Source organism: Chryseobacterium nakagawai (genome assembly GCF_900637665.1).
Taxonomy (GTDB): Bacteria; Bacteroidota; Bacteroidia; order Flavobacteriales; family Weeksellaceae; genus Chryseobacterium; species Chryseobacterium nakagawai.
In genome coordinates this window covers 4,152,101-4,209,569 of the sequence record NZ_LR134386.1, presented here as the reverse complement: position 1 = coordinate 4,209,569, position 57,469 = coordinate 4,152,101, and the positions used below count along the sequence as shown (strand labels likewise).

The following is a 57,469-nucleotide window of genomic DNA, read 5'->3' as shown; positions in this document are numbered from 1 at the left end:
AATGACAAGCTGGCTTTCCCAGCAGTTTGGGCGTAGAAATTACTTTGCGGCATCCATCATTATATTTACCATATTTTCATTTTTATGTGGAAATGCGACCAATATCTGGGAGCTCGTGTTCTTCAGATTGATGCAGGGTATCGGTGGGGGAGCCTTATTGGTAACTTCACAGACGATCATTACGGAATCTTATCCGATTGAAAAAAGAAGTATGGCTCAGGCTATTTATGGTCTGGGAGTAATCATTGGTCCTACATTAGGTCCGCCTCTTGGAGGATATATAGTTGATAACTTCAGCTGGCCCTATATTTTCTATATTAATATTCCGATTGGAATTGCAGCAACCTTGATGACGCTGCAGTTTGTAAGAAGTCCGAAATATGCAGAAAAACGTAAAGTCTCGGATGTTGACTGGATTGGAATTGGATTGCTGGCAGTAACTGTGGGTTCATTACAGTTCATTCTGGAAAGAGGACATGAAGAAGACTGGTTTGCAAGTGGAATGATTGTAGCATTTACAGTAGCTGCAGTTTTAGGATTTATATTATTCCTCTGGAGGGAGCTTACCTTTAAATATCCGATTGTGGAGCTTAGAGTACTTAAAAATAGTAATCTAAGAATTGGAACTATGATGTCGTTTGTGCTAGGATTTGGATTGTATGGTTCTACTTTCATTGTACCTCTGTATACGCAGAGTATTTTAGGGTGGACGGCACTTCAGTCAGGAGCTCTGATGATTCCTGCTGCATTGACAACGGCTTTTATGATGCCTATCATTGGTAGATTATTGGCAAAAGGAGCAAAACAGCAGATTCTGGTTTCTTTAGGATTATTCATCTTCTTTGTCTATAGTTTCTGGGGCTATAAAATTTTGACTCCGGATACCAGTAAAGATGCTTTCTTCTGGATGCTAATTGTGAGAGGGGCAGGTCTTGGATTATTATTTATTCCAATTACATCTTTATCCTTAAGTACATTGAAAGGGCAGGAGATTGGTCAGGGAGCAGCCTTTACAGGGATGATGAGACAACTGGGAGGATCCTTTGGGATTGCAGCCATTACTACTTTCATTGCCAATGCAGGTCAGAAGTACAGGAATAATTTAATTTCCCATTTGGATGAAAATAGTTTTGAAGTTCAGCAAAGACTGGCAGCATTAAAGGCTAGTTTTGTAGCAAAAGGAATGACTCCTGATGCTGCAATGAATGCCGCTTATAAAATGCTTGACTTATCTGTCACCAAACAGGCAACAGTATTGTCTTACATGGATGTATTCCTTTACCTTGGGATAATATTTTTAATATGTATTCCGTTTATCTTACTCGTAAAAGAAAGAAAGAGCAAAGAAAAAATAGATTTGAGTGAAGCCATGCACTAAATTTTAATTAAAACCTTCGGATGTTCCGGAGGTTTTTTTGTATAAGAGAAGATTAAAATTTACAATCTCAATAATTGATTTCTTTCTATTTTCGGCTTTTGTTGTCGCTCAATTTATAAAAGTGTTCATTTATTTTGTTAAAAATAATATCACTTATTGGAGAGTTTATTTGTTTTTTTTAACTTTACCCTACCAAATGAAAAAATATGAATAGATTCCCTCATCCTTATAAAACCTTTTCAAAAGGCCCAGATTGGAGCATTGTATTACATTCTTATCTGTAATCCAATACTTAATATTATTGTTTTTCATTACTTTCATGCATTTGTTGATGCTTAAGTAAAGATTGATATTCCTAATTTCTGAAATTGAATAAAGAAATAGAGGAACAGAGATTTTATTCATATATCATATGCTATGATTTAAAAGCATTTGTATTTGCTAATAACCCCACTTGATAAAACTTAACTATGAATCCTACACAGCTACCGGAAGCTTTTATAGCATTATCAGATTTCAGGAAACATGATGCTTATTTACCGGATATGGATCAGGACCAGATCATTTCAGACTTTTTTCCCGGAACGTTTACAGAACTTACCCAGCGTCTCTCAGATATTACAGGAGCATTTTATGGTGGATTGCTGAAACAGGCAGCGAAGCTTTATGGAGCGGAGACCATTAATGAGCTTTCTACAGCTTTTATGTACGATCTAGGATCTAAAATGACCTTGAAAAATCTGGAAACCAAACCTGATCTGCAGCCAGGAATTCCGGCAGTAGCCAAAATAGTAATAGGAGCAATTTTTACATCCAGTCCCGAATATAATTTTGATTTCAAAGAATTAAATGACCACAGAGTTGAACTTCTGATTAAAGGAGTAGACCGTTACCACAAAATCACACAAAGTCTCCAGATCGCAGGACTGCTGAAGTGGCCGGTTATAGAACCTTTTATACAAGGAGTATGCGATACCATGGGACTGGATGTTTTATTTGAAATAAAAGTGTTGAAGCTTAATCCCGACAGTTTATGTATATATGAGGTAATTGTGGAGAAGAGATAACTTTTGATAAATAAAAGATATTTTCTTTAAACACTATTGTCTATATATCTTATCCATTCGGATATCAACATTAATAAGAGCGGGCTTTAGCCCGCTCTTATTATAAAGTTCTAATTCATTTGGCTTAGTCAAAACCTAAGCATTTTTGAATGTATTCATTCAGCTATATTTCATAGAATTTTCAATAGGAAGAATATTATATTTATTACTATATTCTATGTGCTTAAGTGGTGAAAATTAAGCCAAAGAAGGCATATAGAAAAACAATAAAACACTCCATTTAATGTACATTTTCTATCCATTCAATCCCACTAATATCAATCAGTTTCAAGGTATGAATATCATCTTTGTGAAGAATATCATTAATTCCGATATTGACATCCGCCTTAGCACCTAATGGAATAACAAGACTGTATTTTCCAGGTTTTACTTTGGCTACATAATGATTTTTGATATTGTTTTTAGAGAATTTTGAAAGCTCTTTATGATCGATTTCCTTTAAAATCTTTCCGTTTTTATCCAGAATATGAATCCCTATAAGAAAAGAACCATATACATCGGCCCCTTCAGTCCTGTAAACCTCGAATGTTAAATCTGAATTATTATAGGAGATATTGGAGATTTCAAGCTTGGGTTTTACCGACTTATTATGCAAAGTTCCCCAAACACCACCATGAAAATATTGGTTGGTATAAAGCGTGAGTCCAAAAATCAATAGAGAGCCCGTCAGTACAAAAACTTTGGGTTGAGCTATAGGGAGAATTCCTGAACCTAACCATTGGAACCATTTGGATTGAGTAAAGGTTTTGTTTTTCTTTATAAAATAATCATCAAGAGAATAGGCACCGCTTCCTGTCAGAAACAGAACAAAACCTCCTGCAACTCCTAAGACTCCAATCTGCCATTCATCCACACAAGTAGTGCCCAGCCATCCCGAACCCAATAGAATTCCCAGAGCAAGGCTGAATATTCCTATACTCATTAATCGGGTAAAAAGGCCTAGAATGATAAATAACCCTACGATGGCTTCAATAATAGTAAAAGTCATCATAGATCTTTGTAAGGCATCCGGATGGGTAACCAGATACTCTATAATGGGTTTAATTCCTAAAGCATTCGGTAAAAAATGATTGAATTTTTCCCCTATATATCCCTTTTCATCAGGAATAAGCTTGTTTTCGAGGATAAGTCTGCGCCAGAAGGCTGAAAAATAAGTCCATCCGATGACCATTCGGAGAGATAAAGTGTATAATCCGGCCAGGTCATAAGACTGGCTGTTAGTAGTATGTTTCATTAAAATTGATATTGTATTGTAAAAAACTGGTTTTCAGGCTTAAATAAATTTTTAAGCCAGATTCAATTTCAGTCTTTTAAATAAAATATACTTCGGTGGGCTGTTTCCTGTAGTATGCCCAGAATATTCATTAAAAAAGTTATAATCTTCCTCAGTAATTTTGATGTTGGCATTAAAATCCAAAGAAGATTCTTTGTATTTGAGTTTTGCTTCAGCTTTTGAAATGGAAATCTTTGAGGAAGTAGTAGAAGTATCACAGTGTAAAGAGAGCCCGGATGTTATCTTTACTTTGTTTAAACCGCTGATGTATTGAATATCAAAAATATCAAGAACATTTCTTTTGACAGAACATGGTGATAATGAAAATACCAGAATAAGCATCATAATGATGGCCTTATAAGTCTTCATATGGATTCTGATGTCTGACATTCCTACAAAACTACACTTTATTTTAATTTTAGCTCTATAAATTTTAAAAATTCATCCTGTTGATCTACAAATAAATAGTGTGAACAGTTATCGATAAGCTTAAAATTCTTCTTTCCAACAATATTTTTAAGGTTGTTCAGCTGTTTCTCAGAAAATATTCCATCATTTTTCCCATAGACTGCAAAAAGAGGAATGTTTTTTCTTGTGATCTCTTTTAAAATTGCTGTATTATCCAGGTTATTTAATGGTTCATTCTGATAGAATTTAATGGGCGAATTGTGATTTCTGATATTATTTTTATAGAATTCACCAGCTTCATATTCCTTTCTCAGATTTTTACTTTCCGGAGTAGGGTTGGGCATATTGAAGAAATCAAGTTTACTGGCAATTTCATAACATCTTTTTCTGTAAGCAGCGGAGCTTTTGTCCAGGTTTTCTATTTCAGAGATTTCCTGCAACTGAGCAGAATCATTTTTAAAGCGTTCTTTGGCCTGTTTTAAAATATGATCGTAGGTTTTCTGTTGGGTGAATAGTGCTCCTGCGAGGGTTAATGTTCTTACTTTTTCAGGAAACTGATTGGTGAATAGTGTACCAATGATTCCTCCAAAGCTGTGGGCAAGAATATGTGCTTTTTTGATATGATAAGTTTGGTAAAGCTGATTCAGATCTTCAAAACTTTCTTTGAAGGTCATGGTTGCACTTTCATCTTTAGAACGCCCTTCACCACGTCTGTCATAAACAATAACATAAAATCCTTTATCAGCCAGTTTCTGAGCTGTAGTTCCTTCAAATAAAGTAGCATTACCACTAGGACCGCCGTGAATGAAAATAACAGCAGGATTCCGCGCACTTCCATAAGCTTTTGAATAGATAGTCTGAGCATTTGTGGAAATTAAGAATAAGCAAAAAAGAAGTGAAAATAATAATTTCATGGCTGATACTTTGAGATTACGAATCTAGCTAATATTTTTGAGGTGTAGAGTGGAAAGTTATTGATTGAGGTAGTTTTTTAGGTTTGTTGTAAAACGACTCCTTCAAAAATTTTCTGAATTTTCGCCAGCCCTGTTCTTTTGGAATCAAGGAACTTCTATTTTCCAGACTCAATTCATTTCCACAAAAAAATCTTCTCTACTGACTAACAGTTGTCACAATCCTGTCTTATCTTTATCCCGTTAACTAAAACATATACTTCATGAGTTATTGCTTAGCCATAGAGGGAATGCAGCCTGAGAGCAGAAAAGAACTGCATAAAAACTACCACGACAACTATTATGGATTTCCCATTCATGATGATAATGAATTGTTTGGACGATTGATTTTGGAGATCAATCAGGCAGGCTTAAGTTGGGAAACAGTTTTAAAGAAAGAAGACAGTTTCAGAAAGGCATATGATAATTTCGACATCCAGAAAATAGCGGCCTATACAGAAGAAGACCGTGAAAGGCTTTTGAATGATAGTGGGATTATCAGAAATAAGCTGAAGGTAAATGCAGCCATTGAAAATGCAAAGACTATTATAGAATTGCAAAAAGGTTTTGGTTCCTTTGAAAAATGGATAGAGCATCATCACCCTAAAACATTGCCGGAATGGATGAAACTTTTCAAGAAAACCTTCAAATTTACAGGCGGAGAAATTGTAAATGAATTTCTGATGAGCACCGGATATCTGAAAGGAGCCCATCATGAAACCTGTCCGATTCATTCGAAAGTTTTAAGTCAAAATCCCTTATGGAAAAGGGAAAATAATATTTAAGGATAAAAAATGGAGCATTGAATTTCAATGCTCTGTTTTTATAAGTGAGTGTGTAACGATTTTTCAGATGATACATTATTTTCCACCATTGGCTTTCAGATCAACCTTGCAGTTATTATCCAGTTGAGGAATGGTACCTGTAGTAAGAAAGCCTAGAATATCTGTAGTTTCAGAAGCATAATACATCAGACAATTTTGATTATTGCAGTGATTGCCATTCGATGAGTCTTTATGATTGACTTGCATGGGGGTGCCTAAATCTACTAATCCCAGTAAATGGCCAATCTCATGTTCAAGTACTGTAGCTTCCAGTTTCGTTCTGCTTGTCTGGCCGGCTCCTCCGGAGTTATCATGAATTGTTTTTCCAAATAGCGCAACAGATGTATTACGATAAGCAATGCCCAATGTGTTCGCATTACCTGTATATTGTCCGTTGGTATATAGAATATTTACAGCCATGGTAGATCCACCGGTAAATACAGTACGATTGCTGTTTTCTATCTTTCTGATATCATCAGCCGATAAACTAGAAGATGGGGTTCCGGGAATTTCACGCAGAGAAATAGTAATTCCATTGTCTTTACGAAGATAAGAAGACAGAAAACTCTTTAGATGTTCTACAGCTTGTGAATCCGGTGGATATCCGGGCATGTACTGAATTTCTATTGATAATGAATTGTATTTGTTATTACTTAACAGATCATTGGCGGAAGCTCCCACAGAGCGGGTGTGGTTATAATCTGATGTACCATTATTGAATTCATTGTTATCTCTATTACAAGAGACTACAAAAGCAAAAGCTAAGAAAAGTGAAATAATTTTTCTGATCATCATATTGTGCATAATAAAGTACAATAATACTGAAAATAAAATTTATATTCTTTTTTGGTGGGAAATCTCCAATTATGGTTGAATCTTATGCGTGTTTTGATGAAATGATGTTTTAATTATTAACGTTTTTATAATCTTCTTCAATCAGGTGTTTATGCTCTATTCCCCATTTCTCAAACTCAAGAATAATAGTTTTCAGCTTATAACCAATTTCCGTCAATTCATATTCAACCCGTGGCGGAACTTCAGCATATACGGTTCTTGTGATGATCTTATCTTCCTCTAATCTGCGAAGCTGAAGGGTAAGCATACGTTCTGTAATATTCTGTAGACGTTTCTTCAATTCTCCAAATCTCATTTTACCATTGACGAGATAGCAGCAAATGGCGAGGGCCCACTGTCCACCAATGATATTGGAAGCATACACTTCAGGACATTCATCTGAGAGGGCCTTTTTATTAGCAAAATTGGTTGAGGTTTCTTTTATTTTAGTCATTACTTACATTTTTTATAGTACCCTACAATAGGTTGCTAATGTACGAAATGTAAGTAATGTGTTGTAATTTTACAATAGAAATTTAAACATAATGAAGACTTTAGTAATCGTTACTCATCCTGAAATTGAAAAATCTGTCATCAATAAAAGATGGATTGAAGAATTAAAAAAATATCCTGAAAAATATACCGTTCATCAATTATATGAAGCTTATCCTGATGGGAAAATTAATGTAGCCAAAGAACAGAAGCTTATGGAATCCCATGATACGATTGTGTTTCAGTTTCCTTTTTATTGGTTTAGCAGCCCACCACTTTTAAAACAATGGTTAGATGAAGTTGTTTTGTACGGTTGGGCTTACGGAAGTAACAGTGGCTACAAGTTAGCAGGAAAGAAGATGTCATTGGCCGTTACTGCTGGGATTGATGAAGAAGGCTATAGTATAACCGGAGAGTACAAATATACTATGAAGGAACTGTTTCGTCCTTATGAACTGACTTTTGATTATGTTAAAGGACAATATGAAGAACCTTTTGTTTATTATGGCATAGAGCGCGACTCTTCGGATGAATGGATTGAGAGAAGCGTGCCTATGTATCTTAATTTTTTGGATAATTTATAAAAACATAATGGGAATCTATTTGGCGCTTTTCTTTAAATAGATTCCTATTCCTAATACAGTTAAAAATACTCCTATAATTAAAAAGGGAAGCCATAGCACAAAAGAGATCTCACTGAGTTTGATTATAAATACCGGATAGCTTCCTCTTGCAGTAAACATTCCTACAAATAGTAAAAACATGACAATGGAAAGGAAAATCATTGAAAGTCCTATCAGGAAAATGTATTTATTAAACCTGTTCATATTTAACTATTTAAAACCCTGTTAATCCTTTTCTCAGCCTCTTCTTTCGTAATTCCATTATAAAAATCCTGTACAAAAGGATGTTCATAGCTTTGATGTGGGAAAACAAACGGACGTCCGATGGTATTATCCACTACGACTGTTGTAGGAATACTTTCAGAAAAATCATAGTCGGGGAGATAAGTATTAAGCCATCCGAAATATTCAGCTTTGAATTCTTTATGATCATAATTTTCAACATATTCAGTATAGCTTTTCTCACTTAATGAAACCCATACTCCATAATCAAGATCCCTGCAGTCATCGGTAACTTCCTGTATCAAAACAGCCCGAATGAATCTATTGGTCTCTTCAGGACTCTCAACAAGACAAAGGTCTGGAGTGAGCGTTGCATTTTTCAATTCTTCGTCAGAAAGATAAGAATAAAAGTCAGGAGCATTATAAGCCAGTGCTGGCCAGTCTTCTTTTTCTTCGCCACAGCATTCACAGATGTATTTCATAATGAGTTTGATTTTCAGCTAAAGTACTTAAAAATCCTTATCCCACCGTTGGCGTATCCTCTTCCTTCAGTATTTTTTTCTCCTTCATTGAAAGCATCATGCGTTCGTATTTGTATTTCTCCCAATCAAAATGATTCAGAAAGTCGAGAGCTGCCTGAAAGCCTCTGTTGAAAAGATCTTCTTTCTCTTCCTTTTTCATAAAGAAATTGAGCCAGCTGCTGGTTCCGCAATTGACAGTCTGTATGCTGTAAAGCTTGTAGAAACTATGTTTAGTAAGAAAGGTTTTATCATTAAAGCCCTTTAAAGTATTGATGATATTCCCTGCGTAGCTGAAAGGAGTGTTCATAATTTCCTCACTGGTTTTCCCTTTTTCAGACAGAAGATCAGAATCACTTGTTAGTTGTACCCCGAAAAGAGGCATCCTTGGATAAAAGACTTCATCTGCATGAAACAAATCAATAGGGAAATTCGAAATACTGCCACCATCAATGAAAACACCAACTGGATTAATATCTTCTTTTTTGGTATTCATCCAGAATCTCCAGGCATATTTTACAGAACTGTCATCTTTATTGATTCTCTTCTGAAAAGGTTCAAAGAAAAAAGGGACAGACATTGACGCTCTCACAAACTCAGCCGGACTGATGTGCTTTAACTCCTCCTCAGACCAGTATAAATTGGCCATGGTGGGCAATTCTACCTTTATTTTGGCATTGATGTCTGTGGTAATCACAACATATTCTGACCGGAGAAGGTAAAAAGGATTGTTTTTGTAGTAATCATTATTAACCGTACTGTCATAGAAAATTTTATATCTGGTTTGATCGATATGTTCCAGATTTTTAGCCTTGATTTTTTCAATACTGGCTAAAGTGATATTGTAATATTCCTGCCCATTCCCATAGCGGTAGTTAAGGTTGAGATCATGCTCTTTTTGTATAAATTTCTCATTGAGATCGGCTACCGTTTTAATTCCAAAATTGTCCAGAGCTGTTTTCATGGTATTCAAAAAAATATTTCCAGGATTAAGGCCGCTATTTTCCTTTCTGAAATTGTTGTATAATTTTTTGATACATAGAAAAAGAATAAGAGCCGGAATCAAAGGAATTAAAAACATCAGTTTGGCGCTCAGGATACTTCCCGGAGATACTGCAAAAGGGATGCTGACAAGAATAATGAATAAAATAGCCGCAATAATAGCATTGATTTTAAAGAAATTTTTATTGTTTAGCATTGCATGGAGAGTCGTTTTAACATACGTTTTCCCATCCATAAAATCAGCAAAATTCCAATTGAAAAGAATATTTTTGATAAGTTCACTTTTAGGCTCTTCTTTCGTTTTGCAGGCTGCAATAAGCATCGTATTGATCGCCCCGGCACTGGTTCCTGCGACTTTCAGAAAACGGATTCCGAAGATCTCCAATCCATACAGGTAACCTACCAGGGCACTTCCCCAGACACCGCCACCTTCCTGTACAAATTCTATATACTGATTACCTTCCGCATCTAAAAGATCAGAAAATTCCTTGACAGCAATATTTCCATACAAAGAAGTTAGCTTATCTTTGGATGCCTGTGAAAGAGAATCATCTTGCAGAATTTTATTAAGATCTTCATTTTTCATGGTCTCTGGTTTTCTGGTCGCAATATTTTGTTGAGGTCATAGCGAACCGTAGATGAAACAGTCTCTAAATTACTGTTTATTTACAAACCATAAGACTGTTTTATGTATATAATAGATTTATTGCAAGAACAAAAATCCGATATTCCACCAAATAAGAACCTCACGGTTCAAGTTGATTTCCATAATCATCCACGTAATCTGCAAGAAACATAGATACACCGTTAGCATTACCACTGTCTACGTCTCACATAGATAAACGTACTGATGACAACCAATGCCATGCCTCCCAAGGTAAAATAATACCCATATTTATGGTGAAGCTCAGGCATATTATCAAAATTCATCCCATACACTCCGGCAATAAAGGTGATAGGTAAGAAATATACCGAATAAATAGCCAAAACCTTCATCACCTGGTTGGCTTTCTGGTCCGAAAGGGCCAAAAACATCGAAATAAGGTTGGTAATCTGGATGTTCAGATGATCAAAATCGGCAACGACATCCTTATGTTTATCCTTTAAATCCACAATTTCAGAATCCTGAAGATTCAATAATTTAAACTTGTCGATGGCATCTGTAGAAATCACTAAAACCCGCGAATTGAGCCCGGATTTTCTTTTCAGTTTGTACAGTCTTCGGATCTGGCTGGTATGGTTGGTATTTTTAAGGAAAATTTCATTCTCAATATTATCCATTGTTTCCAGTAAGCTTATGGATTCATCATCGAAGCTTTTCATAATTAATATAGCGATCATTAAAGCTACTTTCTGCGGGCTTACTTCCTCTTGTGTAAGTGTTAGCTTTTTTTTCGTTTCAGAAATACTTCTGGTTTTCATTCTGTGGATAGTGATAATGGTTTTATCCAGAATAAAAATTGCGATTTTTGTACTGATATCGCTAATGGTGTTCAGGTTTTTTCTTTCTAGTTCTGTACTTTCTCGGAGGAGAAAAAACTTTACATTTCCATCTTCTTCATATTTGGGAAGGTGATTAGGGTCTATAGTATCTTCAAGGAGAAGATTGTTGATTTCGTATCGTTCATGAAGGAATTTCAGGTCTTCCGCAGTAGGAGCCTCTACATCTACCCATTCGCAGTGGGTGCTTCTGTATATTGTATCAATTGGCATAAAGTAAAAATACTAATATTTTGAAATACTATGTTTTAAATAAGTTTATCTTTGCCAAAATTATAAAACTATATGATTAAAAGTACAATAAAAGGTGTGGGATTTTATGTTCCAGATAACGTTGTTACAAATGATGATCTAGCCAAATTAATGACTACCAATGATGAATGGATTACGGAGAGAACAGGCATCAAGGAACGAAGACACAGAAAAAACAGAAATGATTCTCAGGAAACCGCTGCTTATCTGGGCTTCAAAGCATCAGAAAAAGCCATTGAAAAAGCAGGTTTAACAGCTAAAGATATTGACTATATTGTTTTTGCAACCCTTTCACCGGATTATTATTTTCCAGGATGTGGAGTTTTACTTCAGGATATGCTGGGATGTGATACCATCGGAGCATTAGATGTAAGAAACCAGTGCTCAGGGTTTGTATATTCTATGAGCGTTGCCAATGCTTTTATTAAGTCAGGTACCTATAAAAATATTCTTGTTGTAGGGGCAGAAGTTCATTCCTTCGGATTAGATTTTTCTGATGAAGGAAGAGGCGTTTCTGTTATTTTTGGAGACGGGGCAGGAGCTGTTGTGCTTTCGGCAACTGAAGATGAAAATGCAGGAGATATTTTAGCGGTAAATATGCATTCTGAAGGTAAATATGCAGATGAATTATGTACGCAGTTTCCAGGTTCTAAGTTCGGATGGAGTGACAGGATGAGAAAAGAACCGGAAAATGTAACAGATAAGGAAGTATATCCTATCATGAATGGAAACTTTGTCTTCAAACATGCGGTAACAAGATTCCCAGAAACCATGATGGAGGCTTTGAACAAAGCGGGAAAAACAATTGAAGATCTTGATATGTTTATTCCTCACCAGGCTAATCTTAGAATTGCTCAGTTTGTTCAGCAAAAGTTTGGATTACCCGATGATAAAGTATTCAACAACATTCAGAAATACGGAAATACAACTGCGGCTTCTATTCCAATCGCATTGAGTGAAGCCATTGAACAGGGAAAAATCAAAAGAGGAGATTTGGTACTTCTTTCAGCTTTCGGTAGCGGGTTTACCTGGGGAAGTGTTCTTTTTGAATATTAGTCAAATGAAAGGCTGTAACAAATCGAAAATTTGTTGGAATTAAAGCCTATAGAAAATAAAAACCGCAGAATATTCTGCGGTTTTTTATGTTTTTGCCTGTAAATTAAAGGCTTTTCAATAATTTCTCAGTATCAGAAGAATCCTGTCCTTCACTTTTTGCTAATTCAATGGATTTTTCAGCCCACATCTTTGCATTTTTTTTATCACCAATCTTATTATAAAGATTAGCCAATGTGTCTGTGTTGGCATAACTCTGTCCTTTTTTTATAGATTCCTGGCCCCATGCAATAGCTTTTTCCAAAGATGTTTTATTACTTACATTTTCAAAGAAATTCCAGGCTGCAGAATTTAATTCTGTACCGTTTGCTTTAGAATAATCCTGATATACCTCTAAAGTCAACTTCTCAAAAAGGGCAATATCTTTGTTTTTTAAAGCTCTGCTGGCTTTTAGTTTTTTTAATAACTTCTCTGCATTTTCTTTGCTTACGAATTTCTGAACTTCTGTGATAAAGTATTGGTCATCCCAAGTTTTAGTATCAGGATTATAAGCCTTTTTAGTGATGGTACTCATTTGAAAGTTTTGGTTAAATCTTTCATACCTGTCATCAGGGAAAAGTTTCACCATTTCTTCTTTTTTATCCTGAAAAATTTTGTATAAAGGGCTTTCCGTTGTTTGTATTCCCGAAATAAGTAGCTGGGCATCTTCTTCATCCATTATAGGTTTCACCTGAAAATAACGGTTCAATACCTTTTCAGCAAACTCTCCGTCATTATAAACGGTAAGCTCTGCAAGGTTTTTTAAAAATCCTGGCTCTTTTTCTCCTTTTTCAAATTGTTGTTTTAAAGCAGTAAGTCTTTTATTGGGGTCACCAGCATCCATAGCAAATTGGATGAAGTCTTTTTCTTCTACATATCCTAATGTTCTGTGTACAGCTTCACCATTTCCGTCAATAAATAAATAGGTTGGGAATGCCTTTACGTTGTATTTCTTTGCCAGTTCTATTCCTTCCCCTTTTTCCATATCAATTTTAGCATTGATAAAATGAGAATTGTAATAATCCCCCACATTTTTCAAAGGGAAAATGTTTTTTACCATCAGTTTACATGGCCCGCACCATGATGCGTAAGCATCTACAAAGATTAATTTGTTTTCTTTTTTAGCTTTGGCTAGGATAGAGGTAAAGTTGCTATCTTCAAATTTGATTCCTTGTGCCCATGCAAATGCAGCTATAAATAGAGTAGAAAGTATTGCTATTTTTTTCATAAAAAACGTTTTGTTTCCTGCAAATGTAATAAATATGATGACATTTAAGTTAGTCACATTGAAAATAATTATTGAAGAACTTTATTTTTAATACAGATATAGGCTTATATGAAAGATAAACATATATTGTTTCGTGCTTATTATTAAAATTAATGTAAATGGTTTTTTTAGTTAAACAATTAAATTTCAGCAGAATGTTTTAATAAAGAGTAAAATATTACTAATTTTGTAAAAAACAAAAAGACACCCGTGAGAAAATGATGAATTATTATAAGAATAATAATTTGTTTTTTTATGTCTAATAATCTATTGAAACTTTTGTTCTTGCTGTTTACAGCAATCTCTATATCTGCCCAGAAAAAAAACGACTTCGATCAGGTGTGCGAAAGGACTTCCTCTATCACAGCCTATAAAGATCTACCCAAGGCAATCAAAACGGCTGATTCCCTTTATTTGGTGGCTCATCACCCGTTAGAAAAAGTAAAAAGTCTCATGCTGTCTTCAGATCTTTACCACCATGGGGGAGATATTAAAAAAGCAATATGTTATAGTGAAAATGCCCATTCTTTAATTGAGCAGACTAACGATACAGAATGGATGGCCCGGGTATGCAGATTACTAGCGAGACAATATAGACAGGTAGGGTTATACGAAAGATCTAAAAAATATATTATTAAAGGACTTGGGGCATCCAGGCAAATTTCAGGTTTTCAAAATAGTAACGAAGCCGAGGGACTGTTGAACCAGGAGATGGCCTTCTATGAAATGGAAGCGGGTAACTATGCAAATGCAATACAATACATCGAATTTTCTCTGAAAAACTTTGAAAAAATAAACAGCCAAAATGAAGACAGAACTCAGGCTGCTTCTTATCAACTGTTGGGAGATGTTTACTTTAGGCTTAATGATTATGCTGTTTCCGAAGGTTATTATAGGAAAGCTGAAGACTTACTTAAAGCAGGAAGCTGCACCCTGGGACTGGTTTATAACGGATTGGGAGGAATTCGGATAAAACAAAAGAACTGGAAAGATGCAGAATTATATCTGAAAAAGGCCGAGAAAATTGCTGATACGTCCCGAAGTCTAAAGCTTAAAAAAGTTGTTTATTCCAATATCAATGATTATTATGAAGGAATAGGAGATAATTTTAAAGCCTCTCTATATGCGGTTAAGTATGTGAGAGCCTATGACAGTATTGCAGCCCGTACTCAAGGGGTTACTGCAAAAACTAAAGATGTAATACCCAAAATTAATAAAGGAAACGGACAGATGAATGTCGCTAAAAATGTCGCCATTATTATATTATTTGTTTCTTTGGTAGGTTTAATTATCTTTTTTAGAACAAGACAGAAAAGACAGTTTACAAAGTTGAGAAATATTATAAGGACTCAAATGAATGTAGGCAACAGTTACAAGGGACCTTTATTAAGACAACCTTTAAATTCTGAATTTTCAAATATATCTGTAGAAGAAATAGAAGAGAAGGACTCTGAAGCAGCTCGAAAGAGAAATGATTCTTTAATGACTTCCGAAACTGAAACGAAACTGCTTGAGCTTCTTGATGAATTTGAGAAAGGTGACCTTTATAACAATAAAGGAATGTCACTTTCATTTTTAGCAGGAGAATTGAATACGAATACCAAATATCTATCTTATGTAATTAATCAGCACAAGACTGCAGACTTTAAAACCTATATCAACAGGCTAAGAATCAATTACATTGTAGATAAACTTATCAATGATGAAAAGTACAGGCAATATAAAATAAGCATTCTTGCAGATGAGTGTGGCTTTTCTTCACACAGTAAATTTGCTGCTGTATTCAAAGCTGTTACAGATTTCTCACCTTCAGCTTATATTAAACATCTTGATATTGAAAACCAGTTAGATAAAGATGTCCATTTTCGCGAAAACGATTAAAAATAAATAGCTTTCAATATTCTGTCTTGCCATTTTCATGAAAATGGATAACCTATTGTTTTTTGTAAGAGTGCTGCAATCCTATCTTTGCAACAGTGTTAAGGGAATGACCACAATCATATTATATCTTATCTATTTTATTTTCGAAGGAAATGTTTTTTCTTGAAATAAAATAATACTCTTCCACAAAAAACAAACCATGAAACTTTAGATATGGAACGCGTATATATTTCGTTTTTCATGAAATAACTACGGTTCCTCTTTTCATTTGCAAAAAATATTCTGATTAGAATATGATTATACAGGATAATCGGGGTTGATTGCCCGGTTTTTTTTCAGTCAAGTTTTTTTAAGTGCAAGTCCACAGATATTCTGTGGATTTGCGATTTTATTTCACTTTTGAAGTGTCGGTTTTGATTTTTGAAGTATCTGGAGCAGCCGGTGCCGGTTCAGAATTAGCTACTGCAGAATCGCCCATTCTGTTTCTTAAGGAGTCTTTGTCATGAGCTGCTTTAAACTCCTCTCTTTTTTCTTTGTTTTGAGCACAGCTTCCAAGGAAAAGAAGCCCAAGAACTGCTCCTAGCCATAATTTTTTCATAATATTTTTTTGATGTTTATTAATGTCAAATATAGTAAAATATTGATATTTCTATTAATAATAGGTTACATATTCAAATAAAATTATTTTTAATGTAATAAAAAAGAAAATATTGTTACTTATTATAGAATCGCCAATATCACTGAGAAATGAAAATGACTGGAAATTTGTCATTCAACCTATCTCTATTTTGTATTAAAAATAAAAAGTATGGAAAAAGTATTGTACATCGTAAGTTTGTTGTCTTTCAACTTAATGCTAAGTCAGGAGCCGAAAGAAAATTTAAAAGGTCTTGATGAAGAAATTAATAAAATTCTATATAATTATAAAGCGGCAGGATTATCTGTTGCTATTGTGAAAAATGATAAAATGATTTACTCTAAAGGGTTTGGCTACAGAGACTATGAAAATAAACTCCCGGTAACTCCTAATACTCTTTTCGGTATCGGAAGCAATACCAAATCATTTACATCTGCCCTGATTGGGATGCTGGAAGATGGGAAAAAAATATCTGTTCAGGACAAACCTTCTCAATATATTCCATATCTCACATTTTCTACGGATAGAATGAATAATTTGATTACAATTGAAGATTTGCTGGAACATACAAGCGGATTGGGAAGTGTAGATGGGACTTATATATTTTTTCCTTCAGTAAAACGTATAGATTTAATGCATAAGCTTTCTTTTTTAAAAGAAAATGGGGAGCCTAAAGATAGCTGGAGATACAGTAATTTCGGATATATTATTTTAGGGACTATTGCAGAACAACTTAATAATAAAAGTTGGGATGAGCTGATGAAAGAAAAAATATTCATTCCTCTAAATATGTATAACAGCAATACATCGATCGATGAAATGATTAAACAAAAAGATTTCTCCTATCCCTACGGAATGTATCAAAAAAACATTGAAAAAGTATTATTTCAAAAACCTGATAATGATAAACCCGGAGCAGCAATCAATAGCTCTGCAACAGAGATGGCAAATTGGATAAGGCTTTGGCTCAATTACGGAACTTTTGAAAATCAGGTTGTGCTTTCAAAGAAATATACTAAGGGTGCTATGAGTACTAAAACTGTGATTGATGGAGCTCCGCCTGTAACTTCAGATCAGAAAAACTTTTTGCTGGGGTATGGATACGGTTGGTTTACCCAAATTTTAAAAGGACATTATAAAGTATGGCATTCTGGAGGGGTATCTGGCTTTAGTTCGGCGGTCTTATTATTCCCGGCAGAAAAATTTGGGCTGGTTGTATTAAGTAATCAACATAATTCAGATATTGCAAGTACGATTGGTAATATGGTCGCGATTCGGATGCTGGGGTTGGATAATAATAAACCTTATTCATATGAAATGGAAGTGAATGACATTCTAAAACCTGAAAAGAATATAAGTTCTTCTGTGAATGAAAATAAAAAGCCCACTCATGATCTAGAGGCATATTGCGGGGAATATTCAAATAAAGAATATGGAACTTTTATTATTTCAAAAGAGAAAGACAATCTGTATATCACTTTTCCGACATTTAAATTTATTTTAGTTCATCAGCAATATGATTTATTTTCATCAAAACTAACAGAAGAAGTACCACAACAAATGAATCCTGATTTTGATTTTAATTTCAAGCTGGATGATAAAGGAAATGTAAACGGGGTTATCATGGATATACAAGGAGGTACAACATTTAAAAAAATAAAGTAGCAGCTGGAAAATATTCATAAAAAAAATCTGCAGCGCTTTCAACTGCAGATTTTCCATTTTTAAATTAAACGTATATAATGCTATTTGGCAGGAGGTGTTGCCATCGAATCCTTTTTCATCTTCATGCTGTCCGGATTCGTCATTTTTGTAGTCATTGTGTCTGTAGCAATGGGTGATGCAGCCCGTGTATTAGCTGAATCTTTGTTACTTGTAGACATAGATGACTCCTTGGTTCCACAGCTCACTGCAAATAATCCTATGCCGATAGCTGTTAACAATAACTTTTTCATACAATTTTATTTGGGGTGTTATAATGAAAAAACAACTATTATTCCTAACGGGGTGAGACAAATCGTAAAATATAGGTAAAGTTTGTTAAAAGATGTTAGGTAAGAAGGAGTGGAGGAGGTTGGGAGTATTAAATTATTAGAGAGTAGCAATAAAGTGTTTTTATGATGACAACTAATTAAGGGGATCTTGTGCCTCTCATTATTCTATAAAAAAGCCCCGGAATTAAAATTCCGAGGCTATATTGAAAAACAGACAAGAAACTACTCATTGTCCATTATTTATTGTTCATGATTATCCTAGGTATGGATATTTGTAGTCTTTTGGAGAAACAAAAGTTTCTTTTATGCTTCTTACAGATGTCCATCTAAGAAGATTCATTTTAGAACCTGCTTTATCATTAGTTCCTGAAGCTCTACCACCACCGAAAGGTTGCTGACCTACTACAGCACCCGTTGGCTTATCGTTGATGTAGAAGTTACCAGATGCATTTTCTAAAGCTTTATATGCCTCAGCAATTGCATAACGGTCTTGAGAAAACACAGAACCTGTTAATGAATAAGGAGAAGAAGAATCAACTAATTTAAGAGTTTCTTTCCAGTCCTGATCTTCATATACAAATACAGAAAGGATTGGGCCGAAAATCTCTTCTACCATACTTTCGTATTGAGGGTTTGTAGTTTCAATTACTGTTGGGTGTACGAACCATCCTTTAGAATCATCACAAGTTCCACCGATTGCTACAGTAGCTTCAGAAGATTCGTTTGCTCTGGTGATGTATCCTTTACATTTTTCGAAAGAATTTTTGTCGATTACAGCATTTACGAAGTTAGAAGTGTCTTCAGGAGAACCAACTTTAATAGTAGCCATCTGAGCTTCCATTACTTTTTTCACATCAGCCCAAAGTGACTTAGGTACATAAGCTCTTGAAGCCGCAGAACATTTCTGTCCTTGGTATTCGAAAGAACCTCTTACTAAAGCAGTAGCTACAGCTTCTACGTTAGCAGAAGGGTGAGCAATTACAAAGTCTTTCCCACCTGTTTCTCCAACGATTCTTGGATATGTTCTGTAGTTGTGGATATTGTCACCGATCATTTTCCACATTCCCTGGAATACCTTTGTAGAACCTGTGAAATGAAGACCTGCAAAATCTCTGTGAGCCAATACTTTCTCAGCAGTTTCTTTACCATCTGTAAAGATCATGTTGATTACCCCGGCAGGAAGACCCGCTTCAATTAACACATCCATGATTACTTTAGCAGAATAAACCTGCTTATCAGAAGGTTTCCAAACCACAACGTTTCCTAACATTGCCATACAAGTAGGAAGGTTTCCGGAAATCGCTGTAAAGTTAAATGGAGTGACTGCAAAACAGAATCCTTCTAATGGTCTATATTCTACACGGTTCCAAATTCCATTGTCAGAAACTGGCTGTTCAGCATACATTTCTGTCATGAATTCAACATTGAATCTTAAGAAATCGATGAACTCACAAGCAGAATCAATTTCAGCCTGGTGTACATTTTTAGATTGTCCGATCATCGTAGCTGCATTAATTACATCTCTATAAGGACCTGCTAAAAGATCAGCTGCCTTTAAGAAAATTGCTGCACGTTGTTCCCAACCTAGCTCATTCCATGCTTCTTTAGCTGCCAATGCCGCGTTGATAGCGTCATCCACATGCTGCATACCACCTTGGTAATAAAATCCGAAGTCGTGAGCATGATCCTGAGGAGATTGAAGTTGTACTTTATTATCAGTTTTTACTTCTTTTCCGTTGATAATCATTGGAATTTCAACCTTCTCAGCCCACATTTTCTTGTAAGTGTTGATAAGGCTTTTTACTTCTGGAGATCCCGGTTCATAAGAATTTACCGGCTCATTTACCGCTAATGGTACTTGCGAAATTGCTTTTGACATATTACGTTTTATTATTTTTTATTAAATTAAAATAAGTATGTTGTATACAAATTTACGACAATTATAAGGAAAGAAAAAAATCACACCTCTTTTTGTGAAATAAACTTTATTGAAAGATAATCGTTAATATATAACGTTTTTTTAATGTTGTATGTTGAAAATATCTGATATTTTTATTAAATCCTTTATATAGAAGAAAAAGATATACAGATTTGTCATAATTATTGGAATTGGGACAACCAAATATTTGTCATAGTTGATAAATAGTCCTTAAGTATTGTAAATAAAGGATTTATAAAGAAACGTTAAATTTATATAAAATTGCGTTTGTTGCGATTTTGAACATTTTAAATAATTTTTTTGATAGCCTGGGTTTTAAGATTTCTCTACTTTTACACCATTATTAATCAGGTATGAAAAAAAGAGTCATATTTTTCTCTTTTGTATTATTTTTCTCAGCTTTATGTGTAGGTATCTTTACACATACAGGGAAAACTAAATCATACGCTGATGTCTTATCAAAAATCAACCTTCTTCAGCAAAAATCGGATCAGCAGACCCAGCCTGAAATTTACAGTTTTTCAGATGCACAAGATGTCCAGGATTCCAATGATTGGGAGAAAGTGAAATTTGATTATTCAATACTTGCACAGCAGTGGATCAACTATTTCTTTGCAAAGTATACTTTTGAGACTCCCGTTGCGGCCATTCAAAACCGCGTTTATATTACAGCACCAAGATACATTCTGTATCATTCCCTGCAAATAGCAGGCTGCTAATCTTATTTTAAACTTTAATGATCTATTGTGGTTTATCCTGTTACAGGTATAGATCCATAAGCATTATTCCTCATTTTTAAATTTTTGAACTTATCTATTTGCCTTTTCAGAAAGGCGAACAGGATACTGTTTGTCCAATTTTAAATAAAAATACTATGCACTTAACACCGAGAGAAACGGAGAAGCTTATGCTATTTCTGGCAGGAGAGCTGGCTCTAAAAAGAAAGGCTAGAGGCCTTAAATTAAACTATCCAGAATCAATCGCATTAATCAGTCACTTTTTGCTTGAAGGAGCAAGAGACGGAAAAAAAGTAGCTGAACTGATGCAGGAAGGCGCTAATCTTTTAACTAAAGATGATGTGATGCCTGGCGTGGCAGATATGATCCACGATGTTCAGATTGAAGCTACATTCCCTGATGGAACAAAGCTGGTAACCGTACACAACCCAATCCGTTAATCCTATTTATTATGATACCAGGAGAAATTTTTGTAAAAGAAGGTACAATTATCTGCAATGAAGGCAGAGAAACTGTCAAAATCAAAGTAACCAATACAGGAGATCGTCCTATTCAGGTAGGCTCACACTTCCACTTTTTTGAAGTAAACAAGGCGATGAGCTTTGACCGCGAAAAGGCTTTCGGAAAGAGATTGAATATTGTGGCAAGTACTGCAGTGCGTTTCGAACCGGGAGAAGAAAAAGAAGTGGTATTGGTAGAAATAGGAGGAACCAAAAAAGCAATGGGCTTCAATAACCTTGTTGACGGACAAGTAGATTCTGAAGATCAGAAAAAAGCAAGCCTTGCAAAAATTGAAGAGTTAAACTTTAAAAATCACTAAGATGAGCTTACACGTAGACAGAAAGCAATACGCCAATATATTAGGTCCTACAGCAGGAGACAAAATCAGACTGGGAGACACTGAAATCATTATTGAAATCGAAAAAGATTTTACCCATTATGGAGATGAAGCCGTTTTCGGAGGTGGAAAAACCGTACGTGACGGGATGGGGCAGAATGTGACTGCAAAAAGAGACGAAGGGGTTTTGGACCTTTGTATCACAGGAGCAGTAATCATCGACCACTGGGGAATTGTAAAAGGTGATATCGGAATCAAAGACGGTAAAATCGTAGGGATCGGAAAAGCAGGTAACCCTGATACGATGGATGGTGTATCTCCTAATATGATTATAGGTGCTTCTACTGAAGTTCACGGTGGAAAAGGTTATATCGTAACTGCTGGAGGTATTGATACACACATTCACTACATCTGTCCTCAACAGATCGAAACATCTCTATACAGTGGAATCACCACTATGATTGGTGGAGGAACAGGTCCAAATGACGGAACAAACGCGACAACAGTGACTCCAGGAAAATTCAATATGCAGAAGATGCTTGAAGCAGCAGAAGAATATCCAATGAACTTAGGGTTCTTCGGAAAAGGAAACTGTTCAGCAGAAGAGCCTATCGAAGAGCAGGTGGAAGCGGGAGCTTTAGGAGTAAAAATCCATGAAGACTGGGGAGCAACCCCTGCAACGATTGATGCAGCATTAAAAGTAGCAGATAAATATGATGTTCAGGTAGCCATCCACACCGATACTTTAAATGAAGGAGGGTTCCTTGAAGATACCATGAGAGCGATCAATGGTAGAGTAATCCACACATTCCACACGGAAGGTGCAGGTGGAGGTCACGCACCGGATATCATCAAAGCAGCAATGTATCCCAACGTATTACCAGCTTCTACAAACCCTACACGTCCTTATACGGTAAATACAATCGATGAGCACTTAGATATGCTGATGGTATGTCACCACTTAAGCAAAAACATCCCTGAAGATGTGGCATTCGCAGATTCACGTATCCGTCCTGAAACGATTGCAGCAGAAGATATTCTTCACGATATGGGGGTTTTCAGTATCATGAGTTCTGACTCTCAGGCAATGGGTAGACCAGGGGAAGTGATCACAAGAACTTGGCAGACTGCAAGCAAAATGAAGGAGCAAAGAGGTGATCTAGCTGAAGATCAGGATAGCGGGAACGATAACTACCGTGCCAAAAGATATGTAGCTAAATATACCATCAATCCAGCAATTGCACATGGTATTTCAGAATATGTAGGATCTATTGAAGAAGGGAAATTAGCAGATTTAGTAATCTGGAAACCTGCATTATTCGGAGTGAAGCCTGAAATGATTGTCAAAGGAGGGTTTGTAATCGCCGCTAAAATGGGAGATCCGAATGCTTCTATTCCAACACCGCAGCCAGTGATCTACAGAAATATGTTTGGTGCCCACGGAAAGGCAAAATATGGTATTTGTGCCAATTTTGTTTCTCAGGTTTCTATTGATAACGGAACGATTGCTTCTTATAAATTAGAGAAAATGATTCTTCCGGTGAAAAACTGTAGGAATATTGGTAAAAAAGATCTTATTCATAACGATAAGACGCCTTTAATTGAAGTGAACCCTGAAAATTATAAAGTAACAGTAGACGGTGAATACATCACTTGTGAGCCTGCAGAGAAACTTCCTTTAACTCAATTGTATTATCTGTTCTAAGATAGATCTTATTCATAAACCTAAAACCTAACAGGTTTCAAAAACCTGTTAGGTTTATTCAACAACCCAAAAGATTTATCAGTGAATATTTTAAAAACAATTAACAATCATAGAACTACGTTTAGAATGAAATATTTAAATAAAACAGTTTTTTCTCTTGCTATAGCCGGGATGTCTTTACTTTCTGGTAAAGTAAGCGCTCAGTTTTTAGGAGGACACAGGTTGAAGAGTGATGAAGATGGACCCAAAGGACAATTTATGATGTATGGTTCATTGGATTATTCAAAAGTTACTACTCCTACCAGCAGCAGCAGTACAGTCTCAAGTGCACCGCTTGGAGTAGGATATTTTATCAATAATAATGACCTCGTTGGGGTTAATTATGCTTACTCGCAAAATTCTGTGAATCATAATGTTGTGTATAAACAAAATGAAGCCGGAGTTTGGTACAGTCCGTCTTTAATGCTTGGAAAATACTTCGTATTGATCGGGCAGATAGATGCTCATTATGTTTGGGGACAGCAACAGGCAACAACAGCAGACGCTATGCAGAACTTTAATGGGTTCCGCCTTCGTGCCTATCCTCTGATCGGAATTTTATTAGGGGGAGGCTGGGCCTTGAAATTCAAATTTGCAGAACTTTCAATGCTTCAGACTAAAACTAAAGAAGAAGGCTGGACGAAAAGTTACGTAGCAGGACTTAGTGGTTCAACATTCGGGGTTGGTATTTCCAAAAACTTTGACTTCAGAAAAAAATCGGCTAAAGATGATAATTAATCAAACCATAGGCAATCTCACCGAAAATCCTACAGAAAAGAATATAGATTATCTGGATCTGGAATGGTTTGAAACCACGAAAAGAATCCAACGTAAAAGAACCAGAAATGGAGTAGATGTTGCCATCAAGTTTCTAAAAGAAGGTCAGCGTTTGCGTGAAGCAGATATTCTTTTTGAGGATGCAGAAAAAGTAATTGCGATCAATGTGCTGGAAACAGAGGCAATTGTAATGGTTCCTGGCTCTTTATTGGAAATGGGAACAGTATGTTATGAAATCGGAAATAAACATATTCCGCTTTTCATCCAGGAAGATAAAGTATTGCTCCCTTTTGAAATGCCAATGTTCAGGTGGCTTGAAGCAAGCGGTTTTAAACCGGAAAGACAATCTGTAAAACTGCTTAACCTTCTTAAATCGAATGTAGAACCTCATGGACACGGAAGTCTTGGTTCCACAATTTTTACCAAAATCTTAAAAATGGCTGCTCCAAAAGATGAATAATATGAACATCAACTTTTTATCAGGACTCCTTCATCTGGCTGATCCTACACTTCCGATTGGTGGTTATACCCATTCCAACGGGCTTGAAACCTATGTACAAGAAAGGATCGTTCATAATGCAGAAACAGCAAAAGAGTTTGTACAGAATATGCTTCAGTATAATCTTAAATTCAATGACGGTGCTTTTGCGAAACTGGCTTATAAAGCAGCGGAAAAGGGAGATTTGCAGGCGCTCCTGGACCTTGACAATGAATGTAATGCGATAAAATGTCCGAGAGAAATTCGTCAGGCCAGTCAGAAATTAGGCTTAAGGCTGATAAAAATCTTCAAAAGAAGAGAAAGTTTTCCTCTGATGGAAGCGTTTGAAAAAGCGATTCAAAATAAAGAAGCCAATTCTCATTACTGTATCGTCTTTGGAGTCTATGCTTATTTAATGAAAATTCCTTTATACGAAGCATTGTTAGGATTCTATTATACTTCTGTTGCCGGGATGATTACCAATGCTGTAAAGTTGGTACCTCTGGGACAACTCGACGGACAGGATATTCTATTTGCTTTATATCCTGTTATGGAAAAAACAGTTTGGGAAACCATGGAACTGGATAGAGATATGGTAGGGCTTTGTAATACAGCTTTTGATATCAGATGTATGCAACACGAAAGGCTTTATTCAAGGCTTTATATGTCATAAAAAGATAAAGATATAAAAGGGCAAATGAATAGAATGTAAATATCCTTTGCTGAATGTAACGCCCTTGCAATCAAAAAAATATTCTCAATCAATAAAAAACCTTAGCGTTCTTGTCGCTAAAAAAATAAACGAACAACGTAAAATTTAGAAAAAATGGAAAATAGAAAATATATAAAAGTAGGAGTTGCAGGACCTGTAGGATCGGGAAAAACAGCATTATTGGAACGTTTAAGCAGAAAATTATTCGGAAAATATGATCTTGGAGTTATTACCAATGATATTTATACCAAGGAAGATGCTGAATTTATGGCTAAAAACAGCCTTCTTCCTCACGACAGAATTATTGGGGTAGAAACCGGAGGTTGTCCTCACACAGCGATCCGTGAAGATGCAAGTATGAACCTTGAAGCAGTAGATGAACTGGCAGCACGTTTCCCCGAAATTGAACTGGTACTTATTGAGAGTGGAGGTGATAACCTTTCCGCAACATTCAGTCCTGATCTTGCAGACGTGACGATTTTCATTATTGATGTGGCAGAAGGAGAAAAAATTCCTAGAAAAGGAGGGCCTGGTATTACAAGATCAGACTTATTAATCATCAACAAAATTGACCTTGCGCCGTATGTAGGAGCGAGTCTAGAAGTGATGGAGAACGATGCCAGAAGAATGAGAAAAGGAAATCCTTTTGTTTTTACCAACCTTAAAACAGATGAAGGGTTGGATAAAGTGATCGGATGGATCAAAAAATACGCTCTTTTAGAAGAAATTGAAGAACCGAACTTAGTAAGATAAATGGATAGTCGTTTAAATATTATCGCAGGATTCAAGGGAGGAGAGTCTTATGTGAAAGATCTTTATGTCTCACTTCCGTTCAGAGTTGTTTCTGTAGGGCAGAGAAAAAGTGACAAAAAGCTCTATCAGATGGTGATGAGCTCCTCCCCGGGAATTCTGGATGGTGACCATTATCATTTGGATGTAGCCCTTGAAAAAGGATCTTCTCTTCAGTTGCAGTCGCAGTCCTACCAGAGACTTTTCAATATGGAAGATAAAGCGGTTCAGGAACTGAATGTAATGATGGAGGATGAAACCTCTTTCGCTTACGTTCCACATCCTATTGTTCCGCATGAAGATTCTAACTTTAAGAGTAAGGCTAATGTTCATATCGGGAAAAACAGCCAGATCATCATCAGTGAAATTATTACCTGCGGAAGAAAGCATTATGGAGAGGTTTTCAAACTGAGACGTTTCCAGAACCTTATGGAAATCTATCATAACAATAAGTTGGTAGTAAAAGATAACGTGGTGATTCAGCCAGACCTGATTCCGATCAGCAGTATTGGTAATCTGGAACAATATACTCATCAGGGAACATTAATCTTCTACAGCACAAAAGAAAATGTAGATAAAAATGGATTGATCGAAGAGATCGTTGAAGCCGCAACTCAACATATTGAACATATGGAAGTAGGGGTTTCTGCTATGGAAGATAATGGTTTTGTAGTAAGAGCCTTAGGGCATGGAGGAGAATTGATGTACAACTTTTTTGTTTATGTGCAGGAAATTCTTTGGTCACTGGAGTAAGAATGGTAAGGCTAAGATCTGCATAATCTCAAAATCTACTAGAGAATACATTCAATAGAAGCGGGCTTTAGCCCGCGTCAATAAAAGGAAACCTTCCATTGGCTTTAGCCAAAACTTAATAAAGAATCTGAAATAACAGAATTAATAGAAAAATGGACAGTACAGTTTGGGCGCTTCTTTTAAGTGCAGTTTCAATAAGTTTTATACATACCGCTTCAGGGCCAGATCACTATCTGCCTTTTATTGTGATTTCAAAATCCAAGAAATGGAGCGGAATGAAAACCGCAATATTAACCGTAGTTTGTGGGCTTGGGCATGTCTTGAGTTCCCTGATCCTTGGTTTTATCGGAGTGTTTCTGGGCTGGCAGCTGAATAAGATCTCCTGGTTTCAGGATATCAGGGGGAATTTCTCAGGATGGGCCTTGCTGATCTTTGGAGGAGTTTATTTAATTTACGGTGTTATCCAGGCGATCAGAAATAAACCCCATAAACATTTCGATGTGATGGGGGATGATGTTTATGTGTATGAACACAATCACAGTGAAGTGGTAATGCCTCAAACAAGAATAAAAGTAACACCACTTGTTCTTTTCATGATCTTCGTAATGGGACCAAGTGAGCCATTAATTCCTTTATTATTCTATTCCGGGGTTAAACATTCCATGTCGGAAATTGCAGTACTGGTGACTTCATTTACCGTTACTACAGTTTTGACAATGCTTGGAATGGTTCTTCTGGGACGTTATGGCTATTCAACATTATTCAATACAGATAAGCTTGAAAGATATATGGGAGTTGTTAGCGGGGCGGTTGTTACCGTATGCGGAGTGGGGATGGTCTTTCTGGGATGGTAAATGAGAGATGGAGTTTGAGGGTCGGAAAGCGAGAGGATTTGAGAGTGGGAGGTTTGATGTTTAAGGTTATCACCTTTTCACTAATGACTTCTCATTCACTATTCACTTGCGAAGCAAAATTGACTATTGACTTTTAAACTTGCAATGTCTCTCATCTCTTAGTCTATTATCTCTCATCCCTATCCAATATCTCTAATCAATAATACAATTAAAAAAACTATGAACGAATTTTTCAAAAAACTACCTTTTTTAGACAATGTTTTAAAAGGAATCGGGCAGATTATGCTTCAGGAAAACAGATGGACTGGCCTTCTGTTTCTGATAGGAATCTTTATGGGGAGCTGGGAATGTGGAGTTGCGGTATTGCTTTCAACAGCGGCCGGAACATTTACAGCGATGAAGCTTAAATATAATCAATCTGAAATTAATGCTGGACTGTACGGTTTCAGTGCAGCGCTTGTAGGAGTAGCATTGGCCTTTTTATTTGAAACAACAATCTTAATTTGGGTACTTATTATATTAGGCGGAGCATTGGCAGCTGTTATTCAGCATTTTTTTATCCAAAAGAAAATTCCGGTATTTACTTTTCCTTTCATTGTGATTACATGGATCTTGGTATTTTCCTTACATCATTTTACACATATTCCACCATCTGCCATGTTGAGCGCTGAGGTGATTCCTTCAAAATACGATGACTTTCTTACCTGTACCAATGGTTTTGGGGAAGTGATCTTTCAGGGTGGTATACTTTCAGGAATGATTTTCTTTCTGGCGGTTTTTATCAGTTCACCCATTGCTGCATTGTATGGATTAGCAGCTTCTATTTTAGGAGCCGGATTATCACAATTAAATGGGGAGCCTATTCAAGAAATCCACATGGGATTATTCGGATTTAATGCGGTACTTTCAGCTATTGTATTTTCTGGCGTTAAAAAAACAGATGGTTTATGGGTACTGATCGCCGTTCTTTTAACGATTATCATTGATGATCTTCTCATCGATAATCACTGTCTGGATGCAGTAGGTGGAGTATTTACTTTCCCATTCGTAGCCGGAACATGGATAACCCTTTTAATTCAAAAAGTAATTCTTAAAGCAAAGGCATAGACTTGGGTTGGGGATTCTAGAGTTTGAAGGTTTTAGAGTTTGAGAGTAGGAATATTCAAGGTTGTGATCCTTTCACTGGTAATTGGAATTTCAAAATTTCCTATTGAATTTTAAGACTAAAACATCTATCATCTCTTCGTATATTATCTAATATCCAACCACTAATCTCTAATTTAACAAAACAAAAAATGAAAATAACTAAAATAGCAGCCGCTTTTCTTGTCATGACATTCAGTGGAAAAATGATGGCACAAGAGGCAGAAAAGCAGTTGCAGATCAAAGATGCAGAAGACAAATTTCCAATAGCAGACGTATTGGTGAAATATGACCACGGGAACTCTCACACTCATACGGGAACAGACGGTACTTTTACGGTTCCTGTCAAATCACTTCCTGATACTTTAATCATCAGCCGTCAGGGATATGATGAGGTAAAATGGGTGGTTACCCATGATGATGATAAAAACAAAGTTATCTTTTTACAGCATAAACCATTTCAGATCTCCGAAGTTGCTATTAATCATAGTTCTTTTTTATCTGCAATTACGAAGGTCGATTTGAATAAATTTCCTGTTAATTCAGCACAGGATTTATTAAGAAAAGTACCAGGATTGTTTATTGCACAACATGCTGGAGGAGGAAAGGCTGAGCAGCTTTTTTTAAGAGGATTTGATGCCGATCATGGAACTGATGTAAGCGTGAATGTAGATGGAATGCCCGTGAATATTGTCTCTCATGCTCATGGACAAGGATATTCTGATCTTCACTTTGTAATTCCTGAAACGGTAAATAATATTGATTTTGGAAAAGGAGCTTATTATATGGACCGGGGAGATTTCAATACGGCTGGGTATGTAGACTTTCAAACGTATAATGGCTTAAAAAATAGTATGATTAAGCTTGAAGGTGGTTCATTCAATTCAAAAAGAGTTTTGGGGATGTTCAATATTCTGCATGATGATCTGGGAAGAAAGAATGCTTATATCGCAGCAGAATATAATTATACAGACGGACCTTTCGATGTAAAACAAAATTTCAACAGGGTTAATATTTTCGGGAAGTATAACCAATGGCTTACCGATAACGATTACTTCAATATTCAGTTTTCAACATTCAATTCCTCATGGAATGCTTCCGGGCAGATTCCGGAACGTGCGGTAGACGAAGGAATCATAGGCAGATGGGGAAGTATTGATCCTACCGAAGGAGGGAAAACTTCCAGAACAAATCTTCAGATGAACTTTAAACATATTATTTCTTCTTCTGAACAGATTGATGCGATGGCTTTCTATTCAAAATATAACTTCAACTTATATTCTGATTTTACATTCTTTTTAAAAGATAAAGATCACGGAGATGAAATTCAGCAGACCGACGGAAGAAATATCTATGGTGCAGAAGTAAAATATACCAAAAGCTTCTCTCTTCCGAATAGTTCATTAAACTGGATTTCCGGAATTGGTCTAAGAAATGATGATATCAATACCTTACAACTGAACCACGTTTACCACAGAGATATGCTGCTTGACAGACTGTCTGATGTAAACGGAACAGAAACCAATCTTCATGCCTATTCAGGTTTGATTTGGAAAACGGGAAAATGGACGATTAATCCAGCAGTAAGGGTTGACCATTTTATCTTCAATATGCATAATCTGCTGGATCCCGAACAGCTGCCTTCAGGGCAATCAAAAGAAGCAACAAGAGTAAGTCCTAAGCTGAACTTTTCGTATGCCCAGAATGATAACGTCATGTGGTTCCTGAAAACAGGGATGGGATTCCATTCTAATGATATGAGAGTAGTAGTGACCAATAAAAATGAGAATACTCTTCCTTATTCCATTGGAGCTGATTTCGGAGTAAGATTACACCCGTTAAAATCATTGATTATTACTCCTGCCGTGTGGTATATGGATCTTCAGCAAGAGTTTGTATATGTAGGAGACGATGCCGTAGTAGAGCCATCCGGAAGGTCAAGACGTTTCGGAGCTGATCTGGGAATCCGTTTTCAGCCGTTGGAAAACTTTTATCTGAATGCAGACATCAATTATTCTCATGCAAGATTTATTGAAGAAGAAAAAGGACAGGATTATATTCCATTGGCACCCGTAGTGACCAGTACAGGATCTGTAAACTGGGATTTCCTAAAAGGATTTTCTTTAGGCCTTCAGTACCGTTATCTTGGTGAAAGACCAGCCGTAGAAGACAACAGTATTAAAACAAAAGCTTATTTCGTTAATGATCTGATGCTGTCTTACAACCGTCAGAAGTGGGGAGCAAACATTCAGGTTAACAACCTGTTTAATGTAAAATGGAATGAAGCCCAGTTTGCTACAGAAACCCAATTGAAAGGCGAAGCCGAACCTATCACAGACCTTACCTATACACCGGGAAGCCCGTTTGGGGTTAGAGTGGGTGTATATTACAAGTTCTAGAGTGGGAGTGTTTGAGAGTGAGGATGATAATCTTAAAGCTGAAAGATTTTTGCGACAGAACCAATGATTTTCAAATAAACTCATTCTCAAATTTTCAAATCCTCTTAAGTGCTACTTTATAAATTTTGTTTAACTTTAATTTATCATAATATCGGATATGGAAGTATTATCCAATTTTCAGTATAAAAAACTTTTTCTGCCCAATATCACGGAGAAAATACTAGCTAATAATGCAGATATACAGCTTTACCGGATAGAAAATTACCTTAAAGGAATTTTGATGCCAGTGATCCCATACCGTACTACATTTAACTTTATTATTTTCGTTACCAACGGACATATCAAGCAATATCTTGAAAATAAAGAATATCATGCTGAAAAAGGCGGCGTAATTTTTATTAAACAAGGAACGATTACTGCTACGGTAGAACTTTCCGATGATATTGAAGGATTCTTTCTTGCCTACGAAAATAATATCCTCTCTGAGCAGGAATTACCCAAACATAAGAGCAGTATTTTCTTTATGACCCCTTTCCTGAATCTGGATAGTCTGACCTATGGAACGATTACACAACTTCTTCCCATTATGGAACAGGAATTATGGCTGAATAATCTGAATATTAATGATGTTGTAGTCACGATGCTTCATCTTATTCTGATCAAAATGCTGAGCACAGATTCAGATACTCATCATAAATCAGCTACACGTCCGATGGAGCTGTCTCTTCAGTTTCGGGATCTTTTATTCAAATATCATGTGGGAGAAAAGCGGGTGGCCTTTTATGCATACAAACTATCCGTAACAGAAAGTTACTTGAATAAATGTGTGAAAAGTGTGACTCAAAAATCCCCCAAACAATGGATCAACGAGATTGATATCAATTACAGCAAGGCACTACTGCATTCCAGTAAAGACATTGCGGAAATTGCCTACGAGTTGAATTTCCATACAGCTTCTCATTTTACCCAGCTTTTCAAAAAAATTGCAGGAATTACACCGAAGGAATACAGAGCTCAGTTTTTGAACAATAGAGTTTCGGGATAGTTTGGAAGCTGGAAGAGGGATGCTGAAGGTGCTATCGGACAGTATTGTTATGAATGTAGTTTTTAATTGAGATTATTTTAGATAAAAAGTCAACAATTGATTTTTCAACATTCAATACTTCCGTCTCCTAGCCTGCGTCTTCCAGCCTAAAAACCGCTATAACTTTTCATTTTCCAGAATCTTAATCACTAGCTTTTCTTCCTTCGTTAAGTCTGCCTTTCCATCATTTTCTTCAATGATTTCCAGTTCGTCAAGATATTTTTTGATGGTGTTGTTTTCGTAAAGATTGATCACTAAAGGATGAACATAATATTTTCTGCAGACAGTATTGGTATTTCCCAGATGTTCAGCAACAATATCTAGGGCTTCCTTTACATTTTTTTTATATTGTGTATCATTTTCAGCATATCCTATTTCTTTGAAAGCAATCAAAGCATTCACCGTTCCAGACCAGGTTCTGAAATCTTTGGCTGTAAAATCATCACCGCTTATTTCCTTAATATAGTCATTGACCATTCCGGAGTCTATAGAATGCCGGTTTCCTTCATCATCCAGATACTGGAAAAGTTCCCTGCCGGGAATATCCTTACATTTTTGTACCAGTCTTGCCAATCTTTTACTTCTGAGATCAACATGATGTAAAATGCCTTTCTTTCCTTTGAATGAAAAAGTTATTTTTTGTCCTTTGATTTCAACATGTTTACCCTTTAAAGTGGTTAGTCCAAATGAGCCATATAGTTTTTCATAAATAGTATTTCCGATACGGATATTCGTTCTCTGCATGAGACTAACGATCAAGGCGAGTATTTTCCGTTTTTCAAAATTCCTTAAAGCGAGATCCTGTTCAATATGAAGCCTGATGTTTGGTAAAGCATATCCAAACTGAAGCATTCTGTAAAATTTTGTATGATTTCTTAGAGCACTCCATAAAGGGTGATAGCGGTATTGCTTTCTTTTTTTAACATCAAAACCTGTTGCCTGAAGATGGCCATTTTCCAAAGTACAGATCCATACATTTTCCCATGCCGGAGGAATAACCAGTTTATTGATTCTAGTTATTTCTTCCCCATCACGGATTTTTTCTCCGTCCTTATAATAGGAATACCTATTCCCTGTTTTTTTACGCGTGATTCCGTCAGTTTCTGCATCGGTGGTATAAATGAGATGTACCGCCTTTGCAGAAGCTTCCGGATCCTTCATGATTTTAACAATCTTTGATGGCTTAAGGCGAGAAATGATCTCTAAATCTGCATTCTTCTCCATAGAAAATGGTTAAGAGTTTTTACCCTTCGAAAAAATCAGTAAAAGAATCACTACAATTACACAGACTAAGAAAATTCCCCACCACATTCCGGCCTTAAAAATTGTTCCTACTGCTTCACAACTTGTTAGTGTTAACAAACTTAATATCGTAATACTGTAAAAGCTCCATTTTTTCATAAGTAATATTTTTGGTGTTTATTAAATTCTGAGTTTGTCAGCTTTCCAATTTTTGATTGATCTTTTAATCTCATCTCCGGAAATATTTTCATGCAGAGCTCTATACAAAAGCTCTTTAAACTCATCATCATAGGTAAACCTTAGGGCTGCAATCTGATCAAACCTTAATTTTTCAACTGTTTCATCAGACCTTTTACTAAAGATCTCAAAATATCGCTGCCTAAATTCAAGGATCACTATACGGTTCTGAAGTCCTAATGCATAATGTTGTCTGGTCATAAATGCCAGATAAAAAAGCAGAAAAATTACAATTGAAAATAAAATCCATATCAGTTGATTATCGGGATCGTTCCAGATTTTATAGATTCCTAAAATCTCCAGGATAATTAATAATGGAAGATAAATAAAATGATGAGGTGGATAAAATTTTCTGTGGTTATTATAGTTCTGCTGTTTCATAGGATGTAATGAAGCAATAATCTTTCCAAAATAATATTATTTTAATAAAAAATAACATTTTATGGTATGAATTTTATTTTTTTGAAATATATACATACGTTGAATCTAACTTTATTGTCTATCAATTTATATGATTAAAAATAGAACCGTTTTATTTGAGCCATATAGTTATATAGGCTAATGTGGTTACAAAAAGGATTTGCACAGATGTTTATGTTGAATCTATGAGGATTATTAGCCTTTAAAAACGATCTATTTATTAACCACCAATGCACTAATGTTTTTTATTTGTGTATTAGTAGCTATTAAGAAAACAAGATTATCGGTGTTTCTAATTAAAATTCATAAAAAAATAACAGATCATAAGGAAAATAGGGACTTCATTTGATCCTTTAACTTCAAATTTTTCGTAACTTTCGGTGTTTAAAAATGAAAAGAATGACTTCAAAGGAAAAAGTTGCTGCGCTTCGCGAAGAAATGCAGAAAAATAATGTTGATGCATTTATCGTATATTCTGCAGACCCGCACATGAGTGAATACCTTCCTGAAGAATGGCAGGAAAGAGCTTGGCTTTCAGGGTTCTTAGGTTCTGCCGGTTTTGTGGTAGTCACTAAAGACAAAGCTGGGCTTTGGACAGACGGAAGATATTTTACACAAGCTGCTATTGAACTGGACGGTTCAGGAATCGAACTTTTCAAAGACGGAATAGAAGGAACTCCTAATTATATAGATTGGATTATTTCTGAAATTCCAGCCGGAGGTAAAGTGGCTGTCAATGCTTTAGCTGCTTCTAATGCCAACTGGGAACTACTTTCTCAAAAATTTAATTCAAAAAATATTACCCTTGCTGATATGCCCCTTCTAAAGGAGGTTTGGAAAGAAAGAGGGACCCCATCCACTAACCCCATCTTTGTACATCCTGTAGAAAGAGCTGGTAAATCTGTAACGGATAAACTGTCTGCCATCCGTCAAAAAATGGAAGAGCAGGAGGCAACCGTTCACATTATTTCAAGCTTAGATGATGTGGCATGGACATCCAACCTGAGAGGAAGCGATGTACAGAGCAATCCTGTATTTTTAGGATATATTGTTATCACTAAAAATGATGCAGTGCTATTCACTGGTTTGGAAAAGCTTGACGTAGAAGCCAGAAAGCAAATGGATGATTCTTTTGTGAAAATGATGCCTTACGAAGAATTTTATAACTATCTGAAAGCTTTCAAAAATGAAAAAATATTGGTTTCTCCAAACAGCAACCAGCAGATTTTTGAAATATTAAAGGCAGACAACCAATTTATCAAAGCTCCCGTACCAGGAAACCTGATGAAAGCTCAGAAAAATGAAACTGAGTTGGAAGGTTTCAGAAAAGTAATGATAAGAGATGGAGTAGCCATGGTAAAATTCCTTTACTGGCTTACTCACAATGCAGGAAAAGAAGCGATGAACGAATATTCTATCGGTGAGAAACTGAGAGGTTTCCGTGCAGCTGGTGAAAACTTTGTAGGGGAAAGTTTTGGTTCCATCGTTGGATATAAAGATAATGGGGCTATCATGCACTATTCTGCTAAAGAAGAAGGAAGCAAGGAAGTCACCAATGAAGATACGATCCTTGTAGATTCAGGAGGTCAGTATCTTGAAGGAACTACAGATATTACAAGAACTTTTTCGCTGGGAACACCTTCAGAAGAGTTCAAAAGAAACTCTACTCTGGTATTACAGGGATTGATTCGTTTATCAATGGTAAAATTCCCTAAAGGAACAAAAGGAGTACATCTTGATGCCATTGCAAGGCTTCCGTTATGGATGGAAGGTAAAGATTTCAACCATGGAACAGGCCACGGAGTGGGAAGCTTTATGAACGTTCACGAAGGGCCACAAAACATCAGAAAAGATTTAAACCCTCAGGATCTTCTTCCGGGAATGGTTTGTTCTAACGAACCTGGATACTATCTTGAAGGACATTACGGAATCCGTCATGAAAATCTTATCGCAGTGAAAGAAGCAGAGAAAACTATTCATGGAACATTTTATGAATTTGAAACATTAACGTTCTGCCCGTTTTTTAAAGACACAGTGGTAAAAGAAATCCTTTCAGAAAGTGAAATTGCATGGCTGAATGATTATCATAAAACATGTGAAGAGAAACTGGCTCCTCATTTGGAAGGAGAAGTTAAAGAATGGTTCTTACAGCTGGTAAGCCCACTTTAATAAAAATTAAAGTAGATGTTGAATAATTTTAAACATTGAACTTTATAATACTAAACAAATTAATTGTTAGATCAGTAAAAGTCCTGTAAGTTTCTTGCAGGGCTTTTTTGTTTATACAACCGTATTTTTACGGATAAAATTGTAGGGATTCTCCTGATGATGGGAATTGCAGCTCTATTTATCTTTGTACCAACAAAACATCATTCATATCTTCATATAATAACTTAGTTATTCAAAACGGTAGATCATCCCATCCTGGGATGATTTTTTTCTTGAGTTTGGAATAGAGAATGTAGATTTTAGTAGGTTTGAAGAAGAGAACTGGAATATGAAAGTTATGAAGATCAAAAAAAGAGATATTTTTTCTTTTCAACTTATTTATAGGGGCTAAGAGTAATTATATCATTAGCAATAATTTCCAATTTCCAGCTATTTCCCTCTAACTTCCTTCATCTAAGCTTAGTATTCTAATAAGTTTTATTTATTTTCGCGACACAAAGAAACCAAAATAAAATGGTACGTGATTTTTTTCGGAGTTTTGAGCTGTTCTCAGAAAATGAAATTGAAGAGTTTTTAAAGCTATTTGAAATCAGAAAAGTTAACAAGAACGAGTATTTCATTCAGGAAGGTGAAAAATGCAGAGAAGTGGCATTTATACAGTCAGGAGTCTTCCGTTCTTTCTATCTTTCTGATGACGGAAAAGATATGACCTATTGTTTCAGGTTTCCCAATACAATGATGGCTGCTTATTCATCATTTATTTCCGGAAGTTTAAGCAAAGAAAGTATGCAGGCGATTACAGATGCAGAACTGCTTATCCTGAAGAAAGAAAAAATGGATGCTCTTATCCAGGACAATCTCAACTGGACCAAATTTTTAAAGATGATTGCTGAACAGGAGTATCTTGAGCTTGAAAATAGATTTTTTCAGCTTCAGAGAGACAGTGCCAGTCAACGGTACGCGGCACTTCTTAAAAATTATCCTGATTATATTCAGAGAATTCCGTTACAGTACCTTTCTTCCTACCTTGGAATTACACAACGGCATTTAAGCCGTATCAGAAAGGAGATTTCTTTTTAGACATTTGTCCTGTTTATTGACTTGCCAGCTCTATAATTTTGTCAAAAAAAATAAATGGAGCACAATATTCTGATTATTGGAGGAAACGGATTGGTGGGCAAAACGATTGCCCGTATTTTACAGAAGAGAAATCCTCATCTCAATATTTTTATTGGCGGACGTAAAGGTGAAAATTTAAATAAAAATTTAAAGATTGATGTTACTGATCCCAGTACTTTTCAGGTTATTAATGATCAAAAAATAAATCTTATCATTCTTTCTGTGAATGATAAATCTGACCATATTCTGAAATATGCTATTGCTCATCATATTGATTACCTGGATATCACCAAACCTACTCCCGCTTTGGTAAAAGCTTATGATATTGCAGGAAAATCAGAGATTAACAGTAGAATTGTTTTCAGCTCGGGCTGGATGGGTGGAATAGTACCCGGATTAACTAATGCACTAACAAAAGATCCTGATCATATTCAGGGAGTCAAGCTATTTGTATATTATTCTGTTAAAGATTTAGCTGGTGAAAGTTCTGCCCATTTTATGGCGGAGAATGTTGCCGTTCCTTTTCATGATTATAAAAATGATAAACCCAATTCTATCAGACACTTTTTAGATACGGAAACTTTTGATTTTTCTTTCGGAATCGGGAAAAGGAGTGCCTATAATTTTGATGTTCCTGATCTGTATATCCTGAACAAGGTTGAGAGAGTTCCTAATGTGAGTGTAAAAATGACTTATAATTCTAAGTTTATTACTTGGCTGTTGGGGAGTTTTCAATATCTAAGAATCTTTGATATTTTATCTTTAAAAGAAAGAAAGATGGTTTTCGGATCGAGTGGAAATGGAGATCAGGCTGTCTTTGAACTAGTAGTACAAGATAAAACAGGCAATAAAAAACTAAGTCTGCAAAGTATAAAAGGACAAGCGGAATTAACAGCTTTATCAGCGGTTCTGCATACAGAAGAATTATTGAGAAACCCCCATGAAAACAATGTGTATTTCAGTCATCAACTGCATGAGCCTTTATCATTATTGGCTCAGCTTAATGCCTATGAAACAATTAATATCAATATAGCACAATGAAAAAAATAGCCATAATCAACGGTCACCCCAATAAAGAATCTTTCAATTTCGGAGTGGCAGAAGCTTATAAAAGCGGAGCCTTGGAAGCAGGAGCAGAAGTAAAAGAAATTACCATTGCAGAATTAGATTTTAATTCTAATTTGCAGTTTGGGTATCAAAAAAGAATGGAGCTGGAGCCGGATTTGTTGAATGCCTGGGAAATTATTCAATGGGCAGATCATCTGGTTTGGATACATCCGATTTGGTGGGGAGGCTTACCTGCTCAGATGAAAGGTTTCATCGATAGGCTCTTCCTTCCTGGATTGGCTTATAAATACAGGGAAAACTCTTTATGGTGGGATAAGCTTTTAAAAGGAAAAACCGCACATATTATCACCACAATCGATCAGCCTGGTTGGTATTACCGTTTGATGTATGGAAGACCAAGTGTGAATCAACTTAAAAAGTCAACGCTGGAATTCTGCGGAATAAAACCGGTTAAAGTAACCTATCTGGGAATCATCAGGACTTCTAATGAAGAACAGCGGAAAACATGGCTGAAGAGCGTAAAATCATTGGGACAGAAAATGAAATAGAATCAAATAAAAATGGAAGCTGGAAATTGGTATAAATACTGTATAATTTCCAGTTTCCTTTCTTTTATAATCCTTTTTTTCCTTCAATCCAATACGCTTGTGATCTGATGCATCTCGCAGAAACTCCTTTGGCTTTAAGAAATTTTTTAATCAATGACATGCGCTCACCATTTCCTGTAAGATAAAAAATAGCATCATCATTATAGATTGTTTCCCTTTCTTCTCTCAAAAAATCGGTTAAGGCTTCTATAATTCTCATAGTGCTGTTTTTAGGACTGTGATAGCCATATAAATTGAGGCTTTCCAAAGCCTGAGATTCTTCCAGCTCATGAAGACAGATGAACGAAGAACCGCACTCTTCTACAGCTTCTTTGATAGAAATGGAACTTCCTAATGAAGTTTCATCTCCTATTGAGAAATGGATTTTTGCATCCGGTTCAAAAAAACGTTTTCCTCTGGGCATTAATATTTTTATCGAATCTCCAATAGATAAACTAGCTACAAAGCGGCTGCCCACCGCTGAAGTATCATGGATATGAAATAAAACTTCAAACGTTCCCGCTTCTCTATTAAAATTGAAGGGTGAATAATTCCTAAAATCCCTGTCATTGATTCTAATTCCGATAGCATAAGCAGGTTCAACCTGAATATCCTGTAAATCGGTTTCAAAACGTACAAGGTGAAGGTTTTGTGAAATAACTTCTATATGAATGACTTTACAATCTTTAAATTTTGAAGACCATACGTTTTCTACCGTATCGTTGATCCATTTTGGTAAACTTGGCATAAATAATTTTTACTGCAAAGAAAGTTTCAAAATTAAAATATACCAATAGCCATTTCATGGGAATGATTGGATAATTCGTGGTTGGTGATGTAGAAAAAAGGGCGTAGATAAAATGAGAGAAGAGAAGGTCTTATGTATAACGAAGAAAACGAAGTTTAGCTATCTGTTGGCAGTTCTAAACTCTGAAGGGGATTGATCTTCCAATTTTGAAAACAATCGGCTAAAATAGGCGTGATCATTATATCCCAATTCATAGGCGATTTCCTTTACAGTAAGGTGAGTGAATGCCAATAATCGCTTCGCTTCAATTAAAATTTCCTGATGGATCCAGTGCTGCGCAGGTTTACCGGTTACCTCACGAATTGCTTCGGTGAGATATCCCCTTGATATATTGAGTTTCTCTGCATATTCGGATGGACTTTTCATGGTTTTGTAGCTTCGCCGTACCATGATTTTGAACGCTCTTGTCAGTTGTAAAGAACGATTTTCATTACCAATATGAGAAGAGTTTTCTTTTGAATAAATTAAGGCGAACATCCCTATAAAAGAATACAATAAGGATTGAATGACCAAAGAACCTTCTTTGGAGGCCTGCATCTCATCTGTGTAAAAGGTATGAAGTATAGCTGCCATATTATTAAACTTTTCTATCCATATTGTATCCACTATCAGAGGCTGTATTCCTTCCAGAGACTCCTCAAAGACAGAGCGTACAGGATCCGGAACCAAATCAGATTGTATGGCTACAAACCAGCCGTTTACTTTATCCATTAAAAGGCCCTGATGTACTTGTCCGGGTAGTACACAGAAAATAGTAGCGTTTTTAGCTTCAATGATCTTGAAATCAACCATCATCTTTACGTGTCCACTCTCCATGAAAGTAAAAATGTAATGGCTGTCGCGATGTATTCCTTTATCTATAAGAATATCCTCTGCATGATAGGTATTCCGATCCATTCTTTTGATATGGAAACGGTGCTTGGAAATATCACTTAAATCATAAGTAGGAATAGAATGCTTCATTTTTTTGGAACTGGTTTTACAAAGCTACAATAATATGTAAAATCTGCTTTAATGGTTTTAATTCAGAATACAAAAAAATCTCCGATGATGACCGGAGATTCTGAATTATTTTTTGATAACCTTATGAGAGGTCTGCTTTCCTGCTTGTTTGATATTTAAGAAGTACAATCCTTTAGTCAAATCTGAAAAATTAACATTGGTTGTATTTCGGAAGATCTGATCTTTAAAAAGAAGCTTGCCATTTGCATCTGTCAGGTTGAAACTTGCTTCAAGGTTATTATTCATCATAATAGTCCCATTAGAATGTACCGGATTTGGATAAAACCTAATGTGGTTTGGTTGATGATTCTCTTCTTGTGTTGCCAATGTTCCGGAATTAAAATTAATACGAGAGGTTGTAATGAAGGCACTATATTCAGCTTTAGAGGAGACAATACAATAATTATCTTTTAAAGTGACTTTTGCAGGACCTCCATTAACACTACTTATTCCAAAGAAGCCAGCCAAAGGCACTCCATTGTTTGGAATATTACCACCAAAATTGTTGTCAATCTGACCATTATTTTTTAAATTAATAAAAGCATCCTGTTTTCCTCCTGAACTTGCAGTACTTACATAATAAATACCTATAAGAATGTCTCCGTTTGGACGGGTTGTTATACTACTGAAATTAACGCTAATCCAAGGGTAATTGATGTTTTTTACTCCATTTGTTCCAAAAGAGCTATCAATGGTTCCATTTTGAAGGTATCTTGTAATATTTAATTCAGTTCTTGATCCGCTTACAGATCGCGAATAAGCCGTGATGATCTTGCCATCGGGTTGAATGTGAGTATTAGTCCCTACAAAGCCAATATGAGCATTGTTTGGGTAGGTATTATCTATAGTTCCTGAAATAAGATCCATTCTCTTTAGAAAAGATGTGGGTGTATTTCCTTGATATCCTGTACCAAGGTAATATAAGTAAGGTCCGGTTAATATAAGTTCTGAAGCGATTGAAGTATTATAATTACTGCCATAATCAACATCAAATTCTCCCTGATTAAATATACTTGTTATAGGATTTCCAAATTCATCAAAGCATCCGATCACAGATTTGGCCGTATTCTGAGGAGTGGTATAGGAATGGGCGATAAAGTATTTTTCATTATTCTTAACCATGTAGGCAAAACCACTATGACTTAAATATTTTGAAGGATCAGTAAAGATTTTTTTAAAACCACCTACTCCAAAACTCTGATCCAATGTTCCATTGGGTAAAATAGAAATAAGACTTGGACTAAGACCTTCACGGGAACCAACACACAGAAGTACTTTACCACTGTTTGTCACTTCAAATGTCTGTAAAGGTACTGAAGAAGTAGCAGGATGTCCTATAGCTTCAGCTATGTTCAATACACCGTTTGTTCCGAAGTTTAGATCTCTATATCCATTGGGCAGATACTTTTCAAGATACATGGTTTCCATGGTATAACGGTCAGGAGTTGTATCATACAGCATGTAAACATTTCCATTGCTGTCGATTTTGTTTCCAAAACAGGAAGCATAATATCCCTGATTAGTGAAAGTACCGTTGGTCCATTGTTTTGTTTGAGAATAGCCTTGAATGAATATCAAAAAGGCAAAAAAAGAAATAAAATTTTTCATTAAAATGGTTATTGTATATTTTTTATTGAATGTCTGTGAGAATATAAAACATATACCTAGTTAGAATTATACAGGAAATTACAAGGAATTCTTATTGCATTAAACAGATCTTCCAGACAAAATTTTCGGGTGTAAAAATAATGAAATATTAGCTTTAAAATAATGTTCTTCAATAAATAATACTCATGAAGCTAATATTTTTCAGTTTAAAAAATTGCTTGCTTAAGCAAAAGAACCTGAGAGTTTCAATCATTTCGCTTTCGAAAATGCCATTTTCACTGCCAGATAAGTCAATACACTCGCCATAAACCATTTTTGTATCTTAATCCAGAAAAGATGAGCAGCAAAGAAGCGGGCGGCCTTCGCGGCTGTTAATACGATTAAAAAATTGACACTAAAGCTTATCAGTACCTGAACAGCTCCTAGTTCCAGACTTTGGGTTAAAACAGAACCATATTCAGGTTTGATGAATTGTGGGAAAAATGATAAATAGAAAATAGCTACTTTGGGATTGAGTACATTGGTTAAGAAACCAACAGTGAATAGCTTTTTAGGACTGTCATGAGAAATACTATGATCCACTTCAAAAATATTTTTACTCTTAGGTTTGATAGCCTGATAAGCTAAATATAAAAGATAAACGGTACCTGCCGCTTTAAGGATTGTATAAGCAAAAGGAACGGCTAGCAGTACAGCCGTTAGACCAAAAGAAACCATAATGATGTGAAAAATAAAACCGCAGATCACCCCAGTTAATGAGATAAAACCGGATTTTTTGCCCTGAGTGATGGATTTTGAGATTAAATAAATCATATTAGGCCCGGGGCTGATAGCCAGTATAAGTGCCGCTGCCATAAAAAATGGGAGGTCTTGAAATGGAATCATAAGTCAAATAGGTTTTACATGAAATTTTTCAAAGCAAAGATACGCGCTGTTTCTGATCTGATTTTATTAAAAATAAAACAATATTAAATTTTATTCAATTACATTTTATTTTCCACTTAAATGTGATTTAAAACAGATACCAGCGCATTTTTTTTGTAAATTTCAACTCATAAAATAATTATCATTAAAAAATATTTATTACCATGACCACGGAAAACATCTTTGAAGCCCTTAGAAACTGGAAAAATCTTATCGATTCTTATACTAGTGAAAATGATACGAATGGAGTAGAAATTTGGAATTACTTAAATCAGGGAACTCATTTCAGTATTTCAGGAAAAGAAATTGAACTATGGGCAAGGAATCTGGAAAAAGAAGAAATCAAAAGAATTCATGCGTATATAGGTATTCATGAAAAGCAACTAAAGTTTTTTCTCATTAATTCTAAAAGTGATAAAGATGCTGATTTTAGCACTGTTATTGTTAAAGATTTTTTACTCAATTTTCCGGAATCAAAGATTGAAAGCAGTAATGATATGGTAGTGCTTCCTACTACGATTACCGCTGAATCCGCTATTAACCGTAATTTCAGATGGAATATGTTTGGAATGGCCTGGCTGCATTCCCAGAAAAATAAAGATCTTTTTCAGGTGATATCAATCCCTTTTTCAGATTATGAAAAAATGGGAATTGAAGGGGAGAAAACCTGTACAAGTTTCTTTGGGCTTACTGATGATATGGAAAAGAAAGACCCTGATTTTCCTTACCACATAGAGATCATTACCGTGAAAAGCCTTGCTGTTGATCATATGAGCGAAACGGCAGAAAATTATTCTACTCCAAGACCGCCGTTTTCCGTTGATACTCTCAATGATTATCAACTTTTGAAGCAAAGCAGTAGTGTTCTCGTATAATAGTCTGTCCCTGTATCTTCAAATTATTATTAATCTGGTCCTACTGGCAGGATTAATCATGTTGATAAAAAAATGGGTAAAAACAAAACTTCCTGTGATCATACTTCTTTCAGGAGAGTTGATCCTGGAATTAACGGACTTGATTGACCGGATGATGAAGATCAATACCCTCAATACCTATAATTATGCATTGAGCCAGTTTTTTGGTTTGATGATCCTTACAGTGATCTATAACAATTATTATATTCAGCTTTCCCGTGAAGTAAGGTGGCTTATCTATTGTTATGCAGGATTAGTCTTGATTGGGAATATGTTATATGTACAAAATGATGCATTGGTTACTTTTTATTCCAATATTATAACCAGTGTTATTATTTGTAGCTATGCAGCCTGCTATTTTATGAAGATTATAAAAGAGGGACGGGTAGAAAAGAAGATGTTCATCGTTAATATTATTGTTTTTTTATTTTTCTCTGTAGAATGTCTCATATCCACTGCTTTTAATTTTTTAATCAGCAATCATCTAAGCTGGGTAGCGCCCATATGGCTTTTTAGAGGCGTTTTGTTATTGTCTTTTTATATTGCTTTTATTAATCTGGGATGTGGCGTTGGGAAAATCAGGATCAGATAGTTATATGGATATGGATCGGTATTGGACTATTTTTTTTAACAACGTTGTTAATTACGCTATTGGTTATTAACTATTTAAAAAGTATAAAAAGAAATAAGAAGAAAGTTTCTCAGCTGGTCCGTAATACCCAAAAAGAATACTTGGAGAATATGTTGCTTCTACAGGAACAGGATAGGGAACGTCTGGCGGAAGAGCTTCATGATAATATTATTTCACAATTGAATCTTATCCGTCTAAACCTTAATGACAAACAACCAGAGGAACTCAGTAAAGATTTAAAAAGATCCATGCAACTGATTCGTGAGCTGTCACACAATCTCACACCTCCGGATCTCAATGAGATTGATCTGACGGATTTGATTGAAGATTATCTTGAACAGGTTAATAAAAATATAGAAGTGATTTTTCGCTCTATTACGATAGGAATACCCATAAGTAATCCTGTCAAATTGAACCTTTTCAGAATTGTTCAGGAACTCGTTACCAATATTCTGAAACATGCTGAAGCTACAAGAATTGATGTCTCCCTGAGGGTATCGCTAAATTATGTAATACTCACCATTGAAGATAACGGAAGAGGTTTTATCTTGGGAAAGCATTCTGGAGGTATTGGTATGAGGAATATTAAATCACGGGCACAGAAAATCAAAGCTATTTATAAACTTAAAACACAGCCTGAAAAAGGAACAAAATTTATAGCCTGTATGGCAATACAATAAAAATAAATATGGAGCATTCAAAAATTAAAATAGGCATTGTAGATGATGATCTGCTGTTTGTACAGCTTTTAAAAAATTATATAGAAAATAATGGAAATTATCAAATTGTTCTTACATCAACAGGCGGAAATCAATTTCTTAGTGAAGGTATCCCAGCGTTGGATATTCTGATTCTGGATCTAAGGATGGCGAATGGGGATGGTCTTGAAGTGATGACTGCCTTGTCAAAAAAAGATATTGAAACCAAGATTATAGTTCTTTCCAGCTTCTACAGACGTTCTTTTATGGGGCAGATGCTTAAAATGGGAGCTCATGCGTTTTTATCCAAAGAAATCGAACTTGAGGAGCTGTTAGTGGTAATCAATACCGTTTACAACACCGGACATTATTTCTCCAATGAACAGATTGATGTAATGCGGAGCCAGTTTTCCAATAAGCTGCCGGAGTTTCATACTTTTTCAAAAAATGAGCTCACTGATAGGGAAGTAGATGTTTTACGGTTGGTTTGTCAGCAGCTTAGCACAAAAGAAATAGCAGAATCATTATTTATTTCTCCAAAAACGGTAGAAACCCATAAGACCAATCTTATGATTAAAACAGGAGTGAAAAATATGGCCGGATTAGTGATCTACGCTGTGCAAAATAGTATTATTGATGCCAACGAAATAGTGCTTTTTGATAAATAAGTATAAAGAATCAGGGAGTACATAACTGCACTCCCTGATCATAAGAAATCTAAAAACACACTATAATTAAGGATTTAATACTTTAGCCATAGAAACCGCGTCAGCGATGGTATCCAGAGCGTAGATCTGAGAGATTCCCTGGGTGGTTGCAGCCTGCGTTAAAATATTTTGTTGATTTTGAGAATTCACTGCATTTTCAAACATGATTCCTGTAGAATGCGCTGCTGTTTGATAGACATTACTTAATGCCATTGCAGGAGATTCTGCTACCACTTTTACGTTAGTCTGCGTTACTGCGTCTGTGATCTGTTCGTTTACTGTTGTTCCAGTTTTTTCGTTAGCCATGATGATTATTTTTTATTAGGTTTTAAAAACAGCCGGATTTTCCGGCTGTTTGGAGAATGAAATTTTGCTTTTAGCAAAAAATGAATTACGGATTAAGGACTCTAGCAATAGAAACTGCATCAGCGATAGTATCCAGAGTATAGATCTGAGAAATTCCCTGAGTAGTTGCAGCCTGTGTCAAAATATTTTGTTGATTTTGAGAATTCACTGCATTTTCAAACATGATTCCTGTAGAATGTGCAGCAGATTGATACACGTTACTTAAAGCCATTGCAGGAGATTCTGCCACTACTTTTACGTTAGACTGAGTTACTGCATCTGTGATTTGTTCGTTTACTGTTGTTCCAGCTTTTTCGTTAGCCATAATGATTATTGTTTATTTGAGTTTAAAAACAGCCGGATTTTCCGGCTGTTCGGATAATGAAATTCTGCTTTTAGCAAAAAATGAATTAAGGATTAAGGACTCTAGCAATAGAAACTGCATCGGCAATAGTGTCCAGACTATAAATCTGAGAAATTCCCTGAGTAGTTGCAGCCTGTGTCAAAATGTTTTGTTGATTTTGAGAATTCACTGCATTTTCAAACATGATTCCTGTAGAATGTGCAGCAGATTGATACACGTTACTTAAAGCCATTGCAGGGGATTCTGCCACTACTTTTACGTTAGACTGCGTTACTGCATCTGTGATTTGTTCGTTTACTGTTGTTCCAGCTTTTTCGTTAGCCATAATGATTATTGTTTATTTGAGTTTAAAAACAGCCGGATTTTCCGGCCGTTCGGATAATGATATTCTACTATTAGCAAAAAAATAAATTAAGGATTAAGGACTCTAGCAATAGAAACTGCATCGGCAATAGTGTCCAGACTATAAATCTGAGAAATTCCCTGAGTAGTTGCAGCCTGTGTCAAAATGTTTTGTTGATTTTGAGAATTCACTGCATTTTCAAACATGATTCCTGTAGAATGTGCAGCAGATTGATACACGTTACTTAAAGCCATTGCAGGAGATTCTGCCACTACTTTTACGTTAGACTGCGTTACTGCATCTGTGATTTGTTCGTTTACTGTTGTTCCAGCTTTTTCGTTAGCCATAATGATTATTGTTTATTTGAGTTTAAAAACAGCCGGATTTTCCGGTTGTTCGGATAATGATATTCTGCCTTTAGCAAAAAATAAATTAAGGATTGAGGATTCTAGCAATAGAGATGGCATCGGCAATGGTATCTTTGCTGTAAATTTGAGTGACACCTTGCGTTGTTGCTGCCTGGGTCAAGATATTATGTTGATTTTGGGTATTAATTGCATTTTCAAACATAATACCTGTAGAATGTGCAGCGGTTTGATACACATTACTTAAAGCTATGGCAGGAGATTCTGCTACTACTTTTACATTCGACTGTGTTACTGCGTCTGTGATTTGTCCGTTTACTGGCATAATAATTATTGTTTATGGGTTAGAAACAACCGGACTTTCCGGCTGAGAGGGTGAGTTTTTAATCTAAAAAAATTAAGGTCTTAGAATCTTAGCAATAGAAACTGCATCAGATACTGTATCCAGGCTATAGATCTGCAGAATTCCCTGAGTGGTTGCTGCCTGACCTAAAATATTCTGTTGATTCTGATTCGTTACCGCATTTTCAAACATAATACCTGTAGAATGTGCTGCGGATAGATAGACATTGCTTAAAGCCATTGCAGGAGATTCTCCTATTACCTTTACGTTAGATTGCGTTACTGCATCTGTGATTTGTTCATTGACTGTTGCCATAGTTGTAATTGTTTTTTTTGAGATTGGATCTCGGTTAATAATTATTGAGATAAACTAATTTTCTATTATATTTTTAAGCTCACGACAGATCCTGCAGATGAAATAGATTTCAAAGGCATTGATATAGACTGATAATTGATGATTAGATCCGAAGGGTGATTCTTATTACAATGGTTGAAACCATTATTTGTAAGATCTGTGTGAGTTTAAAGCATATCTTTAAAGCTCAACAAGCAAAAAAAGCTGTTGAAAAAAGGATGCGGTTACCATTTTTAATATCTGTCTTAAAAATGAATTCCTGTGGTATATCTGCTGACAACATCGGATTCCTTTGGGCTTGAAAATGGATTCTGAATGATTGCTTTTGAATATTGACAGCATTGGAAGACGGTGCAAAAATTGACGTTGACCTGATTGTATGATGGATAGCACCGGAACTTCTTTTGACAGGAAAGTAAACCGCATCCGTAATATTAAAAAATCGGGATTATAATCTTCCCTTTTTTAAAATTCCCAATTCTCTGTATTTCAGCTTTCCTGAACTCATTTTTTTCATTCCCATGACATTATTGGCTATTCCCATCATAGAGTCCCTTTGCTGATTTAATACAGAATTGGTCTGCATTAATCCTGTAGAATGTGCACTTACCTGAGCAGAAATAGCCTGAGGTACAGCAGTGGACATTCCAGTGATTATGGTATTGATTTCGTTCATAATAAATATAGGTGTTTGATGATTTATGGGCGGATATTACCAAATCTTGCATTCAGTTTATTCATCCTGTCAACAATTTTGATCTCTTTCTGCCTTAGCTTTGCTGTTGAGGCTTCCTGAAGTTTTTTCAACTGTTCTTCATAATTCATAGAAGGAAGTTCAGAAGGAGTAGCTGTTACCGGAACCGGAGCTGCTTCTTGCTGTTTAACAGCTTCTTCCAGCTTTTCCAATAAAGGAGCCAGTGACTTCATTGTTTCTTTGATTGCTTTTTCCTTGATGTAGTTTACGATTTCATCTTCATGCCTCAAAACAAAAGGCATAATCTCTTCCTGAACCATTTCAGGCTCAGTCACTGCTGCAGGCCGTTGGGCTACAGGAACTTTCTTGGGTGTTTTTCTGTTCATGGGTATCGTTTTTTACCGTTATAATAGAATTACAGTAAATAATTAATGAATGCTGCCGCCGCTCTCCAGTCCCGATTGAGATCCTGAACAACAATATATCCAACTGCTTCCAGGGCAATACACGCCGAAATAGCATTCGCTGAAAGCATTTCTTTTAATTGATCTTGGGGCAGTTTCAGAATATAGTCACTTTGAAAGAAGGTGTTTTTAGAATGACTTTCAGTGCCTTCGTTGGCTATGATTCTTAGAATTTGTTGGAAATAGTGAGCAATCAGCCTGGAAACCTGAAATTCCAGTTCCCTTTTCAATTCTACAGTCTGTTCATTGGTTATTAAATCTGAAACCGCTGATACATCCACATCATGTACGGAATATAAAGCTTCTCCTGTATCAGAAGGAGTGATGGTAATATCTGTTTTGAGGATCCATTTTGCTTTTTCAAGATTGATGGTAAGCAGCTTGGAATCGGATTCCGGAGCCGCAATATCGCTCAATGCTGTGAGGGGAAGAATTCTTACATTACAGTAAAAAGATTTGGGATCATCCAGTTTGATCATCACAACCGCTATTCCTGTAGCTTTTTCTTTGGGTTCTACTACAAAACACTGATAGTTGGTATACTTTCTAATACTTTTACAGTTCACCAATCTGATGGTTGGCTGAATGTTGATGTCTGATGTCTGGAGATTAAATACAAAACGGTCTGCATTATTTTCAGCTTTTTTGTGATCCGTACTTTTGGTATCCAGATAAGAGCTATCATGCGCTCTGATCAAATAAAGGCGTTCATTTAAATCACTTAAACTCTCTAGGTTTAAAATTTTAGCGGGTTTGGTTACTGAGGAATAATTCATGGCTTATTATTTTTGAATTTGTTAATGAGTTGGGTTATTATTGTTTTTTTCTCTGTTTGCGCCTCAGGTTCTCCTGAAGTAATTACTGGTTTTACGAGTGGCTGTGTCAGTTTTACTGACTTCAATACTAATTTTCCCTCATGTGCAGCCGTGATAAAGCTTTTTCTCATATTTTCTTTCTCTGATGAGGTTTCTTCCTGAATCGGATGGGCTACCCGTTTTTTTTTTCGTTCTCTTCAGCTTCGTTAGGGACTTCTGTAAACGAAGTAGGAGAGGAATGGGGTTCATTAGAGACAGGAAGCGTGTTGACATTATAAATAGTATTGGAAACTTTAGCTTTTACTTCTGCATAATCACTTACCATTTTAAATAAGTCTCTCATCATTTCGTTTCCTTTTCCTGCATCTTGGCTCTGCAACATTTCTGTTGGTGGAGTAGATGCCTCTTTACTGCCCGGAGCTGGCCCGAAAGTAGTTCCGTAGGTCAATAAATTATTAGCAAGTCTGCTCAATGCAATAAGACCTACCTGTTCAAAGCCTTTTAAAAAAGACTGTAAATCCTGAACCATCATTCCTGTAGACTGTTCAATCATTACTTTTGTTACTCCGGTCATTGGGGAAGCCTTAGGAGGTGCCAGCACCTCACTGTTCACAAATACTACAGCTTTTTCCGCCGGAGTAGTGGCTTCCACTACCTGAGATTGTGGGCTTTCACTGTTAAGTTCATTCATGATAGTAAGGTTTTAGGTTATCCTTTTAAAATTTTAATGGCATCAGCAACAATGGCTGGGTTGAGCTGATTCAAGTTTTGCTGATTGGTTACCGAATTCTGAATGGAAATTCCACTGGCATGGGTAGCCATCTGATAAAGCATACTCATGGCCTGTGCGGGAGATTCACCAAGCACGGTAACATTGGTCTGCGTTACAGCGTCTGTAGTCTGGTTGTTTACGGTGTCTGCCATATTTTGGGTTTAAATGGTTATTATTATTTTAATTTTCACAATCCTTTTACAAAGGTTTTTCTTTCAATTCAACCATTGTGTTTTTTCGGCTGAGTATTCAGAATGAGATTGTTGATCTCTTTTGTCTGATACAAATTTCATGAATAAAAATAAATCTTCATTAAGGGAAAAAACGGATTTTTTAAAAATAAGGGAATTCTCCTATGGGTGAATTTTATGATTAAAAATGAAATGTTTTAATAATATATAGTGATCTTAATAGGATGGGTAATCCATTAGTTAATAGCTATATATACTAATTCGATCAGTTACTAAGAGTAAACCCTGAATTTCTAAAAATGGGGAGATCCCCTCTATTCTGTCATGAGCTTTACCTTGAAATTTGTGCGATAACCTATTTAATAATCAACAGTATGGATCCAACAAAAAAACAAGGGAAAAACAAAAAAAATAACCCTAATAAAGCCCAACCAATCCTTAATCCTAAGCTTAAATCTAAAGCACTCATACAACCCGGATATGCAACAGGAGATATGTTTGCGATTGCCGCTGCTTTAGTGGATGATGATGAGCTTCATGTAATCATTACAAAAGGTAATGAGAACTGCAAAGACCCCACAGACAAAGCAGATTCTATCAAAAAGTTTTATGAAGAATCGGGAATTGCTAAGAAGAGAATACATGTGGTGGAAGTAAGTAAATTAAGAAGCAATAATCAAGAATTAAAAGAAGCAATTTGTAAGCTTCGAGAACAAGAAGAAATTCCAAAAAAAGAAGTGCCTCTTGGCTATGGGACGGATTATGTTGCCGAAAATTTCACAGCTGAAATGCAGGAAAAGCTAAGAGATGCATGGAAGGTTAATAGTAATGAAAGAGAAAATGATGCTATAAAAAAATGGTTGATAGAAAAGGGCATACCTAGCAGGGGAGATCGTTTATTGATATTATGGTCACGGTTCAGTGGTAAGAATGGAGATATTCATATAGAGCATGATACCAGTTATTTTGGAATCAAGCAGATTGTCAATAGAGCAGTGGATATGTATGATGCTATCATGATCACAGGAGATAAGGGGTATCAGAAGGAAAGAAGAGATAAAGGTTGGAGAAAAAAAGACGATTCGAAGAAAAGAGGTCATCAGTTTGACGAAATTGCGGAGGAGATCAATGCTGAGGTTGGAACTGCCAAAATTTTTAATATCACCGAATTCTGGAATGATGAAGCTTCAAATGAACTGCCCAAATGGGATGGGAATACTCGGATGGGACAATTTAAACTGTATGAGTATTTTGAAAAAAATTTTGACGAGGTAAAACATCTCGGGTTCAGAAGTGGAAACCTCGAAGTGATGGCAATGCTGGGCTATACAGTCTTATATATGGAAGAATATGGCAGTATAGGCGGTGAAAGAATGGCTAAATGGAACGACAATCGTGGGAAAATCCTCAAGGAGAAAGGAATTATTAAAGTTACAAAAGATATTGGATATCAACGAATCCTATTGAATGTACTCCCAACAAGAACAGGTAAATATCTTCAGGATAAAAAGGCTAAGATAGTAAAAGAAGTTACTGAGAGAATAGAAGAAATGGATGAAGAAGAGAAAAATGAATTAGTTAGAAAAGACAAAATAAAAAATAAAAGAAACAAAATAAGAAAAGAAGAAACAGAAGAAGAAACACTAAAAAGAATAATAAAAGAAGAGATAGACAGAGAAGTATATAAAGGAATAAAAAAAGAAAAAATAGACCGTCCAGATTTTACTCCTGGTAAAGAAGGTAGGGGTAAAAAACCTGATGAAATACGTGATAAATACCAAGGATTTGATGATGCAGACTTGGATAATCTTTTTAATCGATATATACATGTAGGTTGGGAGGGACCATCAAGGAAAGAAAATAAAATAAAATGGGAAATAAAAAAATATTCTGAGCCGAGAGAAGGTAGAATAAAAGAAAGACCTTAAATGAAAATTAGCAACTCAGCCTTCCTGATATTTTTAAAATCAAAGACAATACTAACAGATTAAAATTCGTATTTCCACAGTTTTCCTATGGGGATTTTATTCTCTGTTTTGCAGCACGATAATCAGGTACCTAACTTTATATGACTATACACCGAAATCCGGGCAGATATAATCTGTTCCGGATTTTAAGGGAATAACGATTAAAAATCACTATATTTAGAATTATAATAAATGATCTAATTAAACTTTAAAACCAATACATTATGTTGAAAACCCCTCATTCAATCATGAAATTATGGCTCTTTTTTGTCTTAGCATCAGTATCCTCATTTATGCTCACTGGATGCAATACAAAGAATGATGCAGATCAGATCTTTTACAACGGTGATATCCTCACAATGGCAGGTAAAGAAGCTGCCTATGTAGAAGCTCTCGTCGTAAAAGACGGAAAAATTGTCTTTGCAGGAGAAAAAGATAAGGCTATGGCCCTTAAAGGAAATAAAACACAGGTAACCGATCTTGCAGGCCGTACGCTGATGCCAGGTTTTATAGATGCCCACGGTCATATTTCGCAATATGGATTTGCTTTACAAATGATTGATCTGCAGCCTGAGCCTTACGGAAAGGTAATGTCAATTCCACAGCTACAGAAGGTTCTCAAAGATTATATAGCCGAAAATAAAATTCCTGCCGGAACTATGATTGTTGGAAATGGTTACGATGATGCCATAATGGAAGAACATCGTCACCCGACAGCTCAGGAGTTGGATGAAGTCTCGTCTGTTAATCCAATATATATAGAACATACTTCAGGGCATATGGGAGTTGCTAATTCTTTACTGCTGAAAAATATGAATATTACATATGATACTCCGAATCCTGTCGGAGGAATCATTGGCAAAGATCCGGCCACCAAGCAGCTTACAGGAAAAATGCAGGAGAATGCCAATATCAATAGCTTACAATATGTAATAACACAGCTTCCAAAACCTGCAGAAAGCGATAAGTATAAATCTTTACTTGCCGCAGAAAAAGCCTGGTTTGCCGGTGGACAGACTACCATATGTGAAGGACGTGCTGCGCCGGATAATATTGATAATATTATGGATGCAGACAAGAAAGGATTGTTGAAAGGTGATTATATCATTATGCCGGATTATGACTTGAATGCCGATAAACTGACACATTGGAAACAATTCTATAAAAAGTACAATGGGCATATTAAGATAGGAGGTATAAAAATGACTTTTGATGGCTCTCCACAAGGTAAATCAGCTTGGCTTACAAAGCCTTATCTGGTGCCGCCGGAAGGAGAAAAGCAAGGATTCCGGGGACAGCCAATCTATTCAACAGAAGCAGCTTATAAAGGACTAAAAGCGATCTTTCAGCAGGGAATGCAGGTCCATATTCACTGTAATGGAGACGCAGCGATAGATGAAGGTCTTAACTTATTAGAACGTCTTAAAAAAGAAAAACTGCTTACAAAAGATATGCGCTGTGTTCTTATCCATAGTCAGGTATGCCGTAAAGACCAAGTTCCCCGTTATAAACAGATCGGAATAATGCCAAGCTGGTTTCCTACACATGTTTACCTGTGGGGAGACTGGCACCGCTCCAATGTGCTTGGAGAAGAAAGAGCAAGGAGAATAAGCCCTTTGAAAGAAGGGTTAGATCAGGAAATCCCATTTACCATTCATCATGATTCGCCGGTCACTCCTCCCGATTTGATTACTGCGGTATATGCTGCAGTAAACAGAAAAACACGTTCCGGATATATACTGGGGCCAGAGTTTCGGATCAGTCCTTATGAAGCCCTTAAAGCAATCACAATCAATGCTGCATGGCAGTGGGGAGAAGAAAAAGAAAAAGGAACGCTGGAGAAGGATAAAAGAGCAGATCTTGTTATCCTGGATAAAAATCCTGTTAAAGTAGATCCTTTTGCTATTAAAGACATCCGTGTTATGGAAACTTATAAAGACGGTGTGCAGGTATATAAAAAATAATAGATTTCAAATACAAGATATTCCGGAGAAACAGCATTCTGAAATTTTCAGAGTGCTGTTTGATTTTATATCGCTGAGAAATCTAAATGCGAAGAACGCTGAAAAAACTGTAAATTAGCCATTGAAAATTAATTGAAAACACATCCTTTGTAATCTATCTATGTCTAAACTAAAAACTGTAAGAGAACAGAAAAATCTGACTCAGGAAGAACTTTCAGAAAAGTCAAAAATTTCTGTCAGAACAATTCAACGGATTGAAGCAGGTACAGAACCGAAAGGACATACGCTAAGAGCACTGGCTCAGGCACTGGAAATAGAGGAAAATTTATTACAAGATACTATTGTAATTCCTGAGATCAATGATGAGGTAACCGAAGAAAGTATTCCGGAGGTGAATGAAAAAGATCAATCTGATGTCAATTATTCTCTCATTAAAATCATCAATCTTTCCTCATTGCTTTTTACAGTATTGCCCCCTTTCAATATTCTTGTCCCTATTCTTCTGATGTTTACGATGAAGCAGAGAAACAACCTGGCCCGTCAGATTATTTCTGTTCAGATGATATGGACGGTGATGGCGCCTATTGCTTTTATGGTGGGGATCTTTTTAAAGCTCGGAAGACAGTTTACCTTGGTTCTTATGATTGCCATTGTACTCTCCAATATCTTTATTATCCTTCGTAATGCTGCTGAGATTGATCGGAATAGAAAACTGTATTTTAGATTGAATTTCAGTATGATATAAAAGTTGTCAGGGCTTTGTCGGGTTTTTGTCGGGTTCATTTTTCGTTGTCAAACAGATGAAAATATAATCTTTGTCAAAAATTTAATCATGACAAAGACAGCTTCACTGGCACTTCTTTTTTTTACCTTTCTTTTTAATTCTATTCAGGCGCAATTACCCAAAACAGATTCGCTCTACCGAACCATTATGTCTAAAGACAGTCTGTTTTTTTCAGTCGCCTATAATACCTGCGATATTCCGAAGATGGAAAGTTTTCTGAGCGAGAAATTTGAATTTTATCACGATAAAGGAGGCTTTGCAGAAAAAAATAAATTTATAACCGATTTTAAAAATGGCTTATGCAAATCTCCGGAAACATATCAATTAAAGAGAGTCCTCATTGAGAAAAGCACTCAGGTCTATCCTATGTATAAAGACGGAAAGATATATGCAGCCATTCAGAATGGAGACCACCTGTTTTATGAAAAAGTAGAAAATCATGCCGAAAAACTAGTAGGAGAGGCCAGTTTTACCCATTTGTGGATACTGGAAAATAATGAGTGGAAGCTGAAAAATTCCTTAAGTTTTAATCATCATCCAAAGCAAACTACAGATAATGAGGCGATGTTTGATAATGATCGGTCAATGGAAAACTGGCTTAAAGAAAACCATATTCCTGTGCTTGGATTAGGTATCATCAATGGCGGAAAACTACAAGAGGTAAAAGTTTTCGGAGATATTTCAAAAGGACTTTCAGCTCCCGATAATGCCCTTTTTAACGTAGCCTCTCTTACCAAACCTGTTACAGCAATGGTAACACTGCGTTTGATCAGTTTAGGAAAATGGAAGCTGGATGAACCTTTAGATACTTACTGGACAGATCCGGATATTGCTGGCGATCCAAGACATAAGAAAATTACAACAAGGCTCATTCTTTCCCATCAGACCGGGTTTCCCAATTGGAGATGGATGAATCCTGACAAAAAACTCAACTTTCAATTTGAACCGGGAACACAATACCACTATTCAGGAGAAGGATTTGAATATTTGAGAAAAGCTCTGGAAAAGAAATTCAAAAAAACGTTGGATCAGCTTGCCATGGAATTGAT

63 protein-coding genes (2 of these 63 cut by a window edge) are annotated in these 57,469 nt (G+C 35.9%); 32 read left to right on the top strand and 31 right to left on the bottom strand.

Annotated elements, in window-relative coordinates; genetic code table 11:
• Positions 1–1,378 carry the 3' portion of a DHA2 family efflux MFS transporter permease subunit gene (locus EL260_RS18920; protein ID WP_123857045.1) on the top strand. 200 nt of this gene lie to the left of the window's left edge, so 1,378 of the gene's 1,578 nt are visible here — the last part of the coding sequence; the start codon falls outside the window, past its left edge; it ends in the stop codon at positions 1,376–1,378.
• A gap of 470 nt (positions 1,379–1,848) precedes the next feature.
• Positions 1,849–2,445 (top strand): hypothetical protein, encoded by a 597-nt coding sequence (locus EL260_RS18915; RefSeq protein ID WP_123857044.1) that lies wholly within the window; start codon positions 1,849–1,851, stop codon positions 2,443–2,445.
• A gap of 280 nt (positions 2,446–2,725) precedes the next feature.
• On the opposite strand, the gene EL260_RS18910 is transcribed toward EL260_RS18915, so the two are convergent.
• The 3 genes from EL260_RS18910 to EL260_RS18900 are packed head-to-tail and all read right to left on the bottom strand — an operon-like array spanning position 2,726 to position 5,100.
• Positions 2,726–3,739, bottom strand: coding sequence for a TQO small subunit DoxD (locus EL260_RS18910; RefSeq protein WP_123857042.1), 1,014 nt, complete (start codon positions 3,737–3,739; stop codon positions 2,726–2,728).
• A 51-nt stretch (positions 3,740–3,790) separates the two neighbouring features.
• The gene (locus EL260_RS18905) at positions 3,791–4,168 is read right to left on the bottom strand and encodes a hypothetical protein (RefSeq protein ID WP_123857040.1); all 378 of its coding nucleotides are present in this window, start codon (positions 4,166–4,168) and stop codon (positions 3,791–3,793) included.
• Between the two features lie 17 nt (positions 4,169–4,185).
• Entirely contained in the window at positions 4,186–5,100 is a 915-nt protein-coding gene (locus EL260_RS18900; RefSeq protein WP_123857038.1) for an alpha/beta fold hydrolase, read from the bottom strand.
• Between the two features lie 260 nt (positions 5,101–5,360).
• On the opposite strand from EL260_RS18900, the gene EL260_RS18895 reads away from it, so the two are divergent.
• On the top strand, positions 5,361–5,921 hold the full coding sequence (locus EL260_RS18895; protein WP_123857036.1) for a DNA-3-methyladenine glycosylase I: 561 nt from the start codon (positions 5,361–5,363) through the stop codon (positions 5,919–5,921).
• A gap of 75 nt (positions 5,922–5,996) precedes the next feature.
• On the opposite strand, the gene EL260_RS18890 is transcribed toward EL260_RS18895, so the two are convergent.
• Entirely contained in the window at positions 5,997–6,755 is a 759-nt protein-coding gene (locus tag EL260_RS18890; RefSeq protein WP_228445536.1) for a M12 family metallo-peptidase, read from the bottom strand.
• A gap of 109 nt (positions 6,756–6,864) precedes the next feature.
• Positions 6,865–7,248: a winged helix-turn-helix transcriptional regulator gene (locus EL260_RS18885; protein WP_123857034.1), complete on the bottom strand. Its 384-nt coding sequence runs from the start codon at positions 7,246–7,248 to the stop codon at positions 6,865–6,867.
• 91 nt (positions 7,249–7,339) lie between these two features.
• Here EL260_RS18885 and EL260_RS18880 point away from each other — a divergent pair, with 91 nt between their 5' ends.
• On the top strand, positions 7,340–7,870 hold the full coding sequence (locus EL260_RS18880) for an NAD(P)H-dependent oxidoreductase (RefSeq protein WP_123857033.1): 531 nt from the start codon (positions 7,340–7,342) through the stop codon (positions 7,868–7,870).
• Positions 7,871–7,885: 15 nt separating this feature from the next.
• Here EL260_RS18880 and EL260_RS18875 read toward each other — a convergent pair whose 3' ends face one another.
• The 4 genes from EL260_RS18875 to EL260_RS18860 form a co-directional block, all read right to left on the bottom strand.
• Complete coding sequence (locus EL260_RS18875; protein WP_123857031.1) at positions 7,886–8,113, bottom strand: hypothetical protein; 228 nt, start codon at positions 8,111–8,113, stop codon at positions 7,886–7,888.
• A 2-nt stretch (positions 8,114–8,115) separates the two neighbouring features.
• Positions 8,116–8,613 (bottom strand): DUF2199 domain-containing protein, encoded by a 498-nt coding sequence (locus tag EL260_RS18870; RefSeq protein WP_123857029.1) that lies wholly within the window; start codon positions 8,611–8,613, stop codon positions 8,116–8,118.
• Positions 8,614–8,650: 37 nt separating this feature from the next.
• Positions 8,651–10,237, bottom strand: coding sequence for a patatin-like phospholipase family protein (locus EL260_RS18865; RefSeq protein WP_123857027.1), 1,587 nt, complete (start codon positions 10,235–10,237; stop codon positions 8,651–8,653).
• 227 nt (positions 10,238–10,464) lie between these two features.
• Positions 10,465–11,364, bottom strand: a complete 900-nt coding sequence (locus EL260_RS18860) for a magnesium transporter CorA family protein (RefSeq protein WP_123857026.1) — start codon at positions 11,362–11,364, stop codon at positions 10,465–10,467.
• Between the two features lie 72 nt (positions 11,365–11,436).
• On the opposite strand from EL260_RS18860, the gene EL260_RS18855 reads away from it, so the two are divergent.
• Complete coding sequence (locus EL260_RS18855) at positions 11,437–12,459, top strand: 3-oxoacyl-ACP synthase III family protein (RefSeq protein WP_123857024.1); 1,023 nt, start codon at positions 11,437–11,439, stop codon at positions 12,457–12,459.
• Between the two features lie 103 nt (positions 12,460–12,562).
• Here the strand turns inward: EL260_RS18855 and EL260_RS18850 are convergent, their stop codons facing one another.
• The gene (locus EL260_RS18850) at positions 12,563–13,723 is read right to left on the bottom strand and encodes a thioredoxin family protein (RefSeq protein WP_123857022.1); all 1,161 of its coding nucleotides are present in this window, start codon (positions 13,721–13,723) and stop codon (positions 12,563–12,565) included.
• Positions 13,724–14,017: 294 nt separating this feature from the next.
• On the opposite strand from EL260_RS18850, the gene EL260_RS18845 reads away from it, so the two are divergent.
• A complete protein-coding gene (locus tag EL260_RS18845; protein WP_123857020.1) occupies positions 14,018–15,643 on the top strand; it encodes a tetratricopeptide repeat protein in 1,626 nt (541 codons plus the stop codon).
• Between the two features lie 388 nt (positions 15,644–16,031).
• On the opposite strand, the gene EL260_RS18840 is transcribed toward EL260_RS18845, so the two are convergent.
• Complete coding sequence (locus tag EL260_RS18840) at positions 16,032–16,241, bottom strand: hypothetical protein (protein WP_123857018.1); 210 nt, start codon at positions 16,239–16,241, stop codon at positions 16,032–16,034.
• Positions 16,242–16,451: 210 nt separating this feature from the next.
• Between EL260_RS18840 and EL260_RS18835 the strand changes: the two genes are divergently transcribed.
• Positions 16,452–17,945, top strand: coding sequence for a serine hydrolase (locus EL260_RS18835; protein ID WP_123857016.1), 1,494 nt, complete (start codon positions 16,452–16,454; stop codon positions 17,943–17,945).
• Positions 17,946–18,025: 80 nt separating this feature from the next.
• Here the strand turns inward: EL260_RS18835 and EL260_RS18830 are convergent, their stop codons facing one another.
• Both EL260_RS18830 and pruA read right to left on the bottom strand, forming a co-directional pair.
• Complete coding sequence (locus EL260_RS18830) at positions 18,026–18,235, bottom strand: cytochrome C551 (protein ID WP_123857014.1); 210 nt, start codon at positions 18,233–18,235, stop codon at positions 18,026–18,028.
• Between the two features lie 292 nt (positions 18,236–18,527).
• The gene (gene pruA / locus EL260_RS18825; protein WP_123857012.1) at positions 18,528–20,153 is read right to left on the bottom strand and encodes an L-glutamate gamma-semialdehyde dehydrogenase; all 1,626 of its coding nucleotides are present in this window, start codon (positions 20,151–20,153) and stop codon (positions 18,528–18,530) included.
• Positions 20,154–20,566: 413 nt separating this feature from the next.
• On the opposite strand from pruA, the gene EL260_RS18820 reads away from it, so the two are divergent.
• The 13 genes from EL260_RS18820 to EL260_RS18760 all read left to right on the top strand — a co-directional run bounded on the left by EL260_RS18820 (position 20,567) and on the right by EL260_RS18760 (position 32,482).
• Positions 20,567–20,932 (top strand): hypothetical protein, encoded by a 366-nt coding sequence (locus EL260_RS18820; protein ID WP_123857010.1) that lies wholly within the window; start codon positions 20,567–20,569, stop codon positions 20,930–20,932.
• A gap of 155 nt (positions 20,933–21,087) precedes the next feature.
• Complete coding sequence (ureA, locus tag EL260_RS18815; protein WP_089690243.1) at positions 21,088–21,390, top strand: urease subunit gamma; 303 nt, start codon at positions 21,088–21,090, stop codon at positions 21,388–21,390.
• An 11-nt stretch (positions 21,391–21,401) separates the two neighbouring features.
• Positions 21,402–21,770, top strand: a complete 369-nt coding sequence (gene ureB / locus EL260_RS18810; protein ID WP_123857008.1) for an urease subunit beta — start codon at positions 21,402–21,404, stop codon at positions 21,768–21,770.
• 1 nt (position 21,771) lies between these two features.
• Complete coding sequence (gene ureC, locus EL260_RS18805) at positions 21,772–23,493, top strand: urease subunit alpha (protein ID WP_123857006.1); 1,722 nt, start codon at positions 21,772–21,774, stop codon at positions 23,491–23,493.
• 126 nt (positions 23,494–23,619) lie between these two features.
• Complete coding sequence (locus EL260_RS18800; RefSeq protein WP_123857004.1) at positions 23,620–24,270, top strand: hypothetical protein; 651 nt, start codon at positions 23,620–23,622, stop codon at positions 24,268–24,270.
• Positions 24,260–24,769 carry an urease accessory protein UreE gene (ureE, locus tag EL260_RS18795; RefSeq protein ID WP_123857002.1) on the top strand — a complete coding sequence of 170 codons (510 nt, stop codon included), beginning with the start codon at positions 24,260–24,262 and terminating at the stop codon, positions 24,767–24,769. The genes EL260_RS18800 and ureE overlap by 11 nt, the downstream gene beginning before the upstream one ends.
• 1 nt (position 24,770) lies before the next feature.
• A complete protein-coding gene (locus EL260_RS18790) occupies positions 24,771–25,460 on the top strand; it encodes an urease accessory protein UreF (RefSeq protein ID WP_123857001.1) in 690 nt (229 codons plus the stop codon).
• 153 nt (positions 25,461–25,613) lie between these two features.
• On the top strand, positions 25,614–26,252 hold the full coding sequence (gene ureG / locus EL260_RS18785) for an urease accessory protein UreG (RefSeq protein WP_045499433.1): 639 nt from the start codon (positions 25,614–25,616) through the stop codon (positions 26,250–26,252).
• Positions 26,253–27,041: an urease accessory protein UreD gene (locus EL260_RS18780; protein WP_123856999.1), complete on the top strand. Its 789-nt coding sequence runs from the start codon at positions 26,253–26,255 to the stop codon at positions 27,039–27,041.
• A 152-nt stretch (positions 27,042–27,193) separates the two neighbouring features.
• Entirely contained in the window at positions 27,194–27,895 is a 702-nt protein-coding gene (locus EL260_RS18775) for a hypothetical protein (RefSeq protein WP_123856997.1), read from the top strand.
• A gap of 219 nt (positions 27,896–28,114) precedes the next feature.
• Positions 28,115–29,002 carry an urea transporter gene (locus EL260_RS18770; RefSeq protein ID WP_123856995.1) on the top strand — a complete coding sequence of 296 codons (888 nt, stop codon included), beginning with the start codon at positions 28,115–28,117 and terminating at the stop codon, positions 29,000–29,002.
• 188 nt (positions 29,003–29,190) lie between these two features.
• Complete coding sequence (locus EL260_RS18765; protein WP_123856993.1) at positions 29,191–31,437, top strand: TonB-dependent receptor; 2,247 nt, start codon at positions 29,191–29,193, stop codon at positions 31,435–31,437.
• Positions 31,438–31,594: 157 nt separating this feature from the next.
• Positions 31,595–32,482 carry a helix-turn-helix domain-containing protein gene (locus tag EL260_RS18760; protein ID WP_123856991.1) on the top strand — a complete coding sequence of 296 codons (888 nt, stop codon included), beginning with the start codon at positions 31,595–31,597 and terminating at the stop codon, positions 32,480–32,482.
• Positions 32,483–32,638: 156 nt separating this feature from the next.
• Here EL260_RS18760 and EL260_RS18755 read toward each other — a convergent pair whose 3' ends face one another.
• Genes EL260_RS18755 through EL260_RS18745 form a run of 3 tightly spaced genes read right to left on the bottom strand, consistent with a single transcriptional unit; the run spans position 32,639 to position 34,381 of the window.
• Complete coding sequence (locus tag EL260_RS18755; RefSeq protein WP_123856989.1) at positions 32,639–33,745, bottom strand: DNA topoisomerase IB; 1,107 nt, start codon at positions 33,743–33,745, stop codon at positions 32,639–32,641.
• Positions 33,746–33,754: 9 nt separating this feature from the next.
• On the bottom strand, positions 33,755–33,922 hold the full coding sequence (locus EL260_RS18750) for a phosphatidate cytidylyltransferase (RefSeq protein ID WP_123856988.1): 168 nt from the start codon (positions 33,920–33,922) through the stop codon (positions 33,755–33,757).
• A 21-nt stretch (positions 33,923–33,943) separates the two neighbouring features.
• Positions 33,944–34,381 carry a DUF6526 family protein gene (locus EL260_RS18745; RefSeq protein WP_123856986.1) on the bottom strand — a complete coding sequence of 146 codons (438 nt, stop codon included), beginning with the start codon at positions 34,379–34,381 and terminating at the stop codon, positions 33,944–33,946.
• A gap of 438 nt (positions 34,382–34,819) precedes the next feature.
• On the opposite strand from EL260_RS18745, the gene EL260_RS18740 reads away from it, so the two are divergent.
• The 4 genes from EL260_RS18740 (at position 34,820) to EL260_RS18725 (ending at position 39,324) form a co-directional block, all read left to right on the top strand.
• Positions 34,820–36,589, top strand: coding sequence for an aminopeptidase P family protein (locus EL260_RS18740; RefSeq protein WP_123860581.1), 1,770 nt, complete (start codon positions 34,820–34,822; stop codon positions 36,587–36,589).
• Between the two features lie 513 nt (positions 36,590–37,102).
• A complete protein-coding gene (locus EL260_RS18735; protein WP_123856983.1) occupies positions 37,103–37,669 on the top strand; it encodes a Crp/Fnr family transcriptional regulator in 567 nt (188 codons plus the stop codon).
• Positions 37,670–37,723: 54 nt separating this feature from the next.
• Positions 37,724–38,749 (top strand): saccharopine dehydrogenase family protein, encoded by a 1,026-nt coding sequence (locus EL260_RS18730; protein ID WP_123856981.1) that lies wholly within the window; start codon positions 37,724–37,726, stop codon positions 38,747–38,749.
• Positions 38,746–39,324: an NAD(P)H-dependent oxidoreductase gene (locus EL260_RS18725; protein ID WP_123856979.1), complete on the top strand. Its 579-nt coding sequence runs from the start codon at positions 38,746–38,748 to the stop codon at positions 39,322–39,324. Before EL260_RS18730 ends, EL260_RS18725 begins: the two co-directional genes overlap by 4 nt.
• Positions 39,325–39,388: 64 nt before the next feature.
• On the opposite strand, the gene EL260_RS18720 is transcribed toward EL260_RS18725, so the two are convergent.
• The 4 genes from EL260_RS18720 to EL260_RS18705 form a co-directional block, all read right to left on the bottom strand.
• The gene (locus tag EL260_RS18720) at positions 39,389–40,111 is read right to left on the bottom strand and encodes a siderophore-interacting protein (RefSeq protein WP_123856977.1); all 723 of its coding nucleotides are present in this window, start codon (positions 40,109–40,111) and stop codon (positions 39,389–39,391) included.
• 159 nt (positions 40,112–40,270) lie between these two features.
• Complete coding sequence (locus EL260_RS18715; protein ID WP_123856976.1) at positions 40,271–41,134, bottom strand: helix-turn-helix domain-containing protein; 864 nt, start codon at positions 41,132–41,134, stop codon at positions 40,271–40,273.
• A 105-nt stretch (positions 41,135–41,239) separates the two neighbouring features.
• The gene (locus EL260_RS18710; protein WP_123856974.1) at positions 41,240–42,781 is read right to left on the bottom strand and encodes a T9SS type A sorting domain-containing protein; all 1,542 of its coding nucleotides are present in this window, start codon (positions 42,779–42,781) and stop codon (positions 41,240–41,242) included.
• Positions 42,782–43,030: 249 nt separating this feature from the next.
• Positions 43,031–43,666, bottom strand: coding sequence for a LysE family translocator (locus EL260_RS18705; protein WP_123856972.1), 636 nt, complete (start codon positions 43,664–43,666; stop codon positions 43,031–43,033).
• A gap of 203 nt (positions 43,667–43,869) precedes the next feature.
• On the opposite strand from EL260_RS18705, the gene EL260_RS18700 reads away from it, so the two are divergent.
• From EL260_RS18700 to EL260_RS18685, 4 genes are all read left to right on the top strand, one after another.
• Positions 43,870–44,580 (top strand): hypothetical protein, encoded by a 711-nt coding sequence (locus tag EL260_RS18700; RefSeq protein WP_123856970.1) that lies wholly within the window; start codon positions 43,870–43,872, stop codon positions 44,578–44,580.
• Positions 44,581–44,638: 58 nt separating this feature from the next.
• Positions 44,639–45,211, top strand: coding sequence for a hypothetical protein (locus EL260_RS18695; protein ID WP_123856968.1), 573 nt, complete (start codon positions 44,639–44,641; stop codon positions 45,209–45,211).
• A 149-nt stretch (positions 45,212–45,360) separates the two neighbouring features.
• Positions 45,361–45,930 carry a sensor histidine kinase gene (locus EL260_RS18690; RefSeq protein ID WP_164466552.1) on the top strand — a complete coding sequence of 190 codons (570 nt, stop codon included), beginning with the start codon at positions 45,361–45,363 and terminating at the stop codon, positions 45,928–45,930.
• A gap of 8 nt (positions 45,931–45,938) precedes the next feature.
• On the top strand, positions 45,939–46,616 hold the full coding sequence (locus tag EL260_RS18685; RefSeq protein ID WP_123856965.1) for a response regulator transcription factor: 678 nt from the start codon (positions 45,939–45,941) through the stop codon (positions 46,614–46,616).
• A gap of 66 nt (positions 46,617–46,682) precedes the next feature.
• Here EL260_RS18685 and EL260_RS18680 read toward each other — a convergent pair whose 3' ends face one another.
• The 11 genes from EL260_RS18680 to EL260_RS18630 form a co-directional block, all read right to left on the bottom strand.
• On the bottom strand, positions 46,683–46,961 hold the full coding sequence (locus EL260_RS18680) for a RebB family R body protein (protein ID WP_123856963.1): 279 nt from the start codon (positions 46,959–46,961) through the stop codon (positions 46,683–46,685).
• A gap of 85 nt (positions 46,962–47,046) precedes the next feature.
• Positions 47,047–47,325, bottom strand: coding sequence for a RebB family R body protein (locus EL260_RS18675; protein WP_123856961.1), 279 nt, complete (start codon positions 47,323–47,325; stop codon positions 47,047–47,049).
• An 85-nt stretch (positions 47,326–47,410) separates the two neighbouring features.
• Entirely contained in the window at positions 47,411–47,689 is a 279-nt protein-coding gene (locus EL260_RS18670; protein ID WP_123856959.1) for a RebB family R body protein, read from the bottom strand.
• Positions 47,690–47,775: 86 nt separating this feature from the next.
• Entirely contained in the window at positions 47,776–48,054 is a 279-nt protein-coding gene (locus tag EL260_RS18665) for a RebB family R body protein (RefSeq protein WP_123856959.1), read from the bottom strand.
• Positions 48,055–48,139: 85 nt separating this feature from the next.
• Positions 48,140–48,397, bottom strand: coding sequence for a RebB family R body protein (locus EL260_RS18660; RefSeq protein ID WP_164466551.1), 258 nt, complete (start codon positions 48,395–48,397; stop codon positions 48,140–48,142).
• A 72-nt stretch (positions 48,398–48,469) separates the two neighbouring features.
• Complete coding sequence (locus EL260_RS18655; RefSeq protein ID WP_123856955.1) at positions 48,470–48,730, bottom strand: RebB family R body protein; 261 nt, start codon at positions 48,728–48,730, stop codon at positions 48,470–48,472.
• A gap of 487 nt (positions 48,731–49,217) precedes the next feature.
• Positions 49,218–49,445 (bottom strand): RebB family R body protein, encoded by a 228-nt coding sequence (locus EL260_RS18650; protein ID WP_123856953.1) that lies wholly within the window; start codon positions 49,443–49,445, stop codon positions 49,218–49,220.
• Positions 49,446–49,468: 23 nt separating this feature from the next.
• Complete coding sequence (locus EL260_RS18645; protein ID WP_123856952.1) at positions 49,469–49,849, bottom strand: hypothetical protein; 381 nt, start codon at positions 49,847–49,849, stop codon at positions 49,469–49,471.
• A gap of 29 nt (positions 49,850–49,878) precedes the next feature.
• On the bottom strand, positions 49,879–50,703 hold the full coding sequence (locus EL260_RS18640; RefSeq protein ID WP_123856949.1) for a hypothetical protein: 825 nt from the start codon (positions 50,701–50,703) through the stop codon (positions 49,879–49,881).
• A 211-nt stretch (positions 50,704–50,914) separates the two neighbouring features.
• Positions 50,915–51,433, bottom strand: a complete 519-nt coding sequence (locus tag EL260_RS18635) for a hypothetical protein (protein ID WP_123856947.1) — start codon at positions 51,431–51,433, stop codon at positions 50,915–50,917.
• A 17-nt stretch (positions 51,434–51,450) separates the two neighbouring features.
• Entirely contained in the window at positions 51,451–51,666 is a 216-nt protein-coding gene (locus tag EL260_RS18630) for a RebB family R body protein (RefSeq protein ID WP_047400697.1), read from the bottom strand.
• Positions 51,667–52,079: 413 nt separating this feature from the next.
• On the opposite strand from EL260_RS18630, the gene EL260_RS18625 reads away from it, so the two are divergent.
• From EL260_RS18625 to EL260_RS18610, 4 genes are all read left to right on the top strand, one after another.
• Positions 52,080–53,633 carry a hypothetical protein gene (locus tag EL260_RS18625; RefSeq protein ID WP_123856945.1) on the top strand — a complete coding sequence of 518 codons (1,554 nt, stop codon included), beginning with the start codon at positions 52,080–52,082 and terminating at the stop codon, positions 53,631–53,633.
• 263 nt (positions 53,634–53,896) lie between these two features.
• Positions 53,897–55,636 (top strand): amidohydrolase, encoded by a 1,740-nt coding sequence (locus tag EL260_RS18620; RefSeq protein WP_198418051.1) that lies wholly within the window; start codon positions 53,897–53,899, stop codon positions 55,634–55,636.
• Between the two features lie 160 nt (positions 55,637–55,796).
• The gene (locus EL260_RS18615; protein ID WP_123856943.1) at positions 55,797–56,381 is read left to right on the top strand and encodes a helix-turn-helix domain-containing protein; all 585 of its coding nucleotides are present in this window, start codon (positions 55,797–55,799) and stop codon (positions 56,379–56,381) included.
• 87 nt (positions 56,382–56,468) lie between these two features.
• Positions 56,469–57,469: the 5' portion of a serine hydrolase gene (locus tag EL260_RS18610; RefSeq protein ID WP_123856941.1), read on the top strand. Its footprint extends 487 nt past the window's final position; only the first 1,001 of its 1,488 coding nucleotides appear in the window; the start codon lies at positions 56,469–56,471; its stop codon lies off the right edge, out of view.

Bases quoted from the DNA above. Each gene is read 5' to 3' on its own strand.
- EL260_RS18915 (WP_123857044.1), top strand. From the start codon at position 1,849: ATGAATCCTACACAGCTACCGGAAGCTTTTATAGCATTATCAGATTTC.
- EL260_RS18910 (WP_123857042.1), bottom strand. From the start codon at position 3,739: ATGAAACATACTACTAACAGCCAGTCTTATGACCTGGCCGGATTATAC.
- EL260_RS18905 (WP_123857040.1), bottom strand. From the start codon at position 4,168: ATGTCAGACATCAGAATCCATATGAAGACTTATAAGGCCATCATTATG.
- EL260_RS18900 (WP_123857038.1), bottom strand. From the start codon at position 5,100: ATGAAATTATTATTTTCACTTCTTTTTTGCTTATTCTTAATTTCCACA.
- EL260_RS18895 (WP_123857036.1), top strand. From the start codon at position 5,361: ATGAGTTATTGCTTAGCCATAGAGGGAATGCAGCCTGAGAGCAGAAAA.
- EL260_RS18890 (WP_228445536.1), bottom strand. From the start codon at position 6,755: ATGATGATCAGAAAAATTATTTCACTTTTCTTAGCTTTTGCTTTTGTA.
- EL260_RS18885 (WP_123857034.1), bottom strand. From the start codon at position 7,248: ATGACTAAAATAAAAGAAACCTCAACCAATTTTGCTAATAAAAAGGCC.
- EL260_RS18880 (WP_123857033.1), top strand. From the start codon at position 7,340: ATGAAGACTTTAGTAATCGTTACTCATCCTGAAATTGAAAAATCTGTC.
- EL260_RS18875 (WP_123857031.1), bottom strand. From the start codon at position 8,113: ATGAACAGGTTTAATAAATACATTTTCCTGATAGGACTTTCAATGATT.
- EL260_RS18870 (WP_123857029.1), bottom strand. From the start codon at position 8,613: ATGAAATACATCTGTGAATGCTGTGGCGAAGAAAAAGAAGACTGGCCA.
- EL260_RS18865 (WP_123857027.1), bottom strand. From the start codon at position 10,237: ATGAAAAATGAAGATCTTAATAAAATTCTGCAAGATGATTCTCTTTCA.
- EL260_RS18860 (WP_123857026.1), bottom strand. From the start codon at position 11,364: ATGCCAATTGATACAATATACAGAAGCACCCACTGCGAATGGGTAGAT.
- EL260_RS18855 (WP_123857024.1), top strand. From the start codon at position 11,437: ATGATTAAAAGTACAATAAAAGGTGTGGGATTTTATGTTCCAGATAAC.
- EL260_RS18850 (WP_123857022.1), bottom strand. From the start codon at position 13,723: ATGAAAAAAATAGCAATACTTTCTACTCTATTTATAGCTGCATTTGCA.
- EL260_RS18845 (WP_123857020.1), top strand. From the start codon at position 14,018: ATGTCTAATAATCTATTGAAACTTTTGTTCTTGCTGTTTACAGCAATC.
- EL260_RS18840 (WP_123857018.1), bottom strand. From the start codon at position 16,241: ATGAAAAAATTATGGCTAGGAGCAGTTCTTGGGCTTCTTTTCCTTGGA.
- EL260_RS18835 (WP_123857016.1), top strand. From the start codon at position 16,452: ATGGAAAAAGTATTGTACATCGTAAGTTTGTTGTCTTTCAACTTAATG.
- EL260_RS18830 (WP_123857014.1), bottom strand. From the start codon at position 18,235: ATGAAAAAGTTATTGTTAACAGCTATCGGCATAGGATTATTTGCAGTG.
- pruA (WP_123857012.1), bottom strand. From the start codon at position 20,153: ATGTCAAAAGCAATTTCGCAAGTACCATTAGCGGTAAATGAGCCGGTA.
- EL260_RS18820 (WP_123857010.1), top strand. From the start codon at position 20,567: ATGAAAAAAAGAGTCATATTTTTCTCTTTTGTATTATTTTTCTCAGCT.
- ureA (WP_089690243.1), top strand. From the start codon at position 21,088: ATGCACTTAACACCGAGAGAAACGGAGAAGCTTATGCTATTTCTGGCA.
- ureB (WP_123857008.1), top strand. From the start codon at position 21,402: ATGATACCAGGAGAAATTTTTGTAAAAGAAGGTACAATTATCTGCAAT.
- ureC (WP_123857006.1), top strand. From the start codon at position 21,772: ATGAGCTTACACGTAGACAGAAAGCAATACGCCAATATATTAGGTCCT.
- EL260_RS18800 (WP_123857004.1), top strand. From the start codon at position 23,620: ATGAAATATTTAAATAAAACAGTTTTTTCTCTTGCTATAGCCGGGATG.
- ureE (WP_123857002.1), top strand. From the start codon at position 24,260: ATGATAATTAATCAAACCATAGGCAATCTCACCGAAAATCCTACAGAA.
- EL260_RS18790 (WP_123857001.1), top strand. From the start codon at position 24,771: ATGAACATCAACTTTTTATCAGGACTCCTTCATCTGGCTGATCCTACA.
- ureG (WP_045499433.1), top strand. From the start codon at position 25,614: ATGGAAAATAGAAAATATATAAAAGTAGGAGTTGCAGGACCTGTAGGA.
- EL260_RS18780 (WP_123856999.1), top strand. From the start codon at position 26,253: ATGGATAGTCGTTTAAATATTATCGCAGGATTCAAGGGAGGAGAGTCT.
- EL260_RS18775 (WP_123856997.1), top strand. From the start codon at position 27,194: ATGGACAGTACAGTTTGGGCGCTTCTTTTAAGTGCAGTTTCAATAAGT.
- EL260_RS18770 (WP_123856995.1), top strand. From the start codon at position 28,115: ATGAACGAATTTTTCAAAAAACTACCTTTTTTAGACAATGTTTTAAAA.
- EL260_RS18765 (WP_123856993.1), top strand. From the start codon at position 29,191: ATGAAAATAACTAAAATAGCAGCCGCTTTTCTTGTCATGACATTCAGT.
- EL260_RS18760 (WP_123856991.1), top strand. From the start codon at position 31,595: ATGGAAGTATTATCCAATTTTCAGTATAAAAAACTTTTTCTGCCCAAT.
- EL260_RS18755 (WP_123856989.1), bottom strand. From the start codon at position 33,745: ATGGAGAAGAATGCAGATTTAGAGATCATTTCTCGCCTTAAGCCATCA.
- EL260_RS18750 (WP_123856988.1), bottom strand. From the start codon at position 33,922: ATGAAAAAATGGAGCTTTTACAGTATTACGATATTAAGTTTGTTAACA.
- EL260_RS18745 (WP_123856986.1), bottom strand. From the start codon at position 34,381: ATGAAACAGCAGAACTATAATAACCACAGAAAATTTTATCCACCTCAT.
- EL260_RS18740 (WP_123860581.1), top strand. From the start codon at position 34,820: ATGACTTCAAAGGAAAAAGTTGCTGCGCTTCGCGAAGAAATGCAGAAA.
- EL260_RS18735 (WP_123856983.1), top strand. From the start codon at position 37,103: ATGGTACGTGATTTTTTTCGGAGTTTTGAGCTGTTCTCAGAAAATGAA.
- EL260_RS18730 (WP_123856981.1), top strand. From the start codon at position 37,724: ATGGAGCACAATATTCTGATTATTGGAGGAAACGGATTGGTGGGCAAA.
- EL260_RS18725 (WP_123856979.1), top strand. From the start codon at position 38,746: ATGAAAAAAATAGCCATAATCAACGGTCACCCCAATAAAGAATCTTTC.
- EL260_RS18720 (WP_123856977.1), bottom strand. From the start codon at position 40,111: ATGCCAAGTTTACCAAAATGGATCAACGATACGGTAGAAAACGTATGG.
- EL260_RS18715 (WP_123856976.1), bottom strand. From the start codon at position 41,134: ATGAAGCATTCTATTCCTACTTATGATTTAAGTGATATTTCCAAGCAC.
- EL260_RS18710 (WP_123856974.1), bottom strand. From the start codon at position 42,781: ATGAAAAATTTTATTTCTTTTTTTGCCTTTTTGATATTCATTCAAGGC.
- EL260_RS18705 (WP_123856972.1), bottom strand. From the start codon at position 43,666: ATGATTCCATTTCAAGACCTCCCATTTTTTATGGCAGCGGCACTTATA.
- EL260_RS18700 (WP_123856970.1), top strand. From the start codon at position 43,870: ATGACCACGGAAAACATCTTTGAAGCCCTTAGAAACTGGAAAAATCTT.
- EL260_RS18695 (WP_123856968.1), top strand. From the start codon at position 44,639: ATGTTGATAAAAAAATGGGTAAAAACAAAACTTCCTGTGATCATACTT.
- EL260_RS18690 (WP_164466552.1), top strand. From the start codon at position 45,361: ATGTTGCTTCTACAGGAACAGGATAGGGAACGTCTGGCGGAAGAGCTT.
- EL260_RS18685 (WP_123856965.1), top strand. From the start codon at position 45,939: ATGGAGCATTCAAAAATTAAAATAGGCATTGTAGATGATGATCTGCTG.
- EL260_RS18680 (WP_123856963.1), bottom strand. From the start codon at position 46,961: ATGGCTAACGAAAAAACTGGAACAACAGTAAACGAACAGATCACAGAC.
- EL260_RS18675 (WP_123856961.1), bottom strand. From the start codon at position 47,325: ATGGCTAACGAAAAAGCTGGAACAACAGTAAACGAACAAATCACAGAT.
- EL260_RS18670 (WP_123856959.1), bottom strand. From the start codon at position 47,689: ATGGCTAACGAAAAAGCTGGAACAACAGTAAACGAACAAATCACAGAT.
- EL260_RS18665 (WP_123856959.1), bottom strand. From the start codon at position 48,054: ATGGCTAACGAAAAAGCTGGAACAACAGTAAACGAACAAATCACAGAT.
- EL260_RS18660 (WP_164466551.1), bottom strand. From the start codon at position 48,397: ATGCCAGTAAACGGACAAATCACAGACGCAGTAACACAGTCGAATGTA.
- EL260_RS18655 (WP_123856955.1), bottom strand. From the start codon at position 48,730: ATGGCAACAGTCAATGAACAAATCACAGATGCAGTAACGCAATCTAAC.
- EL260_RS18650 (WP_123856953.1), bottom strand. From the start codon at position 49,445: ATGAACGAAATCAATACCATAATCACTGGAATGTCCACTGCTGTACCT.
- EL260_RS18645 (WP_123856952.1), bottom strand. From the start codon at position 49,849: ATGAACAGAAAAACACCCAAGAAAGTTCCTGTAGCCCAACGGCCTGCA.
- EL260_RS18640 (WP_123856949.1), bottom strand. From the start codon at position 50,703: ATGAATTATTCCTCAGTAACCAAACCCGCTAAAATTTTAAACCTAGAG.
- EL260_RS18635 (WP_123856947.1), bottom strand. From the start codon at position 51,433: ATGAATGAACTTAACAGTGAAAGCCCACAATCTCAGGTAGTGGAAGCC.
- EL260_RS18630 (WP_047400697.1), bottom strand. From the start codon at position 51,666: ATGGCAGACACCGTAAACAACCAGACTACAGACGCTGTAACGCAGACC.
- EL260_RS18625 (WP_123856945.1), top strand. From the start codon at position 52,080: ATGGATCCAACAAAAAAACAAGGGAAAAACAAAAAAAATAACCCTAAT.
- EL260_RS18620 (WP_198418051.1), top strand. From the start codon at position 53,897: ATGTTGAAAACCCCTCATTCAATCATGAAATTATGGCTCTTTTTTGTC.
- EL260_RS18615 (WP_123856943.1), top strand. From the start codon at position 55,797: ATGTCTAAACTAAAAACTGTAAGAGAACAGAAAAATCTGACTCAGGAA.